Origin of the sequence: Enterobacter cloacae, assembly GCF_011078175.1 — a bacterium.
Classification (GTDB): domain Bacteria; phylum Pseudomonadota; class Gammaproteobacteria; order Enterobacterales; family Enterobacteriaceae; genus Enterobacter; species Enterobacter cloacae_Q.
Genome location: NZ_JAALCJ010000003.1, coordinates 461,374 through 503,850, shown reverse-complemented (window position 1 = coordinate 503,850; position 42,477 = coordinate 461,374). Strand labels below are relative to the sequence as shown.

Below are 42,477 nucleotides of genomic sequence, written 5' to 3'. Positions count from 1 at the left end.
GGTGGTCCCACCTGACCCCATGCCGAACTCAGAAGTGAAACGCCGTAGCGCCGATGGTAGTGTGGGGTCTCCCCATGTGAGAGTAGGGAACTGCCAGGCCTCAAACAAGTGAAGAGGCCATCCGCAAGGATGGCCTTTTTGCGTTTGTACGTCGAAAAACGGTAGGCCGGGTAAGGCGAAGCCGCCACCCGGCAACTCAGAGCGTACTATCCCTGACAAACATTCAAACGAAGCAATTGCCGCTGATGGAAACGCCCAAGGATCAGCACCGTCGTTAACGCACCAAGCAGCGCGCAAAACATATCAGACTGGGTATCCCATGGATCGCCCTGCGTCCCCAGAAAATCATCCGCACCCTGTCCCATCGCCAAAGCTGCCCACCACTCAATGAGTTCATAGGTGGCGCTAATGGCCAGAGCAACACAGCACACCAGAAATCCCGTCATCTTATGTCCACGAACATACCCACCGCGCAGCAGAATTTCTCGCGCTGCCAGTGCGGGAACCAGCCCCTGGAAAAAGTGACCGAGCTTGTCATACGGATTACGGCTAAGCCCGAGCATCTCCTGAACGTCAAAACCCACCGGAACCTTTGCGTAGGTGTACATTCCACCCATCATCAGAATGATGGCGTGAAAGAAAATCAAGGTATAGAGAAGAGGAGTCAGAGGGTATCGCCGGTATGTGGCGAGCAGAAGCGGGATGATGATAATGACGGGCATCACCTCCATCAACCAGGTGACGCGGTCGCTCGTGAAGAGGCCGGTATATATCAGGATCATCAGCAGGAGCAGTGACCCGCCTTTTAGAGCAGATAACGTCATATCATTTTCATTGTCAGGAAAAAAAAACACTATTGCCTGACAGATGGAAAAATTCAATGCGTAGCGAATACAGAAAAGCAAAAACCCAGCCATAGGCTGGGTTCTTTAAATAGTGGTGCCCGGACTCGGAATCGAACCAAGGACACGGGGATTTTCAATCCCCTGCTCTACCGACTGAGCTATCCGGGCAACGGAGCGCATTAAACCGCAATCGCGCGCGATCGTCAACATTATTTCGGGAAAAGCTGTTCAACTGCTTAAGTTTGCGGCAATCTGTCCGTTTGTGCCCTGGAATTGCACAAATCTTCCAGACAGTTCAGGCAAGATGTGACAATGCTGACGGTAAGAGGAGGGCAGTATGGCAAACGACTGGCTTGAGCTGCGTCAGCATGCAGAAACAGGTATTGAGACAATTAAGGCGCATTTCGAAGGACATGCTTTTGATCCCCACTGGCATGACAGCTATCTGGTCGGAATAACCCTTTCCGGTACGCAGCAGTTCCACTGTCGCCGTGAACGCCACCGTAGCCAGCCGGGCGATGCTTTTTTACTTGAGCCTGGTGAGATACATGACGGTGATGCACCGGTAGAGGGTGGCTTTACTTATCTGACCTTTTATCTGGATGAACACTGGCTCACCCGTACGCTTCAAGGGCTGTATGACTCTACTCCCGGGAGTTACACCCTCCACTTTGCCCAGACGCTGACGCGAGAGCCTCAGTTGGTGCGCGCTATCGGTGATACATTTGCCTCGTTGCATAACGATGAGATGAAGATCGTCCAACAGAGCACAATGGATAACCTGCTCTCTCAGATAACTACCCACTGCCACTGGCGTAAGAAACTTCCGTCGCAATTACAAAGCTCCGCTGTGGCGCATCGTGCCCGCGACTATCTCTATGCGCATATCGGCGAGAACGTGGGGCTATCAGACCTTGCCCGCGAGACGGGTACGGATCGCTTTACCCTCACCCGCTGTTTTAAGCGCGAATTTCACCTGGCACCGCACGCCTGGCTTATCCAGCTGCGCCTGGCAAAGGCTCGGCAGATGCTGGCGTGTGGGGAACTGCCTGTTGATGTTGCGACGGCAGTGGGTTTTGCCGATCAAAGCCATCTTGGTCGCTGGTTCCAGCGGGCATACCGTATTTCTCCGGCACACTATCGTCGGTTGTGCACAAACCTTCCAGACGTTTCCAGAAAATAACGGCACATTCGTGGCTCTAATAAAAAAGGAGTCACCTGTGAATTTATTACCCTTTCTGCTGTTTGCATTTGTCGCCTCGATTACACCAGGGCCAACCAATATTCTGGTACTGGCTAACAGCCAGCACTTTGGCGTAAAAAATACGGTTCCTGCGATCCTGGGCGGGTGTATTGCCGCCAGCGCTATTGTTCTGGTTTCAGGCGCAGGGGCAGGAGAAGTGTTACGCCAGTATCCGCTGATACGTCAGGTAATGAGCTGGGCGGGCGTGCTGTGGCTTTCCTGGATGAGCTGGCAGCTATTTAGCGCCCCGGCCGCGAATCTCTCCTCCAGACACCCTGTCCGGTTTACCGCGCGGGCGGCGGCGTTATTACAGGTTGTAAACCCAAAAACGTGGATGATGGCGCTGGCAGTTGTCAGCCTGTTTGCTCCGGCAAGCGACCATGCATTTCGGGATATCGCGCTGATGGCGCTAGGGTTTCTGGCGATCTCCGTGGCCTGTTTGTTGTGCTGGGCATGGCTGGGGAAGGCGGTGAACCGGATTTTCCGCACCACCGTGGCGATGGTGCGATTTCAACGCGCGATGGCGCTGTGTTTGTTTATTTCCGCCTGGACGGGAATGCTGGCTTAGGTCAGAGCACCACCCATACGACACTGCGCAAACCGCAAAATATCTTCCGCCAGACGGTGCGCCGTATCCACATCCGCCTGGCTACGGTTCACCAGCATGCGGCTCAGGCAACCTTCCAGCACCAGCTCCATCTGCTTCGCGACCATCGCCGGATCATCCACTTCAAGGGTGGTCAGCAGCTCGTGTGTGAACTCGTGCGCGGCTCGTTTTTGCTGATCTGCCAGTTGATGGATGGGGTGCCCGGGATCGGGGAAGTAGGTGCAGGCGGCGATAAACAGACAGCCAGGGTAACGGTTGTTGGTTACACACTCCGTCAGTGCGGTATAGCGCGCCAGCAGCTTTTGCTCGGTGGTCAGGTCTTCATTCAGCATCAGTTGCCTGCGCCAGATATCCACCTGCTGGCTGAGATAGCGCAGGGCATCATACAGCAGCGCCTCTTTATCCGGCCAGAAGCGCTTAAGTTCATCCAGAGGGTAATCGATACGGTCGGCGACCATCTCAAGCGTGGTGCTGGCGATCCCTTGAATCTCAAGCAATTGCAGGGCTTGTCCCAGTACGTCTTCGCGTTGCACGGTTATCTCCTCCGCTATTCCCAACGGTTTGTCCCGTCTAAAGTGTTGTTTACGGTTGGCGATTGCGCAAATGCGCGTTGAATGCCGTCGCGTCCATAAACCCGGTTACACGCTGCGTCAGCTGTTCTTCCCCCTGTTCATTAAAGAACAGGATGGTAGGCAGGCCGAGCACGTTAAGTTGTTTCAGCAGAGCCTTATCCTGCGCGCTGTTGGCGGTAACGTTCGCCTGGAGCAGAACGGTACCGCTCAGCGCGCGCTGTACCTGCGGATCGCTGAAGGTGTATTTTTCAAACTCTTTGCAGGCCACGCACCAGTCGGCATAGAGATCGAGCATGACCGGTTTGCCTTTCGCCTGCGCCAGGGCGCGGTTAAGGTCATCCACGTTCTTAATCTGCATAAAATTCAGATGAGCCTGCGTTTGACCTGCCGGGGTGCCAAACGCCCAGTCCTGTAGCGGACGGACGCTCACCAGCGCGGCCGCCAGCAGAAGGATCTGTAGCATGCGCATCCACGGTTTCTTCGCTCCCAGACTCACGATAAACGCCCAGCTGAAGAAAGCCACGCCGAGCATCGCCCACAGACGCGTACCCCAAACATCACCTACGATGCGTTCCAGCAGGAATACCGGTAACGCCAGAATGACAAAACCAAACGCGGTTTTCACCGTCTCCATCCACGGACCGCTCTTCGGCAGCAGACGATTGCCAAACACCGTCACCAGGATCAGCGGCAGGCCCATGCCGAGCGCGTAGAGGTAAAGCGTGCCGCCGCCGAGCCACAGGTTGCCGCTCTGGGCAATGTATAACAGGATGGCACTCAGCGGCGCAGTGGTGCAGGGAGAGCAAATCAGCCCGGCGATGGCACCCATGGCGAACACGCCGCCCGCAGAGCCACCCTGCTGACGGTTGCTCATCAGCGTCAGACGGGTTTGCAGGGAAGAAGGCAGTTGCAGGGTGAACAGGCCAAACATCGACAGCGCCAGCAGAATAAACACTGCTGACAGTCCGATAAGCACATAAGGGTGCTGAAGGGCGGCCTGGAACTGCAACCCGGCAGCGGCGACCACGAGGCCGAGCGCCGTATAGGTTACCGCCATGCCCTGCACATAGATAAAGGCCAGCAACAGCGCGCGGGCGGTGGAAAGACGTTGCTTGCCGCCCAGCACGATGCCAGAGATAAGCGGGTACATGGGCAGCACGCAGGGCGTAAAGGCGATGCCGATACCAATCAGTAATGCCCAAAGCGCTGAAAATGGAAGGTCTGAAGCGGCTTCGCCTTCACCCCTCACCCTGGGCCTCTCCCCTGAGGGGAGAGGGGAGGCAGCCGCTTTCACTTCGCTAAGCGGAACGACCTTTGTTTCAGGTGGGTAACAGAATCCGGCGTCGGCGCAGCCCTGATAGGTGACCGTTAATGTGGCACCTTTATCGGCATGGTTCACCGTGACGGGTACGCTTAAGCGCTGGCGATAAATTTCACTCTTACCGTAGAACTCGTCCTCGTGCCACTCGCCAGCGGGCATCTGCAATGCGCCAACGTCAGCCTTTGCCGGCGTGATGCTGACCTGCTTGCGATAGAGGTAGTAACCCTCTTTCACCTGCCAGGTGAGACTGAGATCGTGCTGGTTTTGCTGAAAGTCGAAAACGAATGCCTGGTCGGCAGGAATAAAGTTCGAACGGCCGGGTGCGTCAAACAACCCGGCAAAAACTGACGTGCTGCACAGCAGCAGGATCAGCGTAAAGAAGCGTTGAGCCATGAGAGATAATCGTTATCGCCGTGGACCACTGGCAGAACCAGCAACTCCGGGGTTTGGTAAGGATGATGAGACTTGAGGCAGTCGAGGAGCGCCTGCTGGTTTATCAGGTTGGTTTTGAGCAACATCTGGACTTCGTACTCTTGCTCCAGCTTGCCGTCCCAGTAATAAAGGGAGGTGGCACCGGGAAGAAGTGTGACACAGGCAGCCAGTTTTTCGGCCAACACTTTGGCGGCGAGATCCTGGGCAGAAGCTTCATCAGGGGCGGTGCACAGTACAACAACAGCATCAGGCGTGTTCACAAGTCGACCTCCTCATCACGAAAGTCTTCACTATATCACGCAAGGCGGTTGGTCATTAATGAAACGGGCCGCAGAGCGGCCCGTTTTTAACTATTTTTACAACGGCTAACCGTTTACAGCACAATGCCGCCGATGATAAAGCCGAGGATCACGCAGAGCGTAATCGCCACCACGCCTGGGATGAGGAACGCGTGGTTAAACACGTACTTACCAATACGGGTTGAGCCGGTGTCATCCATCTCAACTGCGGCCAGCAGGGTTGGATAAGTTGGCAGAACAAACAGGGCGGAAACCGCTGCAAAAGAGGCAATTGCCGTCAGCGGCGTCACGCCCAGCATCAATGCCGCAGGCATCAGCGCTTTGGTGGTCGCGGCCTGGGAGTACAGCAGCGTCGCGGCAAAGAACAGCACCACCGCCAGCAGCCACGGATAGTTGTGCAACAGGTCGCCTGCAACGGTCTGGATATCGCTGATGTGTGCTTTCACGAAAGTATCACCGAGCCACGCCACGCCCAGCACGCACACGCAGGCGCTCATACCGGATTTGAAGGTGCTGGCGTTCAGCACTTCGCTGGTGTCGATTTTACAGGTGATGCTAATCAGCGTTGCGATGGTCAGCATAAATACCACAATGGCTTCGTTACGCGGCAGAACCGGGTTCTGGATCAGGCCTACCGTGTCGCTGATGGCGGTCGCGTAGAACATCACGGCGACGATACCAATCAGGAACAGCAGCACGGAGCGTTTTGCATGCGGCTTCAGCGCGAAGACCTGGCTACCGCGCAGGCTCACTTCACCTTTTGCCAGACGCTCCTGATAAACCGGATCGTCTTTCAGCTCGGCGCCGAGGAAGTTACATAGCACGGCGGTGATCATTACCGCAATCAGCGTGACCGGAATACAGATCGCCAGCAGCGTCAGGTAGCTTACGCCCATCGGCTCAAGGATACCCGCGAAGAAGACCACGGCTGCGGAAATGGGCGAGGCGGTAATCGCAATCTGGGAGGCCACCACGGCAATAGAAAGAGGGCGAGACGGGCGAATACCCTGCTCTTTCGCCACTTCGGTGATTACCGGCAGCGTGGAGAAAGCAGTATGGCCAGTACCGGCGAGAATGGTCATAAACCAGGTCACCAGCGGGGCAAGGAAGGTGATGTATTTCGGATGGCGACGCAGCATACGCTCCGCCAGGCTCACCAGGTAGTCCATCCCGCCTGCGACCTGCATGGCCGCAATAGCAGCAATAACCGCCATGATGATTTCGATAACGTCAAAAGGGATTGCGCCGGGTTTAATCTGAAAGATCAGGGTAAGTACAAGCACCCCGAGACCGCCAGCAAAACCGATGCCGATACCCCCGAGTCGTGCGCCCAAATAAATCGCCAACAGGACGATGACGAGTTCTGCTCCAAACATAAAGACCTGCCTTGCTCATTAACAAGTTGATATTGAATTGTTGTGTTTTGGTAACGCCCATAAAGAAAAAAGGCACGTCACAAGTGACGTGCCTTTCGGAAGCTTAGCCTGAACGGTTACTGTTCGCTTTCATCGGTATATCGTTTCGCTTTATATGCCGGGTGCATCAGGTTCTGGGCGGAGAAGATATCGTCCAGTTCGGCTTCGGTCAACAATCCTCGCTCGAGAACCACCTCACGCACGCTCTTACCGGTTTCGGCACAAATCTTCCCGACGATGTCGCCGTTGTGGTGGCCGATGAACGGGTTGAGGTAGGTGACGATGCCGATGGAGTTGTAGACGTAGCCTTCACACACTTCTTTGTTCGCGGTGATGCCGTTAATGCATTTTTCCAGCAGGTTGTAGCAGGCGTTGGTCAGAATATGGATAGATTCAAACATCGCCTGGCCAATCACCGGCTCCATCACGTTCAGCTGAAGCTGACCGGCTTCGGAGGCCATGGTGACGGTCGTGTCGTTACCAATAACCTTGAAGCAAACCTGGTTCACCACTTCCGGCACCACCGGGTTCACTTTAGCTGGCATGATGGATGAACCCGCCTGCAACTCTGGCAGATTGATTTCATTCAGACCAGCGCGCGGACCGGAGGAGAGCAGGCGCAGGTCGTTACAGATTTTAGACAGTTTCACCGCCAGACGTTTCAATGCACTGTGCACCATCACGTAGGCGCCGCAGTCTGAGGTGGCTTCAATCAGGTCTTCCGCAGGCACAACCGGCAGGTTGGACACTTCAGCCAGCTTTTGTACTGCCAGCTGCTGATAGCCATCTGGCGTGTTCAGGCGTGTACCGATGGCGGTTGCGCCCAGGTTCACTTCCAGCAGCAGTTCGGACGTGCGCAGCAGGTTTTTCGTCTCTTCATTCAGCAGCACGTTAAATGCGTGGAATTCCTGTCCAAGGGTCATTGGCACCGCGTCCTGCAACTGGGTACGGCCCATTTTCAGGATGTCCTGGAACTCAACGGCTTTACGCTGGAAGCCATCGCCCAACTGATTAATCGCGTCGACCAGTTTAACGACAGAGGCATACACCGCGATGCGGAAGCCGGTTGGGTAGGCGTCGTTGGTGGACTGACATTTGTTAACGTGGTCGTTCGGGTTCAGGTACTGGTATTCACCTTTCTGATGACCCATCAGCTCCAGGCCGATGTTTGCCAGTACTTCGTTGGTATTCATGTTAACAGAGGTGCCCGCGCCGCCCTGATAGACGTCAACCGGGAACTGATCCATGCATTTGCCGTTGTTCAGCACCTCATCGCACGCGGCGATAATCGCATTTGCAGCGCTTTTAGGAATGGTTTGCAGCTCTTTGTTCGCCAGAGCCGCGGCTTTTTTTACCATCACCATGCCACGTACAAATTCAGGGATGTCGCTGATTTTGCTGTTGCTGATGTAGAAGTTTTCAATCGCTCTCAGAGTGTGAACACCATAGTAGGCATCCGCTGGAACTTCCCTGGTACCCAACAAATCTTCTTCGATACGAATGTTGTTTAACATGTGAACCTTCTTTTCAAGCTGCCGATGGATTGTACTAAACACACAGTATATATGTGGTTTTGAATATTTTATGACCGACGATTATTCCCTCAATCGGCCAGATGTTCGAGATCATATGCTGATGATAGCGAATTGCCGTAAGCTGGATCACTTATTATCGACCCAATTTCATGATAATTATTAATCTGTGAAATATGTCACCGCTTTAATATTTCCAGAAAAAATATCCGTGCAAACCGATTGAATTTTGGCTAACCGTCGCCACTTCTTATCTACGCGCTTCGCGAACACATTCAGTCAGGGGCCAGAAGGCACCTGCCACACAGGAGATGCCAGTGCGCTGGATACCATTTATTGCTTTCTTTCTTTATGTTTACATTGAGATTTCGATTTTCATCCAGGTTGCCCATGTGCTGGGCGTCCTGCTGACGCTGATTCTGGTGATCTTCACCTCCGTCATCGGCATGTCGCTGGTGCGCAATCAGGGTTTCAAAAATTTCCTGTTAATGCAGCAGAAAATGGCCGCAGGCGAAAGCCCGGCAGCCGAGATGATCAAAAGCGTATCGCTGATTATTGCGGGTTTGCTGCTGATTCTGCCTGGCTTCTTTACCGACTTCCTCGGCCTTTTACTGCTTCTGCCGCCGGTGCAAAAACATCTGACCATGAAGCTGCTGCCGCACCTGCGTTTTAGCCGCATGCCGGGCGGTGGTTTTAGTACGGGGCCAGGTGATACCTTCGAAGGAGAGTACCAGCGTAAGGATGACCAGCGCGACCGGTTAGATCATAAAGACGATCGGTGAGTTTCTGGCCCGGTGGGCTCACTCACCGGGCCTGCGGGTTTTCCCGCTTCGGTAAAAACACCCACAGCCCCGCCAGCATGACAATGGCGTACACACTTTTCCACCCCACCATTGCCAGCAGCAGCAGGCACAGGACACACCCTACGGCCGCCAGCGCCTTAAAGCGTCCTCTCAGCAAACGACAGCCCGCCAGCATGCACAGCAGGTAGATCATGATGAAAATACCGTTGGCGTAGACAATCAGCGCGTCAAGGTTGATGCCGAGGAGATAAATGGCCAGGGAACTCACTACGCAGCAGCCCAGTACGGTATTCAGCGCATTCACCGGAAGCTGACGCTTTGACAGGCGTGAGAGGGGGCTACCCGGTTTATAAAGTGCCTGAGACCACACCAGCCGGGCGAAGCTCTGAATATAGATGTTGAGGCTGGCAAAGCAGGCGAGATAGCCAATCACGCAGGCTACCCACAGGGCTTTCACGCCAAACAGCTGCACCACGATGCCCGGCAGCGACGCAGCGGCGGCTTTCTCTTCACCGAACGCGTTGAAGTGAAGCACCAGTACGGTACAGGCCCAGTACACGGTGCCCGCCAGCAGCAGGCCAATCATCAGGGCGCGGGGGAAATCACGCTCGGGCTGTTTGAACTCGGATGCCAGATGAGCGAACGCCTCCAGGCCGACGAAACACCAGAACATGACGGATAGCGCAGCAAAAAGCTGTGTATGGTCGATGCCGTTAATCGCCGGGAAAGGGATATCCGCCACGCTAATGTCACCCGCAAACCAGATGGCGACGATCAGCGCGACAATTAACACGGCGACCAGCGTTTGCAGATTGGCGCTGGAACTGGCCCCGCGTGAGCCAACCCACCACACAATCGCCAGCGTACCGAGTTCAGCCAGCAGCAGCTGTTCATCGTGCCAGCCAAACAGCGCCTGTCCGAAGCCGGTCGCGATATGCAGGGCAGCCGGAAGGCCAACGGGTATCACCGACAAAAATAGCCAGCCGGTGACGCGTTCCATTCGCGGCCCAAACGCCATGCCGACAAAATGCGCTACGCCGCCTGCGCTGGGGAAGTGCCGCCCGAGGATGGCAAACACAATCGCCACCGGAAACACCAGCACGATCAGTACCGGCCATGCCCAAAGACTGTTATTGCCGGCAACCAACGCCGCCAGCGCGGGAACCGCAAATACCCCCGTGCCTAACAAAGACGTTGAGAGTAAGCCAATGCCCTGCGCCAGCCCCAACTCCTGCCTGAGTCCACTCATTTACCTCATCCCGCCACCATCAAAAGAGAGGGGATGGTAACACTTTCGCAAATTTTTTTTCGATTACCCCTTGAAGGGGTAAAAAGCTATCCCCATCTCTCAGGGCACTAGCCGGAAAACCGCATGCGGACCGGCGTCATCCATAACTGATAATGACTTTCTCAAAGGAGAGCTATCAATGAGTATTCGTCCGTTACATGATCGTGTGATCGTCAAACGTAAAGAAGTTGAAACCAAGTCTGCTGGCGGTATCGTTCTGACCGGTTCAGCAGCAGCAAAATCAACGCGTGGCGAAATCATCGCTGTCGGTAAGGGCCGCATTCTTGAAAACGGAACTGTGCAGCCACTGGACGTTAAAGTTGGTGACATCGTCATTTTCAACGATGGCTACGGCGTGAAATCAGAGAAGATCGACAATGAAGAAGTGTTGATCATGTCCGAGAGCGATATTCTGGCAATTGTTGAAGCGTAATTTACGCACGAAACTGTACGAATTTGAGGAAATAAGAACATGGCAGCTAAAGACGTAAAATTCGGTAACGACGCTCGTGTAAAAATGCTCCGCGGCGTAAACGTACTGGCAGACGCAGTGAAAGTCACTCTGGGCCCGAAAGGCCGTAACGTAGTGCTGGACAAATCCTTCGGCGCGCCAACCATCACCAAAGATGGTGTTTCTGTTGCACGTGAAATCGAGCTGGAAGACAAGTTCGAAAACATGGGCGCACAGATGGTGAAAGAAGTTGCCTCTAAAGCGAACGACGCTGCCGGTGACGGCACCACCACCGCGACCGTACTGGCGCAGGCGATCATCACCGAAGGCCTGAAAGCCGTTGCTGCGGGTATGAACCCAATGGATCTGAAACGTGGTATCGACAAAGCTGTCGCCTCTGCTGTTGAAGAACTGAAAGCGCTGTCCGTACCGTGCTCTGACTCTAAAGCCATTGCTCAGGTTGGTACTATCTCCGCTAACTCCGACGAAACCGTAGGTAAACTGATCGCTGAAGCGATGGATAAAGTCGGTAAAGAAGGCGTGATCACCGTTGAAGACGGTACTGGTCTGGAAGACGAACTGGACGTGGTTGAAGGTATGCAGTTCGACCGCGGTTACCTCTCCCCATACTTCATCAACAAGCCAGAAACGGGCGCTGTTGAGCTGGAAAGCCCGTTCATCCTGCTGGCTGACAAGAAAATCTCCAACATCCGCGAAATGCTGCCAGTACTGGAAGCCGTTGCGAAAGCAGGCAAGCCGCTGGTTATCATCGCTGAAGACGTTGAAGGCGAAGCGCTGGCAACCCTGGTGGTTAACACCATGCGTGGCATCGTGAAAGTGGCTGCGGTTAAAGCACCTGGCTTCGGCGATCGTCGTAAGGCGATGCTTCAGGATATCGCTACCCTGACCGGCGGTACCGTGATCTCTGAAGAGATCGGTATGGAGCTGGAAAAAGCGACCCTGGAAGACCTGGGCCAGGCGAAACGTGTTGTGATCAACAAAGACACCACTACCATCATCGACGGTGTGGGTGAAGAAGCTGCTATTCAGGGCCGTGTTGGTCAGATCCGTAAGCAGATCGAAGAAGCAACTTCCGATTACGACCGTGAAAAACTCCAGGAGCGCGTAGCGAAACTGGCAGGCGGCGTAGCGGTAATCAAAGTTGGTGCGGCTACCGAAGTTGAAATGAAAGAGAAGAAAGCACGCGTAGACGATGCCCTGCACGCGACCCGTGCTGCGGTAGAAGAAGGCGTGGTTGCTGGTGGTGGTGTCGCGCTGGTGCGTGTAGCCGCTAAACTGGCTGGCCTGACTGCTCAGAACGAAGATCAGAACGTGGGTATCAAAGTTGCGCTGCGCGCGATGGAAGCTCCTCTGCGTCAGATCGTGTCCAACGCCGGTGAAGAGCCGTCTGTTGTTGCCAACAACGTGAAAGCGGGTGAAGGTAACTACGGTTACAACGCGGCAACCGAAGAATACGGCAACATGATCGACTTCGGTATCCTGGATCCAACTAAAGTGACCCGTTCTGCTCTGCAATACGCGGCATCTGTAGCTGGCCTGATGATCACGACCGAGTGCATGGTGACCGACCTGCCTAAAGGCGACGCGCCTGACTTAGGTGCTGCTGGTGGTATGGGCGGCATGGGTGGCATGGGCGGCATGATGTAATCATGTTGTTCTGAACCGCTCAGAACGAACCCCGGGCCGCAACGCCCGGGGTTTTTTATTGTCTTCTACTCAAACGTGCCTTTCACGCACACAACTCCTTCACGCACCATCTGGCGGCCTTTCGCCCAGACCTCACGTATCTTCAGATCGTCCGTCATCACCAGAAAATCGGCATCGCATCCGGGCGCGATTCGACCCTTATGCTCCAGCCCGAGAAACTCCGCCACGTTGCGCGTAAACGGCAGAAGCGCCTCTTCAAGCGGCAGGTGGTGCTGGCTGACCAGTTGCTGTAGGGTTTCGAGCAGAGAGTCGAAGCCCGCCACGCCAATGCCAACAAGATTACCGTTTGCGTCAAAATTCGGCTGGCTGCCGTTGCCATCCGAGCTGAGCGTGAGCCGGTTAAACGGCACCTGCGCTTCACGGGCCGTCGCGATGGCGGTGGCGGCATCAACAGGCTCGCTGATGCTGGTGGTGATGTCGATGTATCCCCCTTCGCGGGCATAGTCCAGTGCGGCGAGGAACAGTGCCTGGGCGCGGTTGACGTGGGTTGGCAGCAGCTTCGTGCGGGGCACGTCGGCGTTATTCAGGATATTAAGCAGCGGCTCCAGCAGCTTCGGGCTGTTGCCGAGGTGAAAAACGGAGATACCCGCTTTGGCACCCAGCAGCCCGCCGACGCGTGACTGGGCGGCCATATTCGCGAGCTGGTCATCTGCCGGTGCGGAAGAGCGATGGTCGGAAATCGCGCATTTCACGCCAATGATTTTATCAATTAGCGCAACATCTTTTTCGATACTGCCGGTAATCGTCGGAGAAGGCAGGCCATATGCGCCTGTCAGCATCCACGCGCTGATCCCTTCATGCTCAAGCGCCCGCGTTTTCGCCAGCAGCGACTCGGGATGGCGGGTCACGCCGTCGGTGCCCAGCAGGCCAACAACGGAGGTGATACCAGCCGCCACCAGCGCAGACAATCGCACCTCTGGCGTTCGGGTATGGGGACCGGCTTCGCCGCCGCCGCCAATCAGGTGTACATGCTGATCGATAAACCCCGGACAAACCACCGCTCCGGCGAGATCGCTTTCAGGACAGTCTGGCCTCGTTGTGGCGTGGCCCGTTTTTTCGACTGCGATGATTTTTCCCCCGGCAATCAGCAGATCGCAACGGCCCCGATCCTCCGGCGCGTAAAGATGCGCATTGCGGAAAAGATGGGGTTCCAGCACTGAAAAATCCATTTTTATCTCCTCAGAAGAGCAACTGCATCATCCACATTGAGAGCAGGGCGTTAATGACGCAGACAGCGATGATGTGCGGATAATACTTCGGGTTGACGCCTGCGGTGCCAAGGCAACGGCCCGTGTTTTGCACCGGATTACCCATCAGATAGATAGCGGGCAGCAGGATGGTGGCATCGTGACCGTTGAGCGTGCCGGCAGCGACCAGACTGGCGCAGACCCCCACTCCGCCCCCCATGCTCATCACCGAGGCCAGAAGAACCGTTGCAGCCGCACCCGGAAGACCCCACAGGGCCATGATGGGCTCGCATACCCTGCCGACAATATCCAGCAGGCCGGTTACCTTGAGCGCCTGAATGATGACAAACGCCATGACCACGTTCGGCAGCAGGCTGGTGGTGGCGATGGTAAAGCCGCGGCGGGCGCCATCGATAAACAGGTCCATGATATTTTTACGCGGCTGGGCGATCATTTTTCCTCCTGAACACGGTGAACTTCCATGTGGGCGATCCACAGTCGCAGGAAGTTCGCGCCAACAAATTTGAACACCAGAATGACGGCAAGCGGCGCGATCACCGGGACGGTAATAAAGGTAAAGAGTGCGGCACCGGACGAAAAATAGTTGGTAATGATGGCGCTACCGCTGGTCTGGAAGGTGGCGAAGATGGCGCGTTCATGGTCAGTAATCGCCCCTTCGTCGGTCAACTCTTTGGTCATCCCTGCGGCTGCATCGGTATTTTGCAGGTTGGCGATAAGCGCCAGAGAGCAGATGCCCGGCACGCCGAGCAGCGGGCGCAGAATGGGCGTCATAAGCTGTTGTGCGGCGCGCAGCCCGCCCAGCCCCTCGGTAACGGCAATGATCCCCAGCGATAAAATGACCGAGGGCGCCAGTTCAAGGGCAAACAAAAAACCGTCTTTTGCTCCTGTGCCGCCCTCGCCGCGAAACGTTAGCGCGCCGTTCACCGGTCCAAAGCTGCCGTTCAGGACGGTAAAATCCAGCACGCGCCACCATTCGGTACTTTTGGCGAAAAAACCTGAGAAAAATACGATGGTGAGCACGAAAGCCAGATAGCCCACCCAGGTTACTTTTTCCTCTCCTGAGGATGATGCACTCATGAAACCCCCTTTTTTGCGTCGCGTACAAAAGCTGTACGTCGCATCACTAAAAACGATCGGAGGCTAAAACACGATATCCCAAAGGTTATTATCAGAATTCATTTAAGATGTCGGAGGAGTGCCAGCGGAATCTGGCTCGCAGAAATGCTCAGCATTTTTCTTTTGGTCATCTTTTTAGTATAAGGTTTACACGCGGACAACTACTGTCCAGCTTATTGAAAACGAGGAATAACATGCGCATAAAAGTCTGTGCAGGGATTGTAGGTGCAGCATTGCTGCTGGCGGGTTGTAGCACCAGCAGTGAGCTGACGGCAGCGGGCCAGAGCGTTCGCTTTGTGGAAGATAAGCCGGGCAGCGAATGCCAGCTGTTAGGCACCGCCACTGGCGAGCAAAGCAACTGGATGTCGGGACAGCACGGCGAAGAAGGCGGCTCTATGCGCGGTGCAGCCAATGCCCTGCGTAATCAGGCTGCGGCGATGGGCGGCAACGTGATTTACGGCGTGAGCAGTCCGACGCAGGGTATGTTGTCCAGCTTTGTGCCAACCGCCAGCCAGATGAACGGCCAGGTCTATAAGTGCCCAAACTGATATAACCTTTTGATGGCGCTGCCGCTTTATCTCCAGGGCAGGTAAGCGTAGCGCCACCTGTCTTTTTACTGCTGCCGCAGCTGCAAATCCAGCGGCGTCTTACTCGGCTCTCCGCCAATCTCACGTGCCAGCTTGGGCACCATATAACCTGATACCAGCGTTAACAGCTCGCGCATAATCCTCCGGGCCTCTTCATCCGTCACCATGAAGTGCGCCGCGCCCTGGACGCGATCCAGAACATGCAGGTAATAGGGCATAACGCCCGCATCAAATAAGGCATTGCTGAGATCGGCCAGCACGCGGGCGCTGTCGTTCACGCCGCGCAGTAATACGCTCTGATTGAGCAGCGTCACGCCTGCCTTTCGCATACGCGCCATAGCCTCACGAAAGTCCGCGTCAATTTCATTCGCGTGGTTGATATGGTTCACCAGCAGCACCTGCAAACGGGACTGCTCCAGGCGCGTGACCAGGGCGTCGGTGATACGCGCCGGGATGACGATCGGTAAACGGCTGTGAATGCGCAGACGCTTAATGTGTGGGAGGGTCTCAAGCTGAGTCAGCAGCCAGTCCAGTTCATGATCTTTTGCCATCAGCGGGTCGCCGCCGGAAAAGATGATTTCATCCAGCTCCGTGTGCGCCGCGATGTAGTCCAGCGCCACCTGCCAGTTGCGTTTATTGCCCTGGTTTTCGGCGTACGGGAAGTGGCGACGGAAGCAATAGCGGCAATTTACCGCGCACCCGCCTTTAACCAGCAGCAGGGCGCGATTGCGGTATTTATGCAGCAAACCCGGTACGACACTGTTCTGCTCTTCCAGCGGATCGGTGCTGTATCCGGGGGCGGTAATAAACTCATCCTGAGAGGTAAGTGTTTGTTTTAATAATGGATCATCAGGGTTACCCTTTTCCATTCGGGCAACAAACGCGCGTGGAACGCGCAGGGCGAAAAGGCGCTTCGCCTCACGGCCTGCACGCAACGCTTCGTGCTGTTCGAGGTCTAAAAGACGCAGCAATTCATCAGGACTGGTGATTACATCGGCAAGTTGCGATAACCAATCTTCTCTGGACGGGGTGTTTAGGGTTACAATATGCGCCATTTTGTGGCTTAGCTACCAGTTAACAAATTTAGAGGGCCTTATGGCAACGTACTATAGCAACGATTTTCGTGCTGGTCTTAAAATCATGATGGACGGCGAACCGTACGCGGTTGAAGCCAGCGAATTCGTTAAACCAGGTAAAGGCCAGGCATTTGCGCGCGTTAAGCTGCGCCGCCTGCTGACCGGTACCCGTGTTGAGAAAACCTTCAAATCTACCGACTCCGCTGAAGGCGCTGATGTTGTCGATATGAACCTGACTTACCTGTACAACGACGGTGAGTTCTGGCACTTCATGAACAACGAAACCTTCGAGCAGCTGTCAGCGGACGCAAAAGCGATTGGCGACAACGCCAAGTGGCTGCTGGACCAGGCTGAGTGCATCGTGACCCTGTGGAACGGTCAGCCTATCGCCGTTACGCCGCCGAACTTCGTTGAGCTGGAAATCGTTGAAACCGATCCAGGCCTGAAAGGTGATACCGCCGGTACTGGCGGCAAGCCTGCTACCCTGTCTACCGGCGCAGTGGTGAAAGTGCCACTGTTCGTACAGATCGGTGAAGTGATCAAAGTGGATACCCGCTCCGGCGAATACGTATCCCGCGTGAAGTAATTTACGTCATGATTAAAGGCGCAGCGCCCGCTGCGCCTGATTTTGCAGGCAGGGAAGATGAAACGTACCGTTAAAATTCTGCTTCTGTTAGCGCTTTCCAGCGCAATTCTCTCCGGTTGCAACACCGCGCGTGGCGTGGGTGAAGATATCCAGGATCTCGGCCATATCATTTCCCATGCGGCCAGCTAATTCCGTCTAATTTTCCTAAAAATTCTTCCTTTTCCGTCAAACGACAAGATCTTGTCTATTCTTAAGTTGCTATACACAAAATAACTTTGGCTATAAAAGGAAGATATTATGGTTAAGAAAACAATTGCAGCGATCTTTTCTGTTCTGGTGCTTTCTTCGGTACTGACTGCATGTAACACCACCCGTGGCGTAGGGGAAGATATCTCCGACGGTGGTAACGCGATTTCTGGCGCAGCAACTAAAGCTCAGAACTAATGAAAGCGACGGTACGGCAGGTCATTTACCGTACCGTCAATTCTCCACTTCCTGTAGTGATAAAAACGGGGAGTAGCGCGTATCCATATGAAGCTTCATCCGGATATTGCGTTTGTATGTGTACACCGTTTTCCCGTTAATGTGTAGATTGCTGGCAATTTTCTGATTGCTCGCACCCTCCATCCACAGTGTCAAAACTTTCTCTTCCTGACGCGTCAGTAACGGCGCTGCCATTTCCGGAAGCTCTGCGCTTTCGCATGACGTCAGCGCGTCGTTTATCACCGCGGCCAGTCCTTCCAGATCGGTATTTTTGGAGAGTGAAGCCCATATCGGGTACTGCGCCAGATAGTTTGTCATCTCCTGCTCCTGCCTCGATTGCAGTAAAATAAAAGGCAACGTTTCGCTGGCAATCAGCAGAGAGGATAGCTGCTGAAAATGATGTAAATCCTGCCGGAAGCCAGATAAATCAGCGATGACCAGCGCAGGTTTCCATTGCAGAATATGCTCTCTGGCAAGGAAAAGGTTATTCACCCCGGTTACGACGAAATGACCCGAAAACAGGTCTGAATGATTGGCCCAGGCTTCAAATCCCGTGCGGGTGAAGTGACAACGGTCAATCAAAAGGATTTTGAACATAAAATTTTCGCAGTCGGCTAGTGGTTTGGCTTCCTGCCATCAGAAAGCTTATCATCATAGAGAAGTCGGATGAGTCATAAATGCGTGAACTGCGTGTCTTACTGAGGCTATTTCTTGCCTTAACGTGTTCAGCAGAAAAAGTTTGAAAAAAAACTCCATGCTAACCAAACTATAAGGCGCAACCTCAGCCTTGCGGGACGACCCGTAAGCGCTTCTTTCATCGGGGACGGCCCCAACTTGTCTTTAAGTTAAGGAGCCTGATATGTCCTGGATCGTTCTTGTTATTGCCGGTTTGCTCGAAGTGGTGTGGGCAATTGGTCTGAAATACACTCACGGTTTTACCCGCCTGACGCCCAGCGTCATCACCATCGCCGCAATGATTGTCAGTATCGTCATGCTGTCGTGGGCGATGCGTACCTTGCCGGTTGGAACGGCTTACGCTGTCTGGACAGGAATTGGCGCGGTAGGGGCTGCCATTACCGGTATTCTGCTGTTGGGGGAATCTGCGAGTCTGGCGCGCATCGCCAGCCTCGCGTTGATTGTTGCGGGTATCATCGGATTAAAACTCAGTACGCACTAATGCGGCTGTTTTACCCAGATTAATTTCGTCACATCAAACCCTTGCCGGGTCGCTATGTCCAGCATCTGCTGTTTCATTTCCGCCGGGATCGTTGGCGTGCGGGAGAGGATCCACAGATAGTTGCGATCCGGCCCACACACCAGCGCATGACGGTACTCTCTGTCCAGCGCAATGACGTTGTATCCGCCGTAAAATGGGCCGATGAAAGAGACTTTCATGGCCGCGCGGTTAGAGGTTCCGGTGAAATAGGCCTGACCAACTGACTGCTGCCACATCTGGCGATCCGGGTTATAGCCGCGGTTAATGACCCGGATCCCGCCGTCATCCATCGCGCTGTAGCTGACCGTGACTTTTTCTAAGCCCCGTTCGAACTGATGGTCCAATCGGGCGATTTCATACCAGGTGCCGAGGAAGCGCTGTGCGTCGAAATTACTGACTACCGTGACGCCAGGGGGAGGAGTAGGGGAACTGCAAGCAACCACTAAAAACGCGGCTGTTACTGCGGCAATAACAGGCAAAATGCGCATAGGAGTTTCCTTACTATTTTTGTTAAGTGTAGATGACAGCAGGGAAAATGCGGAAGATTGTGCAGGATGTTTTGCCGGGTCAGCACAGCGCCACCCGGCAATGTTTTACTGTAGCGCCTCGAGGATACGGTATGCCGCCTCAACGCGTGCCGGGTTCGGATAGCTTTTATTCGCGAGCATCACAATACCGATCTGCTTTTCAGGAATAAATGCCACATAGCTGCCAAACCCGCCAGTAGAACCCGTTTTATGGACCCATGACGCGTTGACAGGGGGAGCCGGTGGATTCACTTCTACGACGGGCAAAGGCGCCAGCGCCACCTTACTGTCGCTGCCCTCGACCACCGTGTTGGCCTCCACGGGCCAGTTGAGCATCTCCCAGCCCAGGCCCTGATACATTGATCCGATACGCCAGTAGCGCGACTGCGCCAGCGCGATGCCCTGCTTTAGCGAGGCATCAGCAACGTCCTCCGGAGCCATGTTCGCTATGATCCAGTTTGCCATATCCTGCACGTTAGTTTTCACGCCATAGGCTTGTGCATCCAGCATACCCGGCGAAACGTGCACCGCTTTACCGTCACGATAGCCCCAGGCGTAATGCGCCTCTTCCGCTTTCGGCACGTTAATCCAGGTATGGCTCAGCTTGAGCGGCTTAAGGACCCGCGTCGTCATAGCCTGCTCATAGGGCATGCCGGAAGGTTTGACCGCCAGCGCACCAAAAAGCCCGATGCTGGCGTTGGCGTAAAGACGCGTTGTGCCAGGCTTCCACTGCGGCTGCCAGTTTTGATAAAAGCGCAGCAGGGAGGCGTTATCGGTGACCTCATCCGGTACCTGTAGCGGCAGGCCGCCCGCGGTGTAGGTTGCGAGATCCAGCATACGAATACCCTGCCACTGCTTGCCCGTCAGTTCAGGCCAGTATTTGGTCACCGGATCGTCCAGCGAAATTTCACCGCGAGCAAGGGCATCTCCACCTAAAACACCGGTGAAGGTTTTACTTATAGAACCCAGCTCGAACAGGGTCTGTCGCGTAACTGGTTTATTGGCCGCGATATCGGCCTTGCCAAACGTGTAATAGTGCGGTTTTCCCTGATAAATAACGGCCACCGCCATGCCTGGAATAGACTGGGCTTTCATCAGCGGGGCAACCGTATTCGTGACCACCTCCGTCAGCTGTTTTTCTGACACTGGCGCGGCGAGAGCAGAGCAAGAGATGCCGAGCAGCAGGGCGCAGCAATGGGATTTTTTCATCATTAATTATCTTCCGTAATAGCGAGTCAAGGGGATGTCCGGGCCCGTCAGACAGGCGTAGTCTGTTGGATTTGACTGTGCCTGACAAACGGTTAAATTTAGCATTAGCTGTTAATTTTTCTAACGGATGAGACCATGACGCGAAGCTATCTCCCTCTCAATTCGCTTCGAGCCTTTGAAGCCGCCGCAAGACATCTCAGCTTTACGCATGCGGCCATTGAGCTGAACGTGACGCACTCGGCCATTAGCCAGCATGTGAAGACGCTGGAGCAGCACCTGAACTGTCAGCTGTTCGTTCGCGTTTCGCGTGGGCTGATGTTGACTACCGAGGGCGAAAATTTACTGCCGGTACTGAACGATTCGTTCGATCGAATTGCCGGCATGCTGGATCGCTTCGCTAACCATCGTGCGCAGGAGAAGCTGAAAATCGGCGTGGTGGGTACATTTGCCACCGGGGTTTTATTCTCGCAACTGGAGGATTTTCGCCGTGGCTATCCGCATATCGATCTTCAGCTTTCCACCCATAATAACCGCGTTGATCCGGCTGCCGAAGGGCTTGACTACACGATCCGCTACGGCGGCGGGGCGTGGCACGGCACCGAGGCTGAATTTCTTTGTCATGCGCCGCTCGCGCCGCTGTGTACGCCGGATATTGCCGCCCGTCTGCACAGTCCGGCCGATATCCTCAGGTTTATGCTGCTGCGTTCCTACCGGCGCGACGAGTGGTCCGCATGGATGCAGGCGGCCGGCGAGCATCCCCCTTCGCCAACGCACCGTGTGATGGTGTTTGATTCGTCCGTGACCATGCTGGAGGCCGCTCAGGCGGGAGTGGGCATTGCTATCGCGCCTGTCGATATGTTTACCCATCTGTTAGCCAGCGAGCGCATTGTGCAGCCCTTTGCAACGCAGATTGAGCTCGGCAGCTACTGGCTGACCCGATTGCAGTCCCGGGCAGAAACGCCCGCCATGCGTGAATTTTCCCGGTGGCTGGTAGCGAAGATGAAGAAATAAAAAGCCCGCCGGAAGGCGGGCCTGTTCAGTCAGATGGTGACCACGGCAATCAGCGTGACGACCGTCAGAATAGTCGCCAGACCGTAGAAGACCCATTTACCGCTTGGCACATGGATTTTCAGATCGTGCATCGCATGGTGGATACGGTGCAGACCGCACCACAGCGGCAGGACGATCATCAGGAAGATGAACACGCGGCCAATAAAGCTGCTCGCAAAGGCCATTACGCGCTCATAGCTCAGCGCATCGCCCGGGAACAGCCCCAGCGGCAGCATGATCCCGACCAGCAGGATAATGACCGGGGCAATAATGGCGCTCCACATGCCGCCTGCACCAAACAGCCCCCAGAAGACCGGCTCATCTGAACGTTTTGGATTTTTATTGATCACAGTCGTCTCCTTACCAGAACAGTGCGACAAAGAGGATGACCACAGAGACCACTGCCGTCACTGTCCAGAGCCCCTTAATGACCGGCTCTGGCCCCATTTTTTCGCCTTTTACAATGATGTTCGCTGCTTTTGGCGCCAGTTCAAACCAGGTTTTGGTATGAAGCAGTGCGGCGGCGAGCACAATCAGGTTCAGCACTACGATGATTGGGTTTTGCAGGAAACTCACAAAACTGGCCCAGGCTTCCGGGCCGTGCTTGAGGGCATAAACCCCGTACATCAGTTCGAGGCTGAACCAGACCGCGGGCACTGCCGTGCCTTCACGCAGCATATAGAAGCGATAAAACGGCAGTTTTTTCCACCAGGTGGACGGCATTGGTCGCACGTAGGCTTTGCGTTTAGTCGTCATCATGCACTCCTTAGCGTGGTTTCAGGGTAGCGATAAGAAAGTCTTTCGAGCTTTCCACCTTCCCCTGCTGAATGGCGGCGGCCGGGTCGACATGCTTCGGACAGACTTCGGAGCAGTAACCGACAAACGTGCAGGTCCAGACCCCGTTCTGGCTGTTCAGCTGGGCCATACGTTCTTTTTTGCCGTGGTCGCGGCTGTCTTCGTTATAGCGGTGCGCCAGGGTAATGGCGGCCGGGCCGATAAACTCAGGGTTCAGGCCAAACTGCGGACAGGCGGCGTAGCACAGGCCGCAGTTGATGCAGCCGGAGAACTGATGGTATTTCGCCATCTGCGCGGGCGTCTGGGTGTTAGGGCCCTGATCCGGCGTGCGCGGGTTGCCGATGATGTACGGCTTAATCGCTTCGAGGCTTTCGATAAAGTGAGTCATGTCGACCACCAGATCGCGCTCAATCGGGAAATTGCCCAGCGCTTCAACCTTGATGCCTTTGGTGTAATCACGCAGGAAGGTTTTACATGCCAGCTTCGGCACCTTGTTGACCATCATGCCGCAGGAGCCGCAAATTGCCATGCGGCAGGACCAGCGGTAGCTCAGGTCTGGGGCCAGGTTATCTTTGATATAGCCGAGCGCATCCAGAAGGGAGGTCTGCTCATCGTAAGGGACTTCATAGAAAGCGCTGTGCGGCGCAGCGTCCACTTCCGGATTGTAGCGCACCACTTCAATTTTCAGTTTTTGCATCTCAGCCATTCGCCTTCTCCTTCTTATCGGCGGCTTCTGCCTCTGCACCGTACACGCGTTTCGCCGGTGGCAGCGTGGTGATTTTCACGTCGCTGTAGTCCAGTCGCGTAGTGCCATCCGCATCGCGCCAGGCGAGAGTGTGTTTCAGGAAATTGACGTCGTCACGTTCGGTGCAGCCCTCATCCAGGCGCTGGTGCGCGCCGCGGGACTCTTTACGCGCCAGGGCCGAATGGGCCATACACTCTGCGACGTTCAGGCCGTGGCCCAGTTCAATGGTATAAAGCAGATCGGTATTGAAGACGCTGGAGGTGTCGGTAATGCGCACGCGCTTGAAGCGCTCCTGCAACTCAGCCAGCTTGTCGACGGTTTTCTGCATCAGTTCTGGCGTACGGTAGATCCCACAGCCTTCTTCCATCGACAGCCCCATTTCGTCGCGGATCTTCGACCAGTTTTCGTTACCTTCCTGGTTCACCAGGTCTTTCAGGCGTTTTTCAACGTCTGCAACCTGCGCATCCAGCGCCGCGCTGTTGCCTTCGCCTGCCGTTGCGGCACGCTCCATCGCGCGTTCGCCCGCCATGCGACCAAAGACCACCAGCTCAGCCAGCGAGTTCGAGCCCAGACGGTTTGCGCCGTGCAGACCCACGGAGGAACACTCGCCCACGGCAAAAAGTCCTTTGATGCGGGTTTCGCACTGCGGGTCTGTCTCGATACCGCCCATGGTGTAGTGCGCGGTTGGACGCACCGGGATCGGCTCTTTCACCGGATCGACGCCCACATAGGCTTTTGCCAGTTCGCAGATGAACGGCAGACGCTCCAGTAATTTCTTCTCGCCAAGGTGGCGCAGGTCGAGATGTACCACGTCGCCGCGCGGCGTTGAGATGGTGTTGCCTTTGCGCCACTCGTGCCAGAAAGCCTGAGAGACTTTGTCGCGTGGGCCGAGTTCCATGTATTTATTTTTCGGCTCGCCAAGCGGGGTTTCCGGGCCCATACCGTAATCCTGTAGATAACGGTAACCGTTTTTGTTGACCAGAATACCGCCTTCGCCACGGCAGCCTTCCGTCATCAGGATGCCGGAGCCGGGCAGGCCGGTTGGGTGATATTGAACAAATTCCATATCACGCAGCGGTACGCCGTGGCTGAGCGCCATGCCCATGCCGTCACCGGTGACAATGCCGCCATTAGTATTGTAGCGATATACGCGCCCCGCACCGCCCGTTGCCATCACCACCGCATTTGCGCGGATCTGGACAAGCGTGCCTTCCATCATGTTCATTGCAACCAGTCCGCGCGCATGACCGTCGTCGACCAGAATGTCGAGAACGAAATGTTCGTCAAAGCGCTGGATTTGTGGGAACTGGAGGGAGGTCTGGAACAGGGTGTGCAGCATGTGGAAGCCGGTCTTATCGGCGGCAAACCAGGTGCGTTCGATCTTCATGCCACCGAAGCGGCGGACGTTGACGCTCCCGTCCGGACGGCGGCTCCACGGGCAACCCCACTGTTCCAGCTGGGTCATCTCCGTTGGGCAATGGTGCACGAAGTAATCAACGACATCCTGTTCGCAAAGCCAGTCGCCCCCTGCAACCGTGTCGTGGAAATGGTATTCGAAGCTGTCATGATCCTGCGCGACGGCGGCGGATCCTCCTTCTGCGGCTACCGTGTGGCTGCGCATCGGATAGACTTTTGAAATCAATGCGATTTTAGCGTTCGGATTGGCTTGTGCCGCAGCAATTGCAGCGCGTAATCCAGCCCCGCCAGCGCCTATTACGGCAAGATCGGCTTGAAAAGTTTGCACGACATTCCTCCAGATTTTTGTTTTCCCGCAACGCGATGAGCTAAAGGACGTTCACCTGCCCGAACGGGCGATTGCGGAAGCGATTCCACTGCTCCTTTATGGGTAAAACAGTATAACCGCGTAGAAGTGAGGGAAATTTGACGTGTTCGATTTTTTTGCTGTTCTGTGCGGTGATTTATCATCGTGATTAATGAATGGCGTCACAATATTTCTCTGTGCAATGAAAAGGGATTTTTATTGTGCAAAATTTGTCTCTGCCCCGGCTTACGAGTAGACTTCGTGCCCTTGTCTGAAAACGGAGAAATAACTCATGAGCGAAACGGCCACCTGGCAGCCGAGCGCATCCATTCCAAACCTGCTAAAGCGCGCAGCAATTATGGCGGAGATCCGCCGCTTCTTTGCGGATCGCGGTGTCCTGGAGGTGGAAACGCCGTGCATGAGTCAGGCGACGGTCACGGATATTCATCTGGTCCCGTTTGAAACCCGTTTTGTTGGCCCAGGTCACTCTCAGGGCATGAATCTTTATCTGATGACCAGCCCGGAATACCATATGAAGCGTCTGCTGGCGGCCGGATGTGGCCCGGTCTATCAGCTGTGCCGTAGCTTCCGTAATGAAGAGATGGGCCGACACCATAATCCGGAATTCACCATGCTGGAGTGGTACCGGCCGCACTATGATATGTATCGTCTGATGAATGAAGTCGACGATCTGCTGCAACAGGTGCTCGATTGCGCGGAAGCTGAAACGCTCTCCTATCAGCAGGCCTTCCAGCGTCATCTTGAAATCGATCCGCTGTCGGCTGATAAAACACTGCTGCGTGAAGTGGCGGCAAAACTGGATTTGAGCAACGTGGCGGATACCGAAGAAGATCGCGACACGCTCCTGCAACTGCTGTTCACCTTTGGCGTTGAACCGCAGATTGGCAAAGATCGTCCGACGTTTGTCTATCACTTCCCGGCCAGCCAGGCATCACTGGCGCAGATCAGCACCGAAGATCACCGCGTGGCGGAGCGTTTTGAGGTCTATTTCAAAGGCATCGAGCTGGCGAACGGTTTTCACGAGCTGACCGACGCGCGCGAGCAGCAGCAGCGTTTCGAGCAGGATAACCGCAAGCGCAACGCACGCGGCCTGCCTCAGCAGCCAATTGATACACATCTGCTGGAAGCGCTTAAGGCCGGCCTGCCGGACTGTTCCGGCGTGGCGCTGGGTGTGGATCGTCTGGTCATGCTGGCGCTGGGTGCCGAGCAACTGGGCGATGTGATTGCCTTTACGGTCGATCGCGCCTGAAAAAATGCCGGGTGGCGCTGTGCTAACCCGGCCTACGCTCCTTATGGCAATTTTCCTTTCCATTCCCGCGTAACAACATTAAAAACTGCCACTATCTTTATACATGGGTCTTTTTCTTAATTTGACTCGGATAGCCACAATATTTGTCTGGTCATCTGCTACCATCCGCGCAGTTTAATTCCGTTTCGGATGGTTATATGTCTCACTCACTCAAAAAAATGACCCTTACCGGGCTCATCCTGATGATTTTTACGTCAGTCTTTGGCTTTGCCAACAGCCCGTCCGCATTTTATCTGATGGGCTACAGCGCAACGCCGTTTTATATCGTTTCCGCTCTGTTCTTCTTTATTCCGTTTGCGCTGATGATGGCCGAGATGGGCTCAGCTTACCGGAAAGAAGAGGGCGGCATCTATTCGTGGATGAACAACAGCGTCGGTCCGCGTTACGCGTTTATCGGTACGTTCATGTGGTTTTCATCGTATGTCGTATGGATGGTCAGCACGGCGGCTAAGGTCTGGGTGCCGTTCTCAACGTTTCTCTTCGGTGCGGATAAAACGCAGGTCTGGTCCCTGGCGGGGCTAAGTTCCACGCAGGTGGTCGGTATTCTGGCGGTATGCTGGATGGTAGGGGTCACGCTGGTGGCCTCCAAAGGCATCAACAAAATTGCCCGTATCACCGCGGTTGGCGGTATTTCTGTGATGTGCCTGAACCTGGTGCTGCTGCTGACCAGCATCGCCATTCTGTGCCTGAACGGTGGGCATTTCGCACAGGAAGTCAGCTTCGTTTCATCGCCTAATCCAGGTTACCAGTCCGGGCTGGCCATGCTCTCCTTCGTGGTGTTTGCCATTTTTGCTTACGGTGGTATTGAAGCCGTGGGCGGGCTGGTCGACAAAACAGAAAATCCCGAAAAAAACTTCGCCAAAGGCATTATCTTTGCCGCCATCGTCATTTCCATTGGTTACTCACTCGCGATTTTCCTCTGGGGCGTCAGTACAAACTGGCAGCAGGTGTTGAGCAATAACACCACTAACCTCGGCAATGTTACCTACGTGCTGATGAAAAGCCTGGGGATGACGCTGGGGAATACCCTGGATCTCGCGCCAGAAACGTCGGACACCGTGGGGATCTGGTTTGCGCGGATTACCGGTTTGTCGATGTTCCTCGCCTATACTGGTGCGTTCTTCACGCTGATCTACTCGCCGCTGAAAGCGATTATTCAGGGGACGCCAAAGGCGCTGTGGCCCGCACGTATGACTCAGCTGAATGCTGCCGGTATGCCTGCCAACGCGATGTGGATGCAGTGCCTGCTGGTATGTGTGTTTATTCTGCTGGTGTCCTTCGGCGGCGATACCGCATCGGCGTTTTATAATAAGCTGACCCTGATGGCGAATGTATCGATGACGCTTCCGTACCTGTTCCTGGCGCTGGCGTTCCCGTTCTTTAAGGCGAAGCAGGATCTGGCGCGGCCGTTTGTGATCTTCAAAACCCGCGCGGCGACGCTGCTGGCGACCACTGTCGTGGTGCTGGTCGTCGCGTTCGCCAACATCTTTACCGTCATCCAGCCCGTGATTGAGGCAAATGACTGGAATAGCACGCTGTGGATGGTTGGTGGACCGATTTTCTTCTCGCTGCTGGCAATGGGAATTTATGAGCATTACCGTCGTCGTTCGACGGCCTTTATAGCAGAAGTGGCGTAAAGGAATGCCCCCTCCCGGCAGGGAGGGGGAAAGGATTATAAACTTCCCGCCGGGCGCGTGCGCGCCGCTGACGTCAACGTTCTTCCCGTCTTACGTCCGTCCAGCGTTTCCAGACGCATCTGAAACGGTGGGAACGGCATATCAATTCCGTGCTCGCGGAATCCAGCCAGAATCAGCTGGTGGATTTCATGGCGCAGCGGCATACGATGGCCCATCTCCGCGGCATAGATACGTAGCTCGAAAATCTGGATCCCCTGCTGCAAATCTACCAGGAATACTTCCGGCGGCGGGTTGTCGATTACCAGCGAACACCGTTCAGCAGCCGTATACAGGATCTGCGTCACCTCTTCGCTGTTGGCATCCGACGGGGCGGGTACGGTCAGCACCACACGCGTGACGGAGTCAGACAGCGACCAGTTGATAAACTGCTCGGTGATAAACGCTTTGTTTGGGACGATGATCTCCTTACGGTCCCAGTCGCTGATGGTGGTGGCGCGAGTGTTGATCCTGGTGACGCTGCCGGTCAGATCGCGGATAGTTACCGTATCGCCAATTCGAATCGGCTTTTCAAACAGAATGATCAGACCAGAAACGAAGTTGGCAAAAATCTCCTGTAAACCAAAGCCCAGGCCTACGGTCAGGGCGGCAACCAGCCACTGAAGTTTTGACCATTCGATACCAATCATCGAGAAGCCAACCAGCCCACCAAACAACATGATTAAATACTTGGTGATGGTGGTGATCGCATAGCCCGTGCCGGGGGTTAAATCCAGATGCTGCAACAGCGCCAGCTCAAGTAGGGCAGGGAAGTTACGTATCAGCTGCGTGGTGATAATCAACACCAGGATCGCAATCAGCACGGCCCCTAAGGTGATGGGCTCCAGGCTTTCGACCCCCTGCACCGTGGACGTCACATCCCACAAAGAGATGTTCTCCAGGAAGCCAAACGCGGAGTGTATTTCCGACCACAGGAAGATTACCGACAGCAGGGCAACCAGCATCAGAATTGAACGTACCAGCCGCAGGGACTGGGTACTGATCGCATCCAGATCCAGTTCAACGTCATCTGCGTCTGTAGTTCCTTCGGTGCTGTTGACGTGGTTCGGCTCCTCCTCGCCCCGTGCGCGCTGGGCCAGAATTTCTGCGCGACGATGTTTGGCACGGTCAAACGCCAGACGACGACGCTGGATCAGCATGCCGCGGCGGATAACGTGGTAGACCACCAGCAGCAGGAACCAGATAGCCACCGATGTTTCCAGTCGTGCGAGCAGCGCCTGCGACGTGGCGAGATAACCGACCGCTGCGGCCAGCATCGCCGCCAGCGGTGCGCTGAGCAGCAGGTTCCACAGCAGACGGTTTAACATGTTATCGCCACTGCCGGTCTTGTCGAGATAGAGCGGTATCCCGGCGCGTTTGAGGCTGAGCGTCACCACCGCTAACGCCCCGCAGATCAGCATAAAGCACAGCCGCCCCAGCGAGCCGGAGAACTCCCGATCATTGAGGTTATCGAACATGATCAGCGCCATAATCAGCGGCACAATCAGCCCGATACTCATCAGGTAGTAACGCATCGCCCGCGCAACGCGATTACGCGGCCAGCCAAAGTGAGCGATGAACAGACCATTTGGCCGCGCAAACGTGGCGCAAATCATCACCACCCACAGCAGCGGAACGGTGGCGGTCACGCCATCGCCAATTGCGACCGCAAGCGGATAGGGCCAGGCTTCACGCAGGCCATATCCGAGCGTCATCCACAGCACCGGCAACGGAGACGCGACCAGAATTGACCAGAAAACAGTACGCAGCGTCAGCCAGAAGTGATCCTGGGTCACTTTTCCCACACGGGCACTGGAGCGCTCAAGGAAACGGGTGAAGTGACGACGGGAATAAATACTGAAGCCCACCAGAATCAGCGCCCCCAGCAGCGGGAAGATGGTCTCCTTGCTGGTTATCATCATTACGCTGGCTAGGCCCAGCTGGCTGAAGGTGTCCAGCGAAATGAGGCGGCGCAGGTCCTGAACGATCTCAATCGGCCAGGCGAAGGTCATCGGCCTTACGTCTGACGTCCAGAAAAGGTAACGGTGCGTAGCTTCGTTGACCTCTTTCAGCGCATCCTCCAGCTGGCTATTCGAGACTTTCAGCTTGGTCAGCTCCAGGATCAGCGTATCGCCCCCCTGCAACAGGGAGTTGAGCAGTTCGCGCTGAGTGCGCAGCTGTGCTTCCAGAATACGACTTTGCTCGCCGGTGAGGGGCTGTCCGTCAGCCTGACGGATCTGGCGGATTTGCGGCTGCTTGTTGAGGAGGTCTTCATAATGAAGACGCTGAACGCGCAGTTGCGCCATCTCCGTATCAAGCTGCTGCGGTTTTGGCATCTCTGGCAGACGAGCCACCTGCGCGCGTAACGCTTCGCCCAACAGGTTAGACGAGCCAAGCCACTGGGACTGTTCACGCAGCGTGTTGAGCGCCTGACGAACCTGAAGCGTTTGATTGGTCGCCTGACGCTGCTGCGAGGCGACCAAATCCATGCGCTGCGCCTGCTGATTCAGCGCGGCAGAAAGCTCGCGGTTAACCTTAAACTGGGCGACGATGCTGTCGGGCAGGTTAGCGCTGTTTTCGGCCAGTAATTCAGTGCTTTCCAGCGCACGTTCAGCTTCACGCTGGCGCTGGCTGTTGAGTTGATTTCTCAGCGCCTGAAGATACGCATCCAGCTGCTGGCTCTGCTTCTGCGCCAGCTCGGAACGCATCCGCGACAGCTCCTGGCGGTTGTTAGCGGAAAGCTGCGCCAGCTCCAGTTCATCGACCAGCGCTTTAAGTCTGGCGGATTCCGCCTGTAGACCAAGATTTTGCGCCTGATTCTGCGGTGTGCTGCCTGTCTGCGTCCCGATGCGGCGTTCCACCTCATTTAACTGACGGCGGGCATCCGTTTGCTGCTGGGGAAGCTGACTGAGGGAATCGGCAATTTCACGCGCCCGTTCCTGTTCCTGCTGCGCCAGCCGGCTTTTTTCCAGCAGCTGGCTGCTAACTTGCAGGATCTCCTGATTCAGCGCCTCGGACGTCATCCCCGCGGGGACCTGGCGTGGTTCATCGCGCAGGTTATTTAGCTGCGAACGCAGGGTCTGAGAGAGTTTGGGGAAGTTGTCGATAACCTGCTGATACTGCTGCGCGCGCTCAAGGGAACCCTTTCGTTCCTCAAGCGCGTTCAGTGCAGACTGGAGCGACTCAACGGTCTCCGGCTGAGCGGGTTTTGCCGCTTTTGCCTGCTCCAGCTCCTGGGTTATCTGTTTGGCGTCGGGAGCCGTCGCTGCGTACGCCCCCATGCTGAGGCACCAGGCCATCAGTAATACGATAATCGGGCGCACGTCAGCGATCCTTCTGTTGTTAGCCTTCGTCTTTTTTGTCGTCAACCAGCGGGCTGGCGTCGTGCTCGGCTTTGATCTCTTCTTCCGGCAACGGGGCAGGCGCAACGTCTGGTGTTGCAAAGACCTCCGTCGATACTGCCAGAGGCTGGCCGAGTTTGGTCACGGACAGGCTTGCCAGCTCGTCGACCAGGTTAACTTTGCCCGGCGCGAACAGGTTGATGACCGTTGAGCCCAGCTTGAAGCGGCCCATTTCCTGACCTTTCAGCAGGGCCACAGACCCTTCTTCTTCGCCGGCAGGCCAGGTCCAGCGCTTGATCACGCCTTCGCGTGGCGGCGTAATGGTGCCCGCCCAGACGGTTTCGATGCTGCCTACAATGGTAGCACCCACCAGAATCTGCGCCATTGGGCCAAATTCAGTGTCAAACAGGCAGATGACGCGCTCGTTACGGGCAAACAGGTTAGGAACGTTTTGCGCCGTCAGGTGGTTTACGGAGAACAGATCCCCCGGCACGTAGATCATCTCGCGCAGGATGCCGTTACACGGCATATGTACGCGGTGGTAGTCGCGTGGGGAGAGATAGGTGGTCGCGAAAGTCCCGTTACGGAACAGATCGGCCATTATGTAGTTACCGGCCAGCAGCGCTTCCAGGCTGTAGTTATGGCCTTTCGCCTGCAAAATTTTGTCGTCTTCAATTTTACCCAGCTGGCTGATCACGCCGTCCGCTGGCATCACCAGCACGTTCGGGTCGGTATTCAGCGGGCGCACTTCGTCGCGCAGCGGACGCACAAAAAATTCGTTGAAGGTGCGGTAGCTTGCCGTATCTGGCTTCTGCGCTTCTTTCATGTCGACCTTGTAGTATTTCACGAACAGGTCGATGACCAGTTTGGTCAGCCAGCCCGCTCGTTTGCTCGCGCCCCAGCCCGCCAGGCGAGTGAGCCACAGTTTCGGCAGAATGTATTGAAGCGAAAGTTTAAATGAGTTTAACAAGGTAGCCTCCAGGCCATTGTTTTGTCGTTCCTGATCCGGCATGACGCTGCCGGAACCTGAAAAAAGGGGACGATTTTAGCGACGCTTAGCTTAGTTGTCAGTTATCAGAATCAGAAAAGTTTTTACGCGTTTTTACCTGGTCCATGCTTTCGAGAATACGGTGATAATTTTCGAAACGGGTTTCCGCAATTTCACCCTTCTCCACCGCTTCGCGAATGGCGCAACCCGGATCGTTGTCATGTTTACAGTCGCGGTATTTGCAAGCGCCTAAATAGTCATGGAATTCGACAAATCCGTTAAAGATTTGTTCCGGCTCAAGATGCCAGAGACCAAATTCACGCACGCCCGGGGAGTCAATCACATCGCCGCCGTGCGGGAAGTGATAGAGACGTGAGGCGGTGGTGGTGTGCTGGCCCAGGCCCGAGACGTCAGACACATCGTTGGTCAGGATCTCCTGCTGAAGGCCGAGCAGGTTGTTAAGCAGGCTCGATTTACCCACGCCGGACTGCCCTGCAAAGATGCTGATGCGGTCGGTCAACGCATCTTCTAACGGCTTCAGGCCATCTTTGGTGCGGCTGGATACCATCAAAACGCGATAACCAATATTGCGGTAGATGTCCATCTGCTCATTCACAAAGGCCATGGCCTCGTCATCCAGCAGATCGATTTTATTCAGAACGATGAGCGGCTCAACCTGTAGCGTTTCGCAAGCCACCAGGTAACGGTCAATAATATTGAGCGAAAGCTCAGGTAAAATCGCCGAAACGATAACGATTTGGTTAATGTTGGCGGCAATGGGCTTCACGCCATCGTAGAAATCAGGACGGGTAAGTACCGATGTACGTTCATGCACGGCTTCCACGATGCCTTTAACCGTTACCCCTTCTGCCGCCTCCTTGCCTGAACGCCAGACCACGCGGTCACCGGTCACCAGTGAACGGATGGTACGACGAATATTGCAACGGTGGATATCCCCGTCGGCGGATTCGACATCGGCGTGCATGCCGAAGCGGCTAATCACAACGCCTTCTGTCGCTTCGCCAAACAGGTTGTCGTCGTAATCGGGCTTCTCCGTAGTGGTTTTAAGACGGCGCTGGTGATTTGCATTCACGCGGCGCTGCTGCCCTTTGGAGAGTTTATTTTTACTCAATCGCGCTGGCTCCTGGTCGCCCGTAGCGGGCAAAACCTTTATGATACACTCTAATTAATACTAGTTAACCTGCTACTGCCGGTTATGCGAGAAGGGTGGAAAATAACATGAGCGCGGACGAAAACAACCTGATTTGGATCGATCTGGAGATGACCGGCCTGGATCCCGAGCGCGATCGCATTATTGAGATCGCCACACTGGTCACCGATGCCAATCTCAATATTCTGGCGGAAGGCCCAACGATTGCCGTGCACCAGTCCGATGACCAGCTTGCGCTGATGGATGAGTGGAACGTGCGTACCCATACCGGCAGCGGACTGGTGGAACGCGTGAAGGCCAGCACCCTGGGTGACCGTGAAGCGGAGCTGGCGACGCTTGAATTTCTGAAGCAGTGGGTGCCGGCAGGAAAATCGCCTATCTGTGGCAACAGCATTGGTCAGGATCGGCGTTTCCTGTTTAAGTACATGCCGGAGCTGGAGTCCTATTTCCACTACCGCTACCTGGATGTGAGCACCCTGAAAGAGCTGGCCCGCCGCTGGAAACCGGAAATTCTCGACGGCTTTACAAAGCAGGGAACGCACCAGGCGATGGACGACATCCGTGAGTCCGTTGCGGAGCTGGCGTACTATCGCGAAAACTTTATTAAGCTCTGATTTTGCGATCCGGCGCCTTGCGCGGCCGGGTTTTTGTCGTTAAATTGTTCAGCTTGCCGATTAAATAAGCACTTGAACTGAATTTCAAAAAAATCGCTTTGAGGGGGGTTGCAGCTAAACGGATTTCTCGTATAATGCGCCTCCCGTAACGACAGAGAATTACGCGTTACGACAGCAACAAAAGCAGTACAAATTTGCGGGAATAGCTCAGTTGGTAGAGCACGACCTTGCCAAGGTCGGGGTCGCGAGTTCGAGTCTCGTTTCCCGCTCCAAAATTTGAAAAGTATCGTAAGATACGCCAGCACCAGAACACCCAAGCGGGAATAGCTCAGTTGGTAGAGCACGACCTTGCCAAGGTCGGGGTCGCGAGTTCGAGTCTCGTTTCCCGCTCCAAAATTTGAAAGTATCGCAAGATACGCATAGCACCAGAACACCCAAGCGGGAATAGCTCAGTTGGTAGAGCACGACCTTGCCAAGGTCGGGGTCGCGAGTTCGAGTCTCGTTTCCCGCTCCAAATTCTTCTTATCTTCCAAATTATCCACAGCGAAATGCCTCGTTGGGGACGTTTTCTATTGTTTCTGAAATACTCTTGTGAACAGAGTTATCCACAGGAATTGTGATAAAAGCAGGCTGTACAAAAAGTTAGCAGGGTGAATAATATCTTCGCAACTCGCTGTAATTCATCATGAAATTTTGATTTCAAAATGTTATTGAGATCACTTGACCTGTTTGCCAGAGCCGATGGCGCCTGAATTCTTATTTTTATTCACAGCCTGTGAATATATCACACATCCCGCGGCAGCCCTTTTTCAATCACCCTGACCAGGCGTTGCTTCTTCGGTAACTGCACTTCAACCACGCCCGCATTTCGCTTTTCAATTTGCTGCGCAATCGCCCATTCTATGTGTTCATCAAGAAGTGGGTGCTCACCTCTCCGGCTTTCGAGTGCCTGAAGATTTGCTTCATCCCACGGGGCGTTCCCCAGCGCAACGGCCACATTACGCAGCCAGCGCAGGTGACCGATGCGACGTATGGCGGAGCCTTCCGTTACCTTCAGGAACCAGGCCTCGCTCCAGGCGAACAGTTCGATTAGCTGCGGGGCATGTAACGCCTTGCGTGGACTGAAGTCTTCTTCGTCCGTTAACTGTGAATAACGGTTCCACGGGCAAATCAGCTGGCAGTCATCACAGCCGTAGATGCGGTTGCCGATAAGCGGGCGAAATTCCTCTGGAATGGCACCTTCCAGCTCGATGGTGAGATAGGATATACAGCGGCGCGCATCAACGGTATACGGTTCGACAATAGCGCCCGTTGGGCAGATGGTCATACAGGCCACACAGCGGCCACAGCCTTCTTCCACCGGACCGTCTACCGGCAGGGGTAAATCAATCAGCAGTTCACCCAGGAAAAAGAATGAGCCCGCGTCGCGGCTTAAGATAAGTGAGTGCTTACCTGTCCAGCCAAGCCCCGCTTTTTCAGCGATCGGACGCTCAAGAATAGGCGCAGAATCGACAAAGGGTCTAAAATTCAGCGAAACACAGTGCTGCTGAATGGTTTCCCCGAGCTTTTTTAGACGGTTGCGCAGAAGTTTGTGGTAATCACGTCCCAGAGCGTATCGGCTGACGTAACCCAGTGAAGGATTTTTTAGCGTGCGCGCAAAGGCCGCGTTAGCGGGCAGATAGTTCATGCGTACGCTAATGACCCGTAACGTACCCGGCAACAGCTCATGGGGGCGGGCACGCATCATACCGTGACGCGCCATCCACTCCATCTCGCCGTGGTATTGTTTATCCAGCCATGCCTGTAGCTTAGGCTCGCTGGCAGAGAGATCGGTGTCAGTAATACCGACCTTCTGGAAGCCCAGTTCAGCACCCCACTGTTTTATTTTTTGCGCTAATTCATTGAGATCGAGGGGCTGTGACATGACGGACCATACTGTGAAGAAAAACCCCGCAAGTATACCACATTCCATCTGGCATGCGGATGACCTTCGTCGGGCCGAGAAAGAGGCCGCAGACAGCATGGGCATTACCTTTTACGAACTGATGCAGCGTGCGGGCGAGGCGGCGTTTAACGTGGCGCGCATGGCTTATCCGGATGCTTCACACTATCTGATCCTGTGCGGACACGGCAATAACGGTGGCGATGGTTATGTGGTGGCTCGTCTTGCGGTGGCGGCGGGGCTGCGCGTTACCCTGCTGGCGCTGGAGAGCGACAAGCCGCTACCGGAAGAAGCTGGCATGGCCAGAGAGGCCTGGCTGAACGCGGGAGGCATCATTCATGCGCCTGATATACTCTGGCCTGAGGATGTCGATGTGATTGTGGATGGTCTGCTGGGGACGGGGCTGATGCGTGCGCCTCGCGATAGTGTCGCCACGCTGATTACGCGCGCTAATGCGCACCCCGCCCCGGTGGTGGCACTGGATATTCCCTCCGGCCTGATGGCCCAAACCGGTGCGACGCCGGGCGATGCAATCGAGGCTGCGCACACTGTGACCTTTATCGCCCTGAAGCCGGGACTGCTTACCGGCAAGGCCCGGGATGTCGTGGGTATGTTACACCACACCGCCCTGGGACTGGAAAACTGGCTGGCCGGACAGGATACTCACATAACCCGCATTGATGCCTCCCGGCTTACGCAGTGGCTGCCGCCGCGTCGGCCTACGTCCCATAAAGGCGACCATGGCCGGCTGGTCATTATTGGTGGCGACCACGGAACGGCAGGTGCGATTCGTATGACAGGAGAGGCCGCATTGCGCAGCGGCGCTGGGTTGGTGCGCGTGCTGACCCGCAGTGAAAATATTCCGCCGATAATTACCGCGCGTCCGGAATTAATGGTCCATGAGCTTACCCCCGAGACGCTCGAAGAGAGCCTTGAATGGGCCGATGTAGTGGTGATCGGTCCGGGACTTGGTCAGCAGAACTGGGGTAAAGAGGCCCTGCAAAAGGCCGAGAATTTTCGTAAACCGATGCTGTGGGATGCCGACGCGCTTAACCTTCTGGCAATAAACCCGGATAAGCGTCACAATCGCATTCTGACGCCGCACCCCGGCGAAGCCGCACGGCTGCTTAACTGTAGCGTGGCAGAAATTGAAAGCGATCGCTTACTTTCTGCCCAACGTCTGGTAAAACGTTACGGAGGTGTTGCCGTTTTGAAAGGGGCGGGGACGGTCATTGCCAGCGAGGATAAGATAGGCATTATTGATGCCGGTAATGCAGGCATGGCGAGCGGCGGCATGGGCGATGTGCTCTCTGGCATCATCGGCGCATTGCTCGGACAGAAACTCCCCCTTTATGATGCAGCCTGTGCTGGCTGCGTGGCCCACGGTGCGGCGTCTGACAGGCTGGCTGCCCGCTATGGAACGCGCGGTATGCTGGCCACCGATCTTTTTTGCACGCTGCGGCGTGTTGTTAACCCGGATGTGATTGACGTAGAAAATGACTAATCGAGCGATTCCTTTACCTGATGAACAAGCCACTCTGGATCTCGGCAAGCGCGTGGCGCAGGCCTGTCAGGGGGCGACCGTCATTTATCTGTATGGTGATTTAGGCGCGGGTAAAACAACCTTCAGCCGTGGCTTTTTGCAGGCGTTAGGCCATAACGGGAACGTAAAAAGCCCGACCTACACGCTGGTAGAACCGTACACGCTTGAAAATATCATGGTGTACCACTTTGATTTATATCGTCTTGCAGATCCTGAGGAGCTGGAATTTATGGGGATCCGCGATTACTTTGCCAACGACGCCATCTGCCTGGTGGAGTGGCCGCAACAAGGTGCGGGTGTGCTGCCTGACCCGGATGTCGAAATTCACTTAGATTACCAGGCACAAGGGCGTGAGGCGCGCATCAGTGCGGTTTCCTCATCAGGCTGTTCCTTACTGGCGCGTTTAGCCGGTTGAGCGTAGGGATAACGGGATGATTAATCGCGTTAAAGGTTGGGTGCTGGCTGCCACGGTCCTGCTGTGCGCGCAGGCCGGGGCGGCCAGCCTCTCGGATATTCAGGTGTCGAATGGCGATAGCCAGGCCCGCATTACGTTCAGCTTTATGGGCGATCCTGAATATGCTTTCTCACAAATCGACAGCCGCAGCGTGGCGCTCGATATTAAACAGACCGGGGTGATCCAGGGGCTGCCGCTCCAGTTCAGCGGCAACAATCTGGTGAAAAGCATCCGTTCGGGGACGCCGAAGGATGCGCAGTCTCTGCGTCTGGTGGTCGATCTCACCGAAAAAGGCAAAACGAAGGCGGTTAAGCAGCAAAACGGCGCGAACTATACGGTGGTCTTTACCATCAATGCTGACGTGCCGCCGCCACCACCGCCTGCACCGGTTGTGGCAAAACGCGTGGAAGCACCGGTTTATACCCCACGGCCGTCTGAGCCAGCCCGTAATCCGTTTAAATCACAAAATGACCGACTTACCGCCGTGACCAGCAGCAACACGGTGACGCGTCCGGCGGTCAGCACGCGGCGTACGCCGGTCAGTGGCGACAAAGTGATTATCGCCATCGACGCCGGACACGGCGGGCAAGATCCTGGCGCGATTGGCCCGGGCGGCACCCGGGAGAAAAACGTCACTATCGCCATTGCCCGTAAGCTGCGTGCGCTTCTGAATGACGATCCGATGTTTAAAGGGGTCATGACCCGCGACGGTGATTACTTTATTTCAGTGATGGGACGCTCGGATGTGGCGCGTAAGCAAAACGCCAACTTCCTGGTGTCGATTCACGCGGATGCTGCGCCGAACCGTAACGCCACCGGCGCGTCGGTATGGGTGCTGTCGAACCGTCGCGCCAACAGTGAAATGGCGAACTGGCTTGAAGAGCACGAGAAGCAGTCTGAACTGTTAGGCGGGGCAGGCGATGTGCTGGCAAACAGCCAGGCCGATCCGTATCTCAGCCAGGCGGTACTGGATTTACAGTTCGGTCATTCTCAGCGCGTCGGGTATGATGTCGCCACTAACGTACTGAGCCAGCTGCAAAGCATTGGATCGCTGCATAAGCGTCGCCCGGAGCATGCAAGCCTCGGCGTCCTGCGTTCGCCGGATATTCCGTCGATTCTGGTAGAGACGGGCTTTATCAGTAACCACGGTGAAGAGCGTTTACTGGGAAGCGACAGCTATCAGCAGCAAATTGCCGAAGCGATTTATAACGGTCTGCGTAAATACTTTGACGCGCATCCGCTTCAGTCTGCGCCGCAGGGTGGGGCAGCCCAGACGGCAAGCGCCGCGCTGCCGGGTGAAATGACCGCGACTAATTAAGGAGAGTTCATGCCGATTCAGGTTCTACCGCCGCAGCTCGCGAACCAAATCGCCGCCGGTGAGGTGGTGGAACGCCCTGCGTCGGTGGTGAAGGAACTGGTGGAGAATAGCCTCGATGCAGGGGCGACCCGCATTGATATTGATATCGAACGCGGGGGCGCAAAGCTTATCCGCATTCGTGACAACGGCTGTGGCATCAAAAAGGACGAGCTGGCGCTGGCGCTGGCACGTCATGCCACCAGTAAAATTGCCTCACTTGACGATCTGGAAGCGATTATCAGCCTGGGTTTTCGCGGCGAAGCGCTGGCCAGTATCAGTTCCGTTTCCCGCTTAACGTTGACCTCCCGCACGGCCGACCAGCAGGAAGCCTGGCAGGCCTACGCCGAAGGGCGCGATATGGACGTCACGGTTAAACCGGCGGCTCACCCGGTAGGCACCACGCTTGAAGTGCTGGATCTCTTCTACAACACGCCTGCCCGGCGCAAGTTTATGCGAACCGAGAAGACTGAATTCGGACATATCGACGAGATCATCCGCCGCATCGCGCTGGCGCGCTTTGATGTCACCCTTAACCTCAGCCATAACGGTAAGGTGATGCGCCAGTACCGCGCAGTGGCGGAGGGGGGGCAAAAGGAACGTCGGCTGGGGGCCATTTGTGGTACACCGTTCCTGGAAAAAGCGCTGGCCATTGAGTGGCAGCATGGCGATCTGGCCCTGCGCGGCTGGGTTGCCGATCCGAACGCCAGCAGCGCCGCGTTCGCAGAAATTCAGTATTGCTACGTCAACGGCCGCATGATGCGCGACCGCCTGATTAACCACGCTATTCGACAGGCCTGCGAAGATAAGCTCGGCGCTGAACAACAGCCCGCCTTTGTGCTTTATCTGGAGATCGACCCGCATCAGGTTGACGTTAACGTGCACCCTGCCAAGCACGAGGTGCGTTTCCACCAGTCGCGCCTGGTGCATGATTTCATCTACCAGGGCGTTGCCGCTGTATTGCAGCAGCAGGCAGAGCCCGCGTTGCCGCTGGCAAAAGAAGAGCCCGCGCCGCGGCCACTGCCGGAAAACCGCGTGGCGGCCGGGCGTAACCATTTTGCCGAACCGGCGGTCGCGCGCGAGCCGTCTGCTCCACGTTTATCCTCGGCGGGCAACGCGCCGCGACCAACCGGTGCCAACTATCCCAACGCTCAGCCGGGCTACCACAAACAGCAGGGGGCGCTGTACCGCAAACTGCTGGATACGCCAGCGGTGGAGCATAAAGAGCACATCACGGTTTCAACCCCCTCTCTGGATGGGCATAGCCAGAGTTTTGGTCGGGTATTGACCATTATTGCTCCCGATATGGCGTTGCTTGAACGCGAAGGTAAACTGCTGTTGCTGGCGCTTTCCGTGGCGGAGCGCTGGCTCAAACAGGCGCAGTTAACCCCGGGGGTAAATGCCGCCTGCGCGCAGCCGCTGTTGATCCCCGTTCGCCTGAAAATATCCCCTAAAGAAACAGAGGTTTTGCGGCGCGTGCACACGCAACTGGCCGAAATGGGGATTGAAATCGTACTGGACGCGCAGCATGTGACAATTCGCGCAGTGCCTTTACCCTTACGCCAACAAAATTTACAAAACTTGATTCCTGAACTGATAGGCTACCTGGCGCAGCAAACGACGTTTGATGCCGCCGATACCGCGCAGTGGATCGCCCGCCACCTGGCCTGCGAACATTCACCGTGGAGTATGGCGCAGGCGATTACCGTTCTGGCGGAGGTGGAACGCCTCTGTCCGCAGCTGGTGAAAACGCCACCAGGTGGCTTATTACAACCTGTTGATTTACAAACGGCGATGACCGCCCTGAAACATGACTGATGTAAGTAAGGCGAGCCTGCCAAAGGCGATTTTTTTAATGGGGCCAACGGCCTCCGGTAAAACGGCGTTAGCCATTGAGTTACGTAAAGTTTTGCCAGTAGAGTTGATTAGCGTTGATTCAGCCCTCATTTACCGAGGGATGGACATCGGCACGGCGAAGCCCAACGCAGACGAACTGCGTGCGGCACCGCACCGTTTACTGGATATTCTCGACCCGGCGCAGGCTTACTCCGCGGCAGATTTTCGCCGCGACGCCTTAGCCGAAATGGCCGAGATTACCGCCGCGGGACGCATACCGCTGTTGGTTGGCGGCACGATGCTCTACTTTAAGGCGCTGCTGGAGGGGTTATCGCCCCTGCCATCGGCCGATCCGGAAGTGAGAGCGAAGATTGAGCGGCAGGCGGCAGAGCAGGGGTGGGACGTTTTGCACAGGCAACTGGAAGAGATTGACCCGGTTGCCGCAGCGCGGATCCACCCAAACGATCCGCAAAGGCTTTCCCGGGCACTGGAAGTTTTTTTCATTTCGGGTAAAACTTTAACGGAACTGACGCAAACGTCAGGAGACGCTCTGCCGTATCAGGTGCATCAGTTCGCCATCGCCCCGGCGAGCCGTGAACTGCTCCATCAACGAATTGAGCAGCGTTTTCATCAGATGTTGGCTTCAGATTTTGAAGCAGAAGTGCGGGCGCTTTTTGCCCGTGGAGATTTGCATACGGACATGCCTTCCATTCGTTGTGTGGGATACCGCCAGATGTGGTCGTATCTTGAAGGTGAGATTTCATACGATGAAATGGTTTATCGAGGTGTTTGCGCCACGAGACAGTTAGCGAAGCGCCAGATCACCTGGTTGCGCGGTTGGGAGGGGGTTCACTGGTTAGACAGTGAAAAACCACAACAGGCGTTAAACGAAGTGATTGAGGTTGTTGGTGATATCGCTGACTGAATGTGTACAATTAAGCCGTATCGTGCGCAATTTTTCAGAATCGCAAGGTTCTAAGTACAAAACAAGCATATAAGGAAAAGATAGAATGGCTAAGGGGCAATCTTTACAAGATCCGTTCCTGAACGCATTGCGTCGGGAGCGTGTTCCAGTTTCTATTTATTTGGTGAATGGTATTAAGCTGCAAGGTCAGATTGAGTCTTTCGATCAGTTCGTGATCCTGTTGAAAAACACGGTCAGCCAGATGGTCTATAAGCACGCGATTTCTACTGTTGTTCCGTCCCGTCCGGTATCTCATCACAGCAATAACGCTGGCGGCGGCACTGGCAGTAACTACCATCACGGCAGCAACGCGCAGGGTTCTTCAACACCAGCGCAGGACAGCGAAGAAACCGAATAAGGTTTTGGGCTGT

General features: G+C 55.4%; 42 protein-coding genes, 4 tRNA genes and 1 rRNA gene. 24 read left to right on the top strand and 23 right to left on the bottom strand.

The features are described 5' to 3' along the window. Window positions 1–99: ribosomal RNA gene (gene rrf, locus G6Q29_RS09580) — 5S ribosomal RNA — on the top strand; the annotation flags it as partial. 107 nt (window positions 100–206) lie between these two features. Here the strand turns inward: rrf and G6Q29_RS09575 are convergent. Beyond that, window positions 207–824, bottom strand: a complete 618-nt coding sequence (locus G6Q29_RS09575; RefSeq protein ID WP_165465403.1) for a DUF2238 domain-containing protein — start codon at window positions 822–824, stop codon at window positions 207–209. A 113-nt stretch (window positions 825–937) separates the two neighbouring features. Continuing rightward, window positions 938–1,013: transfer RNA gene (locus G6Q29_RS09570), tRNA-Phe, on the bottom strand. 169 nt (window positions 1,014–1,182) lie between these two features. Here G6Q29_RS09570 and G6Q29_RS09565 point away from each other — a divergent pair. Together G6Q29_RS09565 and G6Q29_RS09560 are read left to right on the top strand one after the other, a co-directional pair. Next, entirely contained in the window at window positions 1,183–2,028 is an 846-nt protein-coding gene (locus G6Q29_RS09565) for an AraC family transcriptional regulator (RefSeq protein WP_047654584.1), read from the top strand. 37 nt (window positions 2,029–2,065) lie between these two features. Continuing rightward, complete coding sequence (locus G6Q29_RS09560; RefSeq protein ID WP_165465402.1) at window positions 2,066–2,656, top strand: LysE family translocator; 591 nt, start codon at window positions 2,066–2,068, stop codon at window positions 2,654–2,656. Here the strand turns inward: G6Q29_RS09560 and G6Q29_RS09555 are convergent. The 5 genes from G6Q29_RS09555 to aspA all read right to left on the bottom strand — a co-directional run bounded on the left by G6Q29_RS09555 (window position 2,653) and on the right by aspA (window position 8,248). Then, the gene (locus tag G6Q29_RS09555) at window positions 2,653–3,228 is read right to left on the bottom strand and encodes a transcriptional regulator (protein WP_165465401.1); all 576 of its coding nucleotides are present in this window, start codon (window positions 3,226–3,228) and stop codon (window positions 2,653–2,655) included. The genes G6Q29_RS09560 and G6Q29_RS09555 overlap by 4 nt on opposite strands. Before the next feature lie 49 nt (window positions 3,229–3,277). Beyond that, on the bottom strand, window positions 3,278–4,981 hold the full coding sequence (locus tag G6Q29_RS09550; protein ID WP_165465400.1) for a protein-disulfide reductase DsbD: 1,704 nt from the start codon (window positions 4,979–4,981) through the stop codon (window positions 3,278–3,280). Beyond that, window positions 4,957–5,280: a divalent cation tolerance protein CutA gene (cutA, locus tag G6Q29_RS09545; protein ID WP_165465399.1), complete on the bottom strand. Its 324-nt coding sequence runs from the start codon at window positions 5,278–5,280 to the stop codon at window positions 4,957–4,959. The genes G6Q29_RS09550 and cutA overlap by 25 nt, the downstream gene beginning before the upstream one ends. 113 nt (window positions 5,281–5,393) lie before the next feature. After that, on the bottom strand, window positions 5,394–6,695 hold the full coding sequence (locus tag G6Q29_RS09540) for an anaerobic C4-dicarboxylate transporter (RefSeq protein WP_165465398.1): 1,302 nt from the start codon (window positions 6,693–6,695) through the stop codon (window positions 5,394–5,396). Between the two features lie 116 nt (window positions 6,696–6,811). Next, on the bottom strand, window positions 6,812–8,248 hold the full coding sequence (gene aspA, locus G6Q29_RS09535; protein WP_003855923.1) for an aspartate ammonia-lyase: 1,437 nt from the start codon (window positions 8,246–8,248) through the stop codon (window positions 6,812–6,814). A gap of 335 nt (window positions 8,249–8,583) precedes the next feature. Between aspA and G6Q29_RS09530 the strand changes: the two genes are divergently transcribed. Then, the gene (locus G6Q29_RS09530) at window positions 8,584–9,048 is read left to right on the top strand and encodes an FxsA family protein (protein WP_010427775.1); all 465 of its coding nucleotides are present in this window, start codon (window positions 8,584–8,586) and stop codon (window positions 9,046–9,048) included. A gap of 22 nt (window positions 9,049–9,070) precedes the next feature. On the opposite strand, the gene yjeH is transcribed toward G6Q29_RS09530, so the two are convergent. Continuing rightward, window positions 9,071–10,318: an L-methionine/branched-chain amino acid transporter gene (yjeH, locus tag G6Q29_RS09525; RefSeq protein WP_165465397.1), complete on the bottom strand. Its 1,248-nt coding sequence runs from the start codon at window positions 10,316–10,318 to the stop codon at window positions 9,071–9,073. A gap of 178 nt (window positions 10,319–10,496) precedes the next feature. Here yjeH and G6Q29_RS09520 point away from each other — a divergent pair, with 178 nt between their 5' ends. Continuing rightward, window positions 10,497–10,790 carry a co-chaperone GroES gene (locus G6Q29_RS09520; protein WP_003855929.1) on the top strand — a complete coding sequence of 98 codons (294 nt, stop codon included), beginning with the start codon at window positions 10,497–10,499 and terminating at the stop codon, window positions 10,788–10,790. A gap of 39 nt (window positions 10,791–10,829) precedes the next feature. Beyond that, window positions 10,830–12,476 carry a chaperonin GroEL gene (groL, locus tag G6Q29_RS09515; protein ID WP_015572446.1) on the top strand — a complete coding sequence of 549 codons (1,647 nt, stop codon included), beginning with the start codon at window positions 10,830–10,832 and terminating at the stop codon, window positions 12,474–12,476. A gap of 65 nt (window positions 12,477–12,541) precedes the next feature. Here the strand turns inward: groL and iadA are convergent, their stop codons facing one another. The 3 genes from iadA to G6Q29_RS09500 are packed head-to-tail and all read right to left on the bottom strand — an operon-like array spanning window position 12,542 to window position 14,821. Continuing rightward, on the bottom strand, window positions 12,542–13,705 hold the full coding sequence (iadA, locus tag G6Q29_RS09510) for a beta-aspartyl-peptidase (RefSeq protein ID WP_165465396.1): 1,164 nt from the start codon (window positions 13,703–13,705) through the stop codon (window positions 12,542–12,544). A 10-nt stretch (window positions 13,706–13,715) separates the two neighbouring features. Beyond that, complete coding sequence (locus G6Q29_RS09505; protein ID WP_165465395.1) at window positions 13,716–14,177, bottom strand: YjiG family protein; 462 nt, start codon at window positions 14,175–14,177, stop codon at window positions 13,716–13,718. Further along, window positions 14,174–14,821, bottom strand: a complete 648-nt coding sequence (locus G6Q29_RS09500; RefSeq protein ID WP_165465394.1) for a nucleoside recognition domain-containing protein — start codon at window positions 14,819–14,821, stop codon at window positions 14,174–14,176. Before G6Q29_RS09500 ends, G6Q29_RS09505 begins: the two co-directional genes overlap by 4 nt. Window positions 14,822–15,054: 233 nt before the next feature. Here G6Q29_RS09500 and G6Q29_RS09495 point away from each other — a divergent pair, with 233 nt between their 5' ends. Next, a complete protein-coding gene (locus G6Q29_RS09495; protein ID WP_165465393.1) occupies window positions 15,055–15,408 on the top strand; it encodes a DUF4156 domain-containing protein in 354 nt (117 codons plus the stop codon). 65 nt (window positions 15,409–15,473) lie between these two features. On the opposite strand, the gene epmB is transcribed toward G6Q29_RS09495, so the two are convergent. Continuing rightward, window positions 15,474–16,502 carry an EF-P beta-lysylation protein EpmB gene (gene epmB / locus G6Q29_RS09490; RefSeq protein WP_165465392.1) on the bottom strand — a complete coding sequence of 343 codons (1,029 nt, stop codon included), beginning with the start codon at window positions 16,500–16,502 and terminating at the stop codon, window positions 15,474–15,476. A gap of 40 nt (window positions 16,503–16,542) precedes the next feature. Here epmB and efp point away from each other — a divergent pair, with 40 nt between their 5' ends. From efp to ecnB, 3 genes are all read left to right on the top strand, one after another. Then, window positions 16,543–17,109, top strand: coding sequence for an elongation factor P (gene efp, locus G6Q29_RS09485; protein WP_003855940.1), 567 nt, complete (start codon window positions 16,543–16,545; stop codon window positions 17,107–17,109). A 57-nt stretch (window positions 17,110–17,166) separates the two neighbouring features. After that, on the top strand, window positions 17,167–17,298 hold the full coding sequence (locus G6Q29_RS09480) for an entericidin A/B family lipoprotein (RefSeq protein WP_006810410.1): 132 nt from the start codon (window positions 17,167–17,169) through the stop codon (window positions 17,296–17,298). Window positions 17,299–17,406: 108 nt separating this feature from the next. Continuing rightward, complete coding sequence (ecnB, locus tag G6Q29_RS09475) at window positions 17,407–17,553, top strand: lipoprotein toxin entericidin B (RefSeq protein ID WP_003855942.1); 147 nt, start codon at window positions 17,407–17,409, stop codon at window positions 17,551–17,553. A gap of 36 nt (window positions 17,554–17,589) precedes the next feature. Here ecnB and G6Q29_RS09470 read toward each other — a convergent pair whose 3' ends face one another. Next, window positions 17,590–18,189 carry a LuxR C-terminal-related transcriptional regulator gene (locus tag G6Q29_RS09470; protein WP_165465391.1) on the bottom strand — a complete coding sequence of 200 codons (600 nt, stop codon included), beginning with the start codon at window positions 18,187–18,189 and terminating at the stop codon, window positions 17,590–17,592. A gap of 262 nt (window positions 18,190–18,451) precedes the next feature. On the opposite strand from G6Q29_RS09470, the gene sugE reads away from it, so the two are divergent. Then, complete coding sequence (gene sugE / locus G6Q29_RS09465; protein WP_015572453.1) at window positions 18,452–18,769, top strand: quaternary ammonium compound efflux SMR transporter SugE; 318 nt, start codon at window positions 18,452–18,454, stop codon at window positions 18,767–18,769. Here sugE and G6Q29_RS09460 read toward each other — a convergent pair. Together G6Q29_RS09460 and blaACT are read right to left on the bottom strand one after the other, a co-directional pair. Then, window positions 18,766–19,296: a lipocalin family protein gene (locus G6Q29_RS09460; protein WP_165465390.1), complete on the bottom strand. Its 531-nt coding sequence runs from the start codon at window positions 19,294–19,296 to the stop codon at window positions 18,766–18,768. The genes sugE and G6Q29_RS09460 overlap by 4 nt on opposite strands. 105 nt (window positions 19,297–19,401) lie before the next feature. Beyond that, complete coding sequence (blaACT, locus tag G6Q29_RS09455; protein WP_165465389.1) at window positions 19,402–20,547, bottom strand: ACT family cephalosporin-hydrolyzing class C beta-lactamase; 1,146 nt, start codon at window positions 20,545–20,547, stop codon at window positions 19,402–19,404. Window positions 20,548–20,679: 132 nt separating this feature from the next. Here blaACT and ampR point away from each other — a divergent pair, with 132 nt between their 5' ends. Next, the gene (gene ampR, locus G6Q29_RS09450) at window positions 20,680–21,555 is read left to right on the top strand and encodes a LysR family transcriptional regulator AmpR (RefSeq protein WP_165465388.1); all 876 of its coding nucleotides are present in this window, start codon (window positions 20,680–20,682) and stop codon (window positions 21,553–21,555) included. Window positions 21,556–21,584: 29 nt separating this feature from the next. On the opposite strand, the gene frdD is transcribed toward ampR, so the two are convergent. Genes frdD through frdA form a run of 4 tightly spaced genes read right to left on the bottom strand, consistent with a single transcriptional unit; the run spans window position 21,585 to window position 24,878 of the window. Beyond that, complete coding sequence (gene frdD / locus G6Q29_RS09445; protein WP_165465387.1) at window positions 21,585–21,944, bottom strand: fumarate reductase subunit FrdD; 360 nt, start codon at window positions 21,942–21,944, stop codon at window positions 21,585–21,587. Window positions 21,945–21,954: 10 nt separating this feature from the next. After that, window positions 21,955–22,350, bottom strand: a complete 396-nt coding sequence (gene frdC / locus G6Q29_RS09440; RefSeq protein ID WP_165465420.1) for a fumarate reductase subunit FrdC — start codon at window positions 22,348–22,350, stop codon at window positions 21,955–21,957. A 10-nt stretch (window positions 22,351–22,360) separates the two neighbouring features. Beyond that, on the bottom strand, window positions 22,361–23,095 hold the full coding sequence (frdB, locus tag G6Q29_RS09435; RefSeq protein ID WP_006810403.1) for a fumarate reductase iron-sulfur protein: 735 nt from the start codon (window positions 23,093–23,095) through the stop codon (window positions 22,361–22,363). Further along, window positions 23,088–24,878: a fumarate reductase (quinol) flavoprotein subunit gene (frdA, locus tag G6Q29_RS09430; protein ID WP_165465386.1), complete on the bottom strand. Its 1,791-nt coding sequence runs from the start codon at window positions 24,876–24,878 to the stop codon at window positions 23,088–23,090. The genes frdB and frdA overlap by 8 nt, the downstream gene beginning before the upstream one ends. 310 nt (window positions 24,879–25,188) lie before the next feature. Between frdA and epmA the strand changes: the two genes are divergently transcribed. Next, on the top strand, window positions 25,189–26,166 hold the full coding sequence (gene epmA / locus G6Q29_RS09425; protein ID WP_165465385.1) for an elongation factor P--(R)-beta-lysine ligase: 978 nt from the start codon (window positions 25,189–25,191) through the stop codon (window positions 26,164–26,166). A gap of 197 nt (window positions 26,167–26,363) precedes the next feature. Then, entirely contained in the window at window positions 26,364–27,863 is a 1,500-nt protein-coding gene (gene yjeM, locus G6Q29_RS09420; protein WP_165465384.1) for a glutamate/gamma-aminobutyrate family transporter YjeM, read from the top strand. A 35-nt stretch (window positions 27,864–27,898) separates the two neighbouring features. Here the strand turns inward: yjeM and mscM are convergent, their stop codons facing one another. The 3 genes from mscM to rsgA all read right to left on the bottom strand — a co-directional run bounded on the left by mscM (window position 27,899) and on the right by rsgA (window position 33,360). Continuing rightward, entirely contained in the window at window positions 27,899–31,222 is a 3,324-nt protein-coding gene (mscM, locus tag G6Q29_RS09415; RefSeq protein WP_165465383.1) for a miniconductance mechanosensitive channel MscM, read from the bottom strand. Window positions 31,223–31,241: 19 nt separating this feature from the next. Continuing rightward, window positions 31,242–32,210: an archaetidylserine decarboxylase gene (asd, locus tag G6Q29_RS09410; RefSeq protein ID WP_165465382.1), complete on the bottom strand. Its 969-nt coding sequence runs from the start codon at window positions 32,208–32,210 to the stop codon at window positions 31,242–31,244. Window positions 32,211–32,307: 97 nt separating this feature from the next. Beyond that, window positions 32,308–33,360: a small ribosomal subunit biogenesis GTPase RsgA gene (gene rsgA / locus G6Q29_RS09405; protein WP_207309784.1), complete on the bottom strand. Its 1,053-nt coding sequence runs from the start codon at window positions 33,358–33,360 to the stop codon at window positions 32,308–32,310. Window positions 33,361–33,467: 107 nt separating this feature from the next. Between rsgA and orn the strand changes: the two genes are divergently transcribed. From orn to G6Q29_RS09385, 4 genes are all read left to right on the top strand, one after another. Next, window positions 33,468–34,013, top strand: coding sequence for an oligoribonuclease (orn, locus tag G6Q29_RS09400; RefSeq protein WP_003855965.1), 546 nt, complete (start codon window positions 33,468–33,470; stop codon window positions 34,011–34,013). 196 nt (window positions 34,014–34,209) lie between these two features. Continuing rightward, window positions 34,210–34,285 (top strand) — tRNA-Gly (locus G6Q29_RS09395). A 45-nt stretch (window positions 34,286–34,330) separates the two neighbouring features. Beyond that, window positions 34,331–34,406: transfer RNA gene (locus G6Q29_RS09390), tRNA-Gly, on the top strand. A gap of 45 nt (window positions 34,407–34,451) precedes the next feature. Then, window positions 34,452–34,527, top strand: a tRNA-Gly gene (locus G6Q29_RS09385). A gap of 270 nt (window positions 34,528–34,797) precedes the next feature. Here G6Q29_RS09385 and queG read toward each other — a convergent pair. Next, the gene (gene queG, locus G6Q29_RS09380; RefSeq protein ID WP_015572463.1) at window positions 34,798–35,937 is read right to left on the bottom strand and encodes a tRNA epoxyqueuosine(34) reductase QueG; all 1,140 of its coding nucleotides are present in this window, start codon (window positions 35,935–35,937) and stop codon (window positions 34,798–34,800) included. Between queG and nnr the strand changes: the two genes are divergently transcribed. From nnr to hfq, 6 genes are all read left to right on the top strand, one after another. After that, the gene (nnr, locus tag G6Q29_RS09375) at window positions 35,936–37,459 is read left to right on the top strand and encodes a bifunctional ADP-dependent NAD(P)H-hydrate dehydratase/NAD(P)H-hydrate epimerase (RefSeq protein WP_165465380.1); all 1,524 of its coding nucleotides are present in this window, start codon (window positions 35,936–35,938) and stop codon (window positions 37,457–37,459) included. The genes queG and nnr overlap by 2 nt on opposite strands. Next, complete coding sequence (tsaE, locus tag G6Q29_RS09370) at window positions 37,452–37,913, top strand: tRNA (adenosine(37)-N6)-threonylcarbamoyltransferase complex ATPase subunit type 1 TsaE (protein ID WP_003855970.1); 462 nt, start codon at window positions 37,452–37,454, stop codon at window positions 37,911–37,913. Before nnr ends, tsaE begins: the two co-directional genes overlap by 8 nt. A 16-nt stretch (window positions 37,914–37,929) precedes the next feature. After that, on the top strand, window positions 37,930–39,270 hold the full coding sequence (gene amiB, locus G6Q29_RS09365; protein ID WP_165465379.1) for an N-acetylmuramoyl-L-alanine amidase AmiB: 1,341 nt from the start codon (window positions 37,930–37,932) through the stop codon (window positions 39,268–39,270). 9 nt (window positions 39,271–39,279) lie between these two features. Next, window positions 39,280–41,124: a DNA mismatch repair endonuclease MutL gene (gene mutL, locus G6Q29_RS09360; RefSeq protein ID WP_165465378.1), complete on the top strand. Its 1,845-nt coding sequence runs from the start codon at window positions 39,280–39,282 to the stop codon at window positions 41,122–41,124. Continuing rightward, the gene (gene miaA / locus G6Q29_RS09355) at window positions 41,117–42,067 is read left to right on the top strand and encodes a tRNA (adenosine(37)-N6)-dimethylallyltransferase MiaA (protein ID WP_165465377.1); all 951 of its coding nucleotides are present in this window, start codon (window positions 41,117–41,119) and stop codon (window positions 42,065–42,067) included. Before mutL ends, miaA begins: the two co-directional genes overlap by 8 nt. A gap of 85 nt (window positions 42,068–42,152) precedes the next feature. Then, on the top strand, window positions 42,153–42,464 hold the full coding sequence (gene hfq / locus G6Q29_RS09350) for an RNA chaperone Hfq (protein WP_003855990.1): 312 nt from the start codon (window positions 42,153–42,155) through the stop codon (window positions 42,462–42,464). The last annotated feature ends 13 nt before the right edge of the window (window positions 42,465–42,477 follow it).

Bases quoted from the DNA above. Each gene is read 5' to 3' on its own strand.
- G6Q29_RS09575 (WP_165465403.1), bottom strand. From the start codon at position 824: ATGACGTTATCTGCTCTAAAAGGCGGGTCACTGCTCCTGCTGATGATC.
- G6Q29_RS09565 (WP_047654584.1), top strand. From the start codon at position 1,183: ATGGCAAACGACTGGCTTGAGCTGCGTCAGCATGCAGAAACAGGTATT.
- G6Q29_RS09550 (WP_165465400.1), bottom strand. From the start codon at position 4,981: ATGGCTCAACGCTTCTTTACGCTGATCCTGCTGCTGTGCAGCACGTCA.
- G6Q29_RS09540 (WP_165465398.1), bottom strand. From the start codon at position 6,695: ATGTTTGGAGCAGAACTCGTCATCGTCCTGTTGGCGATTTATTTGGGC.
- aspA (WP_003855923.1), bottom strand. From the start codon at position 8,248: ATGTTAAACAACATTCGTATCGAAGAAGATTTGTTGGGTACCAGGGAA.
- yjeH (WP_165465397.1), bottom strand. From the start codon at position 10,318: ATGAGTGGACTCAGGCAGGAGTTGGGGCTGGCGCAGGGCATTGGCTTA.
- G6Q29_RS09520 (WP_003855929.1), top strand. From the start codon at position 10,497: ATGAGTATTCGTCCGTTACATGATCGTGTGATCGTCAAACGTAAAGAA.
- groL (WP_015572446.1), top strand. From the start codon at position 10,830: ATGGCAGCTAAAGACGTAAAATTCGGTAACGACGCTCGTGTAAAAATG.
- iadA (WP_165465396.1), bottom strand. From the start codon at position 13,705: ATGGATTTTTCAGTGCTGGAACCCCATCTTTTCCGCAATGCGCATCTT.
- G6Q29_RS09505 (WP_165465395.1), bottom strand. From the start codon at position 14,177: ATGATCGCCCAGCCGCGTAAAAATATCATGGACCTGTTTATCGATGGC.
- G6Q29_RS09500 (WP_165465394.1), bottom strand. From the start codon at position 14,821: ATGAGTGCATCATCCTCAGGAGAGGAAAAAGTAACCTGGGTGGGCTAT.
- G6Q29_RS09495 (WP_165465393.1), top strand. From the start codon at position 15,055: ATGCGCATAAAAGTCTGTGCAGGGATTGTAGGTGCAGCATTGCTGCTG.
- epmB (WP_165465392.1), bottom strand. From the start codon at position 16,502: ATGGCGCATATTGTAACCCTAAACACCCCGTCCAGAGAAGATTGGTTA.
- efp (WP_003855940.1), top strand. From the start codon at position 16,543: ATGGCAACGTACTATAGCAACGATTTTCGTGCTGGTCTTAAAATCATG.
- G6Q29_RS09480 (WP_006810410.1), top strand. From the start codon at position 17,167: ATGAAACGTACCGTTAAAATTCTGCTTCTGTTAGCGCTTTCCAGCGCA.
- ecnB (WP_003855942.1), top strand. From the start codon at position 17,407: ATGGTTAAGAAAACAATTGCAGCGATCTTTTCTGTTCTGGTGCTTTCT.
- G6Q29_RS09470 (WP_165465391.1), bottom strand. From the start codon at position 18,189: ATGTTCAAAATCCTTTTGATTGACCGTTGTCACTTCACCCGCACGGGA.
- sugE (WP_015572453.1), top strand. From the start codon at position 18,452: ATGTCCTGGATCGTTCTTGTTATTGCCGGTTTGCTCGAAGTGGTGTGG.
- G6Q29_RS09460 (WP_165465390.1), bottom strand. From the start codon at position 19,296: ATGCGCATTTTGCCTGTTATTGCCGCAGTAACAGCCGCGTTTTTAGTG.
- blaACT (WP_165465389.1), bottom strand. From the start codon at position 20,547: ATGATGAAAAAATCCCATTGCTGCGCCCTGCTGCTCGGCATCTCTTGC.
- ampR (WP_165465388.1), top strand. From the start codon at position 20,680: ATGACGCGAAGCTATCTCCCTCTCAATTCGCTTCGAGCCTTTGAAGCC.
- frdC (WP_165465420.1), bottom strand. From the start codon at position 22,350: ATGACGACTAAACGCAAAGCCTACGTGCGACCAATGCCGTCCACCTGG.
- frdB (WP_006810403.1), bottom strand. From the start codon at position 23,095: ATGGCTGAGATGCAAAAACTGAAAATTGAAGTGGTGCGCTACAATCCG.
- epmA (WP_165465385.1), top strand. From the start codon at position 25,189: ATGAGCGAAACGGCCACCTGGCAGCCGAGCGCATCCATTCCAAACCTG.
- yjeM (WP_165465384.1), top strand. From the start codon at position 26,364: ATGTCTCACTCACTCAAAAAAATGACCCTTACCGGGCTCATCCTGATG.
- orn (WP_003855965.1), top strand. From the start codon at position 33,468: ATGAGCGCGGACGAAAACAACCTGATTTGGATCGATCTGGAGATGACC.
- nnr (WP_165465380.1), top strand. From the start codon at position 35,936: ATGACGGACCATACTGTGAAGAAAAACCCCGCAAGTATACCACATTCC.
- queG (WP_015572463.1), bottom strand. From the start codon at position 35,937: ATGTCACAGCCCCTCGATCTCAATGAATTAGCGCAAAAAATAAAACAG.
- tsaE (WP_003855970.1), top strand. From the start codon at position 37,452: ATGACTAATCGAGCGATTCCTTTACCTGATGAACAAGCCACTCTGGAT.
- amiB (WP_165465379.1), top strand. From the start codon at position 37,930: ATGATTAATCGCGTTAAAGGTTGGGTGCTGGCTGCCACGGTCCTGCTG.
- mutL (WP_165465378.1), top strand. From the start codon at position 39,280: ATGCCGATTCAGGTTCTACCGCCGCAGCTCGCGAACCAAATCGCCGCC.
- miaA (WP_165465377.1), top strand. From the start codon at position 41,117: ATGACTGATGTAAGTAAGGCGAGCCTGCCAAAGGCGATTTTTTTAATG.
- hfq (WP_003855990.1), top strand. From the start codon at position 42,153: ATGGCTAAGGGGCAATCTTTACAAGATCCGTTCCTGAACGCATTGCGT.